We start from the raw sequence: 57671 nt of genomic DNA on the forward strand, positions 1-57671 counted from the left end.
TCACTCAAACGCCTCTAGAAAGCAATATCCCCGTTTTATTAGCGCTAATCGGCATCTGGTACAACAACTTTTTTGGTTCAGAAACTGAAGCGATTCTGCCATACGACCAGTATATGCATCGCTTTGCCGCCTATTTCCAACAAGGCAATATGGAATCAAACGGAAAATATATTGATCGCAATGGTAACGCAGTTACTTACCAAACAGGTCCAATTATTTGGGGTGAACCGGGAACTAACGGGCAACATGCGTTTTACCAGTTGATTCACCAAGGGACAAAAATGATCCCATGTGACTTTATTGCGCCGGCAGTGACACATAACCCGCTGGGCGATCACCACGCTAAGCTGCTGTCGAACTTCTTCGCACAAACTGAAGCATTAGCCTTCGGTAAAACTCGTGAAGTGGTGGATGCAGAATTTGCCGCGCAAGGTAAAACCGTCGAAGAGATGGAATATGTGGCGCCTTACAAAGTGTTTGAAGGCAACCGCCCAACTAACTCTATTTTGCTTAAAGAGATCACTCCGTATTCATTAGGGGCACTGATCGCTATGTATGAGCATAAAATCTTTACCCAAGGTGCAATTTTAAATATTTTCACCTTTGACCAATGGGGTGTTGAGTTAGGTAAGCAACTGGCGAGCCGTATTTTGCCTGAATTGGAAAATAGCCAAGCGGTAGAGAGCCATGATAGCTCTACCAACGGGTTGATTAATTGCTATAAAAACTGGCGTTAATGGCGTTTTTTCAAGCAACTAATAGCCTGTGATTGGCAGGCTATTAGTATCCTAATAAAATACGATTTTTAAGCTAACTCATTATAAATCAAATATTTTTTACAAAATTTTTACAATTTGTGTTGAATTGGCGAGTTTTTATATAAATTGTTATCTATCTTTAACCTTGCACTATAACAACGTGCTATCCTATCGCCCAATAATTTAGATGAACGATGCTGGTTGTGGCTTTAATACGCTAGACGTTAACAAGCTTGAGTAGCAATCAGGGGATAACCATAATTACTATGGTGGAATTTGATTGAATGCATGAAACAATTTTTACCTCTCACCCGATAAACTGGTTAGAAGAGGGCGACGAGAGTGTTCCTGAAAGTGTATTGGATTGGTTGCAAGAGCAGGGGTCGATGACCAAACGGTTTGAGCAGCATTGTCAGAAAGTGACAGTAATACCCTATTTAGAACGCTATATCTCACTGGACATGCTCACAGCCGACGAACAAAAATGTTTACCAATTAGTGAGCATTATTGGTTACGGGAAGTGATTATGTATGGGGATAATATTCCTTGGTTGATTGGCAGAACGCTGATCCCAGAAGAGACGCTCACCAATAATGACAAACAATTAGTGGATATTGGGCGAGTCCCATTAGGGCGCTACCTCTTTAGTCATGAAAATCTAACCCGAGATTATATTGAAATGGGATCCAGTGCTGACCGCTGGGTACGCCGTTCCCTACTTAGATTGTCCCAAAAACCATTATTATTAACCGAAATATTTTTACCTGAATCACCTGCATATAGATAACTATCTAACATAATTCAAATGACGTTTATGGGTAAAATAGAAGCATAAAGGAGCACGACAACGTGGAGGGAAGTATGGCGCTAAGTAAATGGCATGCATACAGCCGTTTAATGCGTATTGATAGACCTATTGGCTCACTGTTATTGCTGTGGCCAACCTATTGGGCGCTGTGGATTGCCGCCCACGGCACGCCAAGTTTGCATATTCTGATTGTCTTTACGGTAGGTGTTTTTTTAATGCGTGCCGCAGGCTGTGTTATCAATGACTTTGCTGATCGTAATTTCGATGGGCACGTAGAAAGAACCAAGCACCGACCACTGCCTAGCGGTGATGTCACTGAAAAAGAAGCAAAAATTCTATTTGCTACGCTGGTGGGGCTCTCTTTCTTATTGGTATTGAGTTTGAATACCATGACTATCTGGTTATCGGTCGCAGGCTTAGCGCTGGCATGGGTCTACCCGTTTGTGAAGCGCGTGAGCCATTTACCACAAGTGGTATTGGGTGCTGCATTTGGCTGGTCAATCCCGATGGGATTCTCAGCAGTTAGTGAGTCCTTACCACTAGTTTGTTGGTTACTATTTTTAGTGAATATCATCTGGTCAGTGATTTATGACACTCAGTATGCCATGGTTGACCGTAACGATGATTTAAAAATTGGCGTGAAATCGACGGCGATTTTGTTTGGTCAATATGACAAGCTGATCATTGGATTGCTGCAAATTATTATGGTTAGCTTGCTGGTGGTGATTGGCTCATTGGCTAACTTAGGTATGGTTTATTATGGTTCGTTAGTGCTAGCCGCTGTGCTGTTTGTTTATCAACAGCAATTGATGGTGAACCGAGAGCGAGCGCCGTGTTTCAAAGCGTTTATGAATAATAACTATGTCGGCTTTATTCTGTTTATCGGTATGGTGATTAGCTATTTTTAACCATTAAAACGGGATAAGAAAAAGGGTAATGCAGATGCATTACCCTTTTTTGTTGGTGCATATCACTGACTAGCAAGATTACTCTTTTGGCGTTTCTGAGTCTGATTCAGCTTTTTCCGGGGCACTTGTTGGTGCAGGTTTTGGTGCCGAAAGTTCTTCAGTTTGGCTAACGCTCTCGATGGTCAGGCGAATCTCTGGCGACATTAATCGCGCAAGTACCGCATACAATGTCTTCGCATTCGTCGAGAAAATATCGTTTTCGTTATTATCAATGTAGCCTTCTTCTTTGAGGGTATCGACCAGTGTTGAGAACACGGCTTTATCAAAGAATTCAGGGGCGTTAATGCCGTGCAGAACAGACAGACGTTGCGCGAGCATGCGACTCTCTTTCTCCAACGTATTGCGGCTGACTTCTGGGCTTGCATTGAGTAATGACAGGGTGATGGAGTAGCGTTGCAGTGTCTCGCGAACGCCTGCGGCCAGTAGCTGTAAAGGACGGATACGGCGAGGATTTAACACCACCATATTATCATCTTTCACGCAGATCAGTTGTTGGCTGTTCAGCTCATCAATCAATGTATCCACCGTTTCCGTGAGTGCGTTTGCATCATAACGCATAAACAGCTCTGCTTTCAGGAATGGATAAATCAGCGTAACTTGCTGGTGGATTGCGTCACGGCTAATGCGCTCATGGTGCAGCACAATGCTGGCGATAAGTGAAGGCAGAACCAGTAAGTGATGAATATTGTTACGGTAATAGGTCATTAAGACCGCATTTTCACGTGGCAGAATAATAATATCCCCCATGCTGTCTTTTTCGACTTCAAACTTATTCATCTGCAAGGCGTGTTCAAGAAGCTCTTCAGCTGTTTTGTTCGGCGTAGTTGCATCGGCAGTGTAAGGCACATTGCGCAGCAGCTGCAGATAGCACTCGATTTGTTCAAGCAGTTGTTCGCGGGTGAGCGAGCGCTGACGAGAAGCTAATAGTGCCGTGGAACATAAGTTAATCGCGTTGGCGGCTGCCGCATTATTGATGTTCACCATAATGTTATCGGCTAAGCTGCTGACTGTTGGGTTTAACCAGGTTGGGCGCTGTGGCTCAATCGGGTCAATAGATTCACGCCAATTTGGTACGCGGTTATTTAAGTACTGGGTCAGTGAAATTGGCTGTCCAAAGTTCACATAACCTTGACCTAAATTACGCAATTTACGCAGACCACGCACCATGGAGAAGAAACCTTCTTTCTCTTTCTCTGCGCCACGTAGCTCTTTCGCGTAAGTCCCCACTTCCATCACATGTTCGTAACCAATATAGATAGGGACGATAGTGATAGGGCGAGAGTCTCCGCGTAGCATCGCTTGTAGGGTCATCGACAAGGTACCGGTTTTTGGTTCCAGTAAGCGACCTGTACGTGAACGACCGCCTTCCACAAAGTATTCAATCGAATAGCCGCGAGCAAATAGCTCACTGAGGTATTCGCGGAATACGGTGGAATAGAGTTTATTACCCTTGAATGTACGGCGAATAAAGAAAGCACCTAAGCGACGGAAAATGGGGCCTGCTGGCCAGAAATTAAGGTTAATACCCGCTGCAATGTGCGGTGGTACCAGGCCTTGGTGATAAAGCACATAAGAAAGTAGCAGGTAGTCCATGTGGCTACGGTGAGAGGGCACATACACAATTTCGTGGCCATCTTGCGCCAGTTGGCGAACGCGCTCAGCATGCTGAACGTTGATCCCTTGGTATAAGCGGTTCCATGTCCAACTGAGCACGCGGTCAGTCAGTCGCACAGCTTCATAAGAGAAGTTGGCGGCAATCTCTTCCATCATTGCCACGGCATTTTGCTGAGCTTTTTGTAATGGAATTTTTTTACTGCGAGCTTCGTCTTCAACGGCTTTTTCAATGGCTTTAGAGGATAGCAGCTTATTAAATAGCTCATAACGCGCAGGCAGTTTTGGCCCGACTGCAGCTAAACGCTGACGAGAGTAATGAATACGTGCTACGCGAGCAAGTTTATTGGCAATGATGGTGTCAGTGCCATGCTCTTGTGCCATCTGGCCAAGAGAAATGCTCGGAGAAAAACGTACAAAGCTATCACGCCCTAACCACAGAACTGCAAAGAATTTTTGCACTCCGTTTAACAGTTTTAGTGGGGCAGGCTTATGCCCTTCACGACCCGGCGCACGTCCAAACATGACGGATGCAGGTAGCATTTGAATATCAAGATTTGGATTGTTTTTATGCAAATCCAGATATGCATGGAATATTTTTACTGACTCTTTACGTGGATCTGGGGAGTAGTAACGGAACACGCGTGGGCCATCATCAATAAACACATAGGCAGGGAGCTTGGTGCCATTGATGTCGTTATCCACGAGAGGATCAGGTAAACCAATCGCTAGGCATTGTTGGCGAAGCGTGAGAAGGTCCGACTTTGAATGATATGGCAAGACGTACAGCGTTGGCTTGTTTGGGTTAAGCTGCAACTCTGTTATCGGGTCCGTTGGGATTAGTTTACTTTTTACCAATAATTTCAGTGGTAAATTCAACGTGTTGTAATATATTTTACGCCATAGTGACATAAATGATTATAGCCTCTTGTTAGTAATGCTGCGCAATCATATCAGAAAGCAACGTTTAGATCTGTTATCGATAATTCACTTTGACTGCAAAAGTTGATTATTGTTTAGAAATTAAGGAAAAAATATGGCAAGTCAAACTAAGGGACTCACTCGGGTCATCAAAGCAGCTGGATACTCCCTGAAAGGTTTAAAAGCAGCATGGATAAATGAAGCTGCATTCCGTCAAGAAGCGGTTGCTGCTATCATTGCGATAATTATAGCGTTTTACTTGGATGTTAGCCAAATTGACAGAATTTTGTTGATTGGGTCAGTCGTGCTAGTCGCAATTGTTGAGTTAATTAACAGTGCAATTGAGGCGGTTGTTGACCGTATTGGCAGTGAATACCATGAATTATCTGGGCGGGCGAAAGATATCGGCTCGGCAGCCGTGTTCGTCACGATAGGATTGGCGCTATTTATCTGGGGAACCGTATTATGGGCGCGTTATTTTACGGTTTAATGGGCTAAAAACCATAAAAGAGATAAAAAGCCAGAAATTCATCAACAAATGCAAATTTTGGCTAATTTAACAGTTCCCAATACCCATTTACCTGTATATACTCACAGTTTGACTGTATAAACAAACAGGGGAACGGGATGAAAGCACTGACAGCTCGACAACAGCAAGTTTACGATCTGGTGCGTGACCACATTTCGCAAACGGGCATGCCACCAACACGCGCTGAGATAGCAGCAAGTTTGGGTTTTCGTTCGCCTAATGCGGCAGAAGAACATTTAAAAGCCTTAGCTCGTAAAGGGGTAATTGAAATTGTTTCTGGAGCTTCCAGAGGCATTCGTCTGTTATTAGAAGAGGAATCCGAAGATTTAGGGCTTCCTCTGATTGGGCGTGTTGCTGCCGGCGAACCATTGCTTGCACAAGAACATATTGAAAGCCATTACCAAGTCGACCCAGAATTATTTAAACCACACGCAGACTTTTTATTACGCGTAAATGGTATGTCGATGAAAGATATCGGTATCATGGATGGTGATTTACTTGCGGTACATAAGACGCAGAATGTCCATAATGGGCAAATTGTTGTGGCACGTATCGAAGATGAAGTCACTGTTAAACGCTTTAAGCAACAAGGTAATCGCGTTGAGCTTATTGCTGAAAACTCTGATTTTGCACCAATCGTGGTTGATTTACGCGAACAGAATTTTACCATCGAAGGGCTGGCTGTTGGGGTTATCCGTAACAGTGACTGGCATTGATGATGAGTGATTGAGTCTGGCAGCAGACTCAATATCTCTATTCTTTTGAATATCCTTTCTTTATATAGCTATATATCGCTATTTTCATATTGCTCTTCTTTATATATAGCTATCTTCCGTGTTGCTATCTAGCTTCTTTTCTTTTACTTCTTTTACTTCTTTTATATCACTTCTTTTATATCACTTCTTTTTTGAACTGATTGTGGCGTGATGATCATGCTCACAGTGTTCATGGTCTTGGCAATTGGAAATTTCAGAGCATTTTTGACATAAACCATGGTTTTCTACCACTGTATGTCTGAGATGAAAATGATTTTCTTCAGCTAGCATGCTAATTGCCTTCTCGATGGTTGTGCAGTCACTTTCGGTCACATTGCCACAATTATCACAAATCAACATCACGGAAATATGGCTTGGATTATCAACATGGTGGCAAACCACATAGCTGTTCGTGGATTCAATTTTATGTATGAACCCTTGTTCCATGAGGAACTCTAAACCGCGATAAACGGTAGGTGGCTTAGCCTGAGGCTCTATTTCACGCAGCAAATCGAGCAAATCATAAGCACTGATTGCACCGTGTTGCTGCGCAATTAACCGTAGGACGGTCTCTCTTTGTGGGGTCAATCGCACTCCTCGAGACTGGCAAATACGTTCGGCCGTCGTAAGCAGCTTGTCTTCACTGATTGTTTTCATCTTGTTTGGCCTCACTTAGATAGCTTCAAGTTTTTATTGCTGTTTAGTTTACCATAACTTCCATTTCTGTTGTGTTTGAAATGGTGTTAATGAAATAAACATTTTTTTTACCAAATTGAATACGCAATTTTAACTTTAATAAAAGTGGCGTTAATAAAGAATGAATGTCTTATTTGAAAGTTGGTTTTTTTTATTTTAAATAAATAATCAATTGCTACATTTTAGTTAACCATTGAGAACTAAATTTAACCAAATAAAAACAAGTGTTGAAATTAATTGTTACTGTTTGACGTTAATTTTAATTAAGACTTATCCTAGCTTCATTTTTTTATGTAGCGAGTATTGGTGCAAAAAAGGCATTTATCAGGTTTTAAATCTGATAAATTGGCATTTCGTCGGATTATTAAAACATATATTAATGTAAATATAGATATTTATATTTATAAATATTTCGCAATATTTGGACATTTTTATAAATGCAAAATGAAGTCTTCATATAAATCTTTCTAAGTAATTCATCATTTCTTCAGGTTTAACCCCTTATTCAGCACATAAAAATTGTTTGTATGTCTTTAGTTGATATAAAAAACCAAGCTAACGCTTTATTTGAGTGGTTTTTGACAACATATTTCACGTATGTAGAATTGACATCAGAAAATATCACAAGGTAGTTATCAGAATTCATTTGGTGTTCTATATCAATTTTAATTAATTAGTGAATGACTCAGTAATTAATTTAGAAGTGAGAATTGAGAATGTTGGCTTAATGAACTCTGTTTTTTAAATCACATAAATGGGATGGATCTCGTTTATATAAAAAGATCTCTAACCTGAATGAAATTCATCAAGTAGGAAAGCTAGAGGAATTTCCAATGATATACCGCTTAAGTAAATAGACTTAATTTTGTATCAGTGGAAACAGGAAAGAGAAAAAGATAAATAGCAGTTCCTACTCATTTAAAGGAAAACTTTTATGAAACTGAATAAATTAGCATTAACTCTAGCTTTAGGTTTAGGTGTTGGCGTTTCTGGTGCTGCTTTAGCTGCAGATCCAGTAGAAAGCTCACAAGGTGAAATCCGTTTTACTGGTTTCATTAACGACGTTCCATGTTCAATCGATGCTGACAACCTGAAGCAATTAGTTGAGTTCGGCGAAATCGCGTTACACGAACTGACTTCTAACCAATTCCGTTCAGACAGCAAATCGTTCGATATCGTGCTAAAAAACTGCTCTACTGAAACTTACAAAAACGCAAAAATTACATTTACTGGTTCTACAGTAAATGGTTTCCAAGGCTTCACTGGTGACTTACTGGGCTTAGGCGGTAAAGTTAAAAACGCTGGTATCGTAATCACTAACGGCGCTGACAAAATCGTTGAATTCGGTAAAGCATTCCCAGGTACTGGTGACGGCTATGCGTTAAACAATGGTGACGGTTCAGAAACTACTCTGCACTTCGCAGCGTACGTTAAAGGTAACGAAGACCCAACTCAGAAAGCTACAACAGGTCGTTTTGACACTGTAGCTAACTTCAAAATTGTTTACCAATAATAGTCAGTTTCTATAGAGAATAATATGGCGTAGTCATACGCCATATTTCTTATATCGTCTTCACTGTATTTATTTGTATAGGCGCATAGTTAATGAAAAGCATGAAGCTAAATCTAATTACAAAATTAATGCTTTTAATGTTAACGCCAATGGTTGCGTTCTCTGAAGAGGCTGTTGATTTTAACACTGACTTCATTGATTCTGAAGGTAAAGAAAACGTTGACTTCAGTAAGTTCTCTCACGCCAACTATGTCCCACCTGGGGATTACTCTTTAGCGATTGAAGTTAACCGCGCTAAAGTTTCTATGGAACAACCTATCACCTTTTTTAATCCTAATTACGACGACAAAATTTCGTTGGCATGTATCACGCCTGAAATTTATACGCTATTGGGATTAAAAAAGGAGTGGAATAGCCAAGTAAAATGGCTCGATGATGGAAAATGTCTGGATATTCGTTCAGTTCCGGATATGACCATTCAAGGAGATTTGGCAAAGAACGTTGTACAGTTCAATATTCCTCAGGCCTACATGGAGTACTCAGACCCTGATTGGGACCCACCATCACGTTGGGATGACGGGATTGTGGGCGCATTTATTGACTATAATGCGACAGGACGCGTTGTTAATAAACAAACCGGCGATAAAGGAACGAAATCAGGTCTGACGGCCACAGGGACAATGGGGGCAAACTTCGGTGCATGGCGTTTGCGTGCTGATTGGCAAACTCAAAATGGTGAGCTGAATAAAGGCAGTAAATCATGGTCTTGGAACCAATTATACGCCTATAGAGCGATTCGTTCACTGAGTGCGCGTTTGACGCTCGGGGAGCAATACTTAGCGTCAAACCTGTTTGACAGTATTCGTTATATTGGTGCGAGTTTAGAAACCAATGAATCCATGTTGCCACCTCGTTTACAAGGCTATGCACCTGAAATTGCGGGTGTTGCAAAAACGAATGCGACAGTCATGGTAAAACAAGATGGCCGTATTATTTATCAAACAGAAGTTAGCCCTGGTCCATTCCGTATTCAGGATGTGAACTCATTCGGTGGTGGTACGCTGGATGTGGTGATCCAAGAACAAGATGGCACAACAAGCAGCTATCGGGTAGAAACCTCTCGATTGGGTACATTAACGCGCCCTGGACAGCTGATTTATCAATTTGTGATGGGTAAACCGACTAAAGATGACCATGATACTCAAGGTCCTGCATTTAGCATGGGATCGCTCTCTTGGGGAGCGACAAACAATATCACGGTTTATGGTGGTTTACAGGCATCATCTGAATATCAAAACGTTGCATTTGGTTTAGGTCGTGACTTTGCACCATTTGGTGTGTTATCAGGAAACATCAATATTTCTCGTGCGCAAATGGGTCGACTGGATGACAATGAAACGTTAACCGGTAACTCTTATAACCTGACGTATTCTAAGCAGTTTGACGAAATTAACAGTCAGATTACGTTTGCGGGTTATCGATTCTCTGAACGAAATTATATGTCAATGAGCCAGTTTATTGACCGTCGCTATAAAGGTGATATGGTCGATAGTGGTAAAGAACTTTATACCATTATCTTTGGTACGGCGTTCCCTGATTATAACGCCAACATGTATTTGAACTATTCGCACCAAACTTATTGGAATAGAGCATCAACGAACCAGTATAACTTTACACTTTCAAACTATTTCGATATTGGCAAAGTTAAAAATATTAGCCTGAGCTTAACGGCGTATAAAACGAAATCACGTGACAGTGATGATGATGGTGTTTATTTAAACCTGATGATCCCGTTAAATAAAAATGAGTCGAGCATAAGCTATTCCGGTTCCTATTCTGGGGGGAATAACACCAACAACGTTAACTATTATAGCCGAATTGATAATCGCTCTTCTTACTCTGTATCTGCAGGTAACTGGGATAAAAATAAACTCACGACCGCGGGTACATATAGTTACGATGGCGATAGAAGCCAGCTGAATTTGAGTGGTACCTATATTCAGGATAACCAAACTACGGTTTCCATGCAGTTAAAAGGCGGCATGACAATGACGCCGGAAGGTGGTGCGATACACCGTAATAACTCAATTAGTGGCGGATCCAGAATATTAGTCGATACTAATGGTGTCGCAGATGTGCCCATCTTAAATGGCGTAACGCCAATAAAAACTAACCGTTACGGTAAAGCGGTAATCACTGGCGTGATGGACTACAACCGTAATAACTTAAATATTGATTTGAAAAATGTGCCAGACAATGCAGAAGCATTGCAATCCACACAGTATGCAACCCTGACAGAAGGTGCCATTGGTTACCGTAAATTTAATGTCATCACGGGTGAGAAGTTAATGGGAATTATCAGCTTAGCTGATGGAAGCTACCCACCATTTGGGGCTTCAGTGAAAAATGCGAAGAAAGTAGAAATTGGAATTATTTCAGATAAAGGTTTTGTTTATTTAGCGGGTGTTAACCCATCAGAGTCGCTTGATGTGGTGTGGGGTGATGATACTTCATGTCATATTCAACTGCCTGAAAAATTAGATAGCAACATGGAGCATGATGTTTTACTACCATGTAAATAATTAAAAAAAAAATTTTAACGTCAACGGTGAAAATATGAATTTATTAACTAAACGAAATGCGGTCGCAATCTTAAGCGCCTCATTACTGGCTCAATCAGCTTATGCAGCCATTGCTATTGATAGAACTCGTGTTATTTACAACGAGGGCGATAAATCAGTGAGCGTAGGTTTAAGTAATGAACACAAAATCAGTCCTTATTTGGCGCAAGCATGGATAGAAAACGATAAAGATGAAAAAGTAAATTCACCCTTTATTGTGACGCCGCCCGTACACCGACTTGAGGCAGATTCAAAAAGCCAAATTAAAATCCAGTCTGTGCCTGCTATCGCTAAATTACCGAAAGACCAGGAAAGCGTTTATTACCTAAATGTGAGAGAAATACCACCGCGCAGTGAAAAAGCCAACGTATTACAAATTGCGTTACAAACAAAAATAAAACTGTTCTATCGTCCTGCAGCGATTGCAACGAACGAAAGACTGGAAACTATTCCTCAAGAGAATGACATTAAACTGGTGAAACAAGGTAGTGGATATATAGTCAAAAACCCAACACCTTACTTCTTATCAGTTACTAAATTCAGCAAAGGTAAGACGGAAGTTGCTAATTTTGAACCTATTATGGTTCCACCACGTGGTGAAACTAGCTTAGGCAAAAATACAGGGGATATCGGGACATCACCAACCTTAGTATATCTCAATGATTTTGGCGGTACGATTGATTTGAAATTTAACTGCAGCGCGGTTGAGTGTTCTGTCGTACCTAGAAAATAAGGTCTACCGCTATGATGTCTATTAAAAATTTAGCCAAGGTATTATTGATATCATCGACTCTTTTTACGTCAGGTGCCTTTGGATTTTCAGGCTACCTGTATATAGAAATTAAAGGTGTCGTCTTATCCAAACCCTGCCAGATTAATAATGGACAAGCCATAGAGGTCAATTTTGGTGATGTCATGACTACGCGTATTGAAGGTGAAGTGTATAAACAGCCAATGGAGTACACAATTACCTGTCAAGACGGCGTTCAACCAAAATTGAATATGTATATTGACGGCACACCCGCAGCGTTTGACCAGCGGGTGCTTAAAACGAGTGTCGATAATCTCGGTGTCCTTTTTAAGGCGGATGCTACTGATTTCCCATTAAAGAGTAAGCGTGGTTTTAACTTTGCATCACCAGCTAAATTATTTGCGGTATTGGTGAAGAAAAGTGGCGCTGATTTACCAGCGAAAGCCTTTACGGCCAATGCAACACTCAAAGTCGAGTATCAATAAGGGTGATAAACATGCGGGACATTTATAAACTTATTGGGGTGTTTTTACTGTTTATCTTATTCCCTTTCTCTTCAACGGCGAGAGATAACGAAACAGACATTTTAATTCAAGGTAATTTAATCACTCCGCCGCCGTGCCATATTGATAATGGTAAAGATATTGAAGTGGATTTTGGTAACGTTTCTATTAAATCCATCCAAGGTAATGCCCAAAAAAGACAAGTGAATTACCAAATCCAGTGTGAAGAAAACAAGAACAACTGGGCCATGTATTTAACGTTAAATGGCGCAAAAAGTACGTTTGATACCAACGGGTTGAATACAGGCATTACTAACCTCGCGGTTAAATTTCAACTGGGCGATCAAACTTTAGATTTAGGCAAAAAATATTTAATTAACCCAAGTAACCCTGGGATACTTTGGGCTGTATTGGTTCGTGATGGTAATAAAGAGCTGAAAACGGGCGACTTTCTTGCAAACGGAACCATGCTGGTGGAGTACCAATAATGAATAAGAAAATACGTTTTGGAATTTTATTTGCATTACTGGGAAACCTCGCTGCGGTAGCAGCGATGCCTGCGCAAGCGGCACAGAATAATATGAAAATAACAGGGACGCTGGTAAATGCACCTTGTGTGGTATTACCAGAAAATTCAAAGGTTGAAGTCGATTTTGGTGATATCCGGTTGCTGGATATCTATGAGCCGGGATTTCAATTTCCTAATGAATCCTTCACGTTGGTGTTGTCAGATTGCGATTTGACCATTGCACAAAAATTGAAAGTGAAATTCTCAGGAACTGAAAACTTATTGCTGCCAGGCTCCCTCGCGTTGACAGGCAGTGATTTAAACCCAGGATTAGGTATTTTTATTGAGTTAACCGATGGAACTCCGATGAAAATTAACCAATTCTCATCGCTAATGCCAATCAGTAAAGCGGGTAAAAATGAATTACAGTTTAATTCATTTATCAAAGCAACATCGGATGTTGTGAATAATAAACAAGTGAAAGTCGGTAAAATATCAGCCACTGCAACATTTATATTTGAGTACGAATAACTTTATTATCAAAGTATACATCTTTGATTTAACTAAGCTTTATTAAGTAAATAAAGAGAACTGAAATGGGAAAACGAATTCAAAGGTTATTTTTAATACCGTTGCTTTTTATAAGCTCCCTTGGTTATGGGTCGACGTATTTCTCATATGTTGAAAATATTGTCTCTTCAGGTAGTAGTCATATCTATTATTACCAATTTGATTATTGGAACGCGAGCTATCCTACGGAACCAAACCCATGTGTTTCTGTTCTCGGTTCAGGAGGTGCTAAGAACTGTTATTTTACGATTAACCATTTACATACATCTCCAAATATTGGGGGAGCCGGGTCTCGTAAAGACTGGGAGTGCTCCATAAATTTTGCGACTTACCCAACGATGCAATCAATTATCGATGCAGCGCAAAGCCAATGTGGTTTGAGTTTTCCTAAACGAGGGGAAACCCGCCACTCCGGATCTATTAAAGCAGATGAGTGTGTTGGTTTCTTTTTAGATACAAACCGCACTAGTGGCTCTGCGAAAATGTTACCCGGTGGAATCTGTGGTATTGCGCCGCCACCTGCTGGTAAGTGCTATTTCAGTTATGTTGCAAATAACCGAATGGAATTAGACCACGGTACATTGAATATTGGGGAGTTGAATGGAGATAAGCAGAGTGGATTTTTCTCTGTTGTTTGTAACCAAAATATGCGAGTAAAAGTTTCTTCAAACATGTTGCAAGAGTATGTGAATTTACGTCCGAATGGTGAGCTGATGTCACGAGTGACATTGAACGGTCAACCTGCATGGTCTGGCACCATTATCAATGCAAGAGCAAATACGAATGAGATTGTGACGGTAGAATCTGTATTGAAAACGAATGGTACGGTTGAACCGGGTAATTTTAGTGGTGTGATTACACTGGTAATGACCATTCCATGATGTAAAGCGTTAAGAATTTTGTATTCGTCATTTTCCCATGTTGACGGTTTTGCCTACTTAAACGTAAATGTTAGTAGGCTTTTTTTTATCTTTTTTATTTATTCTAAAGTACATGTTTTTAATATAGATCTTATTAAAATTTATGATTATTCAACATAACAAGTGAAGGCAGAATAGGCCTCATCCTTCAAAATATAAACATTATCTTCCATTCTCGTAACATTCACATAATATTTTATTTTGTCTTTTTCCAATTGAATGAAATTGGAGAATACTTCATTGGGGGTACTATCAGAGTTTGTCACTGATGAAGAATTCATAACGATTGAGTAATTACCCTTATTATCTACAGGTGTATAGGAAAAATAAATAGCACGATCTAATCGATAAGTTGTTTCTTGGTTTTTTATATAACCATAAAAATTCATTCTGCCATTATGATTATCTGAAACCTGTAATGAAATTTTAGATTTAAGGGTAATGCCATCCGGTGTGCCATTTTCTTTTATCCAAACAACTTCAGAATGACAAAGTTTTACATTATTTTTATCTTTTGCAAAGGTAACATAGGTAATGGGGATAATAACCGCCGCTAGAGCTGCAGTAATAAGATACTTTTTCATTTAAATTCTCTGATCGTTAATGGAAATACAGTCAAACTTATTATTTTTTTCTTTGCAAACGCTAATTGCAGCATTTTTATCGAATGAGTAAGAGGTATTGATATCAGAAAGAACAATAATTCGCTTTGGTTCTTCGCAGGCAATATTATATTTATCTAGCTTTTTATTAATAAAATCGAGATTGGTTTTTTTTGCTTGTTCATTCATTTTGATGGGAGATTGAAATACGCAATTACCTCGGCTTCCAAACGTTGTATAGCTATTCCCTTCATTACCATTTGGCTTCAATTGCTTGATAAACAAGTAAAATAATCCAATTAAGATGAGTGAGATGATAGCAACTAAAAGTATTTTACCTTTTAGATTACCATTTTTAGTGGTAATTACTTCTGAAGTTGCAATGGATTTTGGTTTTGAATCATCAGCATTGCTACTTATTGAAGTGTCAAGTACCACAGTTTGATCCACACCATCTGAAATAGAGACTTTTGTCAGTTCGGTATTTTGAGATATTAGTAAATTCTTAGATGGGGTGATAAGTGTTTCTGTTATACCATAATTATCTGAAGTGATAATTTCACTGGATACAGTGTTTTTGTTATCATTATCCATTGCAATACTGGATAGATGGCTATCGATTCTAAATCCTTTTTTAGGAACCGTAACAATTGTTTTTGGATCAATACCGACCAGCTCGAGTTTTTTTCTTATTTCACTGATATAGGTGTTTAAATTATTATTTGAGCCAACCAGACCATATTCTTCCCAAACATTTGTAAGAAGTTCGTCTCGAGTAGCAATTCCTTTCTTTAAATTTAACAAAAGGATTTCACCAAATAATCGAGCGGCAGGTTTGGATAATTAAATATGTTGATCTGGATCATCTTTTAGAAAAATACGACTTGTCCTTTGCTCAAAAATAAACTTGTTATCGATTGTATAATCATGTTTTTCAATCATAGTTACTATCAGCTCTCTGAAATTCAAATAATTCAATAGCTAAGCCACTATTAATTAGTGGTTTAGTGTAATTTAAGTTAAATTTATTTTGGGGATTTATATATTTTTATTAATCTAATTATGAGTATAGTCTAAATAGGGATTGGAATAACTTCAAGTATTCGGAGATGAGCTTTTTTGCTATAAATTAGCAAAAATATTGATTTGAATATCATATTGGATTAATAAACTATATAAAACATTATAATCAGTTTATTATTATAAATATATTCGTTTTTGTTGTTATATCAGTAGATAAAACTAAATTTTGAGGGTATTAAGTAGAGTCTATTCGTAAGAATCATCCTAAGTGATTTAACTTAATTCGATATATAAGTTAAATTAATTGATAAGACAATTTATTTCTCCAATTATAAGGCAAGAAAGTAATATCTTGCCTTATATAATTAAGTATTAGTATTTATATTCAATTCCTAGCCAATAGTTGCGACCTTCTTCTATATAGCCATCAGTATATTCATAGGACTTGTCGAACAGGTTGTTGACTGAGCTGTTCACGGATAGCCCATGTCCTAAGTCATAATCCACGCGGACATCGGTTTTGGCAAAGCCGCGAACCTTATCTTCATTATCAACATAGTTAAATGCCCAACTTCTGGCTTCTTCTGTAATCGTCAGGCTCATCGGTTGATATGGGGTAAATTTTACCCAAGCAAACGCTTTGTGAGTGGGCAGTTCTGAAACATGGCGTACGCTGTAATGTTTCGGGTCAGCGTGGATATAGCTGTAGTTCACACCCGCTTCCATCCAGTCAGTGATCTGCCCTGTGGTACCTAAATCCGCGCCGATATAATCCACTTTGCCGCTATTACGGTTTTGCAGTAATGCGCCGCCTTTTTTATTTTCGCCTACATGGTGCGCCATAATGGCATCAGAAACGTGGTTATAGTAAGTGCTTGCGGTGTAGCTCCATACTGGGGTGAAATGCCCTTTGTAGGTTAAATCAAAGGTCAGTGCGCGTTCAGCATCTAAATGAGGGTTAATGAGGAAAGAATCATTATTCTTCATTTTGTTTTCGGTGTAGCGCTCTTTCTGAGTTGGGAAACGTGTTCTTTCGGATACAGAGAATTGAACGGTATCTTCATTTTCTAAATGGTAACGGGCCATCATTTCCCAGTTAAAGGCATGTTGGTTGTTATTGTCATAATGTTGAACGCCTTCCATTGCGCCGGTTTTTTTATTGTATACATAGCGTTTTCCATCATCACTATCACGCCAGTCATAGCCAATTCCGCCGATGATGTCGAGCTTATCAGTCACGACCCATTGGTATTCGGTGGAAACAGACCATGTTTGATCTTTATAGCGGTCAAATGGATTGGTTTTATTACTGCGAGAGCGGTGAATGTCTTCTTTCCAGTGTGCGGCAAATGACAGCATATCTAAATCACGGATGGTAAAGTCTGCACGCAAGTCGGCACCGTTGCTGTAGTCGTCATAGCGGCTGTAGTTATAAATACCTTTTTGATAATCTTTGACGGATTTGTACTGGTGTAGCGTGTTTTTGAATGAGTCGTGATAAATGCGGCTTTGCAAGGCAATACCGTCAGTAACTTGGGTGGTGCCGTTAAAGTAGATGCTCTCTTTATCATAAGCTGGCCACTGCCAGATTTGCTGCTTATCGGAGTTGGCATTCGGTGCACTATTTTTATCACCATCTTGCTTAATGTAAGTGACCACATACTCATCGGTTTCTCGTGGTGTCCAGCCCATTTTCAACATTAAACGCTTATCATCGGTGGCTGAGTTAGTACGGCGTCCGTGAGTTCCTGCATTGGGGTTATTATCGTCAGAGCTAGGTAGACCCATAAATCGCTGCTTATATTGGCTGCCACTGATTTGAATAAAGCCTAAATCATTACGACCACCTAGGCGGGCACTAATGTTATGAGCATTGTCCGAACCGCGCGCAAAGCCTTGATTGAAGCTTAAATTAGCCTCGAACGGTTTTTTTGGGGTTGCAGTGGTTAAATTGATGGCGCCGCCCATTAAGTTCGGGCCTTGTAACAGGGAAGTATACCCCGTAGAAAGCTCGACACTCGCCAGTTCACTGGTCATAAAGCGCCCAAGGTCAAGGGTGCCATCATAAGGAACATAAGTCGGGATACCGTCGAAGAAAACAGGCACTTGGCGACTGTCAAAGCCACGTACGTTGACTTGAGTTTCGTTACGGTTACCAGATTTTTGAATCGCCACGCCGGGTAAGGTACTGAGGGCTTGAGCGACGTTGGTTTTATTGAGTTGCTTCATTTGCGACTCAGTGATCACGTTAGCATCAGCGGCGAGTGGGGTACTCCAAACCGACATCACATCGCGGCTCGTGTCAGCTTGAGCCTGATTTTTCTCTGGGGTAGCGGTTGCTGCTTGCCCGTGTGCTGCGAATAACGCCATTCCTATCAAATAGGTAATTTGTTTTATTTTCATTATTCATAATTTCCAGTTAATTTTTACTGCGACTGACATCGATATATTTATTTTTATATAACGATGTGCGTCGCTTTTGCCATAAAACACCATCCCGCGGTTAGCCGCAGGATAAGGTTTTAAATCTATGTTATCGAATGTTTAAGATTTAAATATCTGTACTTTGATGTCTCTTGGATTTGCGTAATAGGGCGCCGAAGTGACCAACAGAGGAACACCTGTTTGAACGAAACTTTCGAGGGTTTGCAGGTTAACGCCTCCTGCAATGGATAAGCGGCAGCGGGATTTTTTCTTATTCACTAAGTTTTGTAATTGCTGAATCTGCTCTACGGGAAGCTTATCCAACTGCACAATATCGGCATTGGCATTAATGGCAAGTCGGGCTTGCTGATAGTCATCGGCTTCAACGATGATCTGCTTCTCAGGAGCTGAAGCTCGTAACGTATCAACATGAGACTGCCAATCATCGGGATTGGTAAGGCAGTTGCGATGATTAGTGAATAGCAAGATAGTTTCTGCGCTGCCAGCTCGATGGATAATGCCACCACCAGCGAGGATCGCGGTTAACGCAAGGGGCTTAGTCGCGGGAATGGTTTTTCGTGTGCAAGCGAGCTGCCCATTAGGGTGATATTTTTTTAATATCGTGACCATTTGATGGGTATAGTGGCTGACGCCACCGCACCATTCCAAGACATTCTGGACTGCCTTCCACCCTTGATGTAGCGCTTCAACCGAGCCGGACGCGTTAATTAAGCGGCTTTGTGGCTCCACGATATCCCCATCACGAAATAGGCATTCGCTGTGCACGCCCAGCTTGGTGAGCATACGCTGGGCGATATCCAACCCGCTGACACAGCCACCGAGCTTGGAGGTAAAGGTCATGGTGCCTTGCTGGGTATGCAAGCCAAGGGCACGGCTGGTGAGATCCCCATACTGGATATCGTCGAGAAGCAGCTGGTCAATTAGGGTGTCAGGCAAGTAGATCATAATGTCAGTTCCGATTCATTCACCACATCCCACGACACCATCGCCCAATCGCGGGATGGGAACGGCAGGGCTTTGCCGTCTGCGGTTTGTTTTTGATAATAAACACGTAATTTTTCAATTTCTTCTTCGGTGAGATCTTTAAGCGACCAATTTACGCTGTCGATAAATGCATCCACGTTATCGAATCCACCTCGATTTGGACTTTTAATCAAGTCGACACTGGCGTGGATCCCCATTTGATGCAGAATATTCACCGCATAGATATAGGTAGGTAGGCTTACCACTTCGCGCCCAATTTCACGGATAATTTTTTCATCAATAAATGTCGGGTTAACGGTGTGCGTGGTATAGACGCGTAGGTTAGTTTGGCGATTGAGTTTTAGCATCGCGGCTTTTAAGTCATCCACAAGGGTAGAGCGAGAGGCCACAGAAATATCGGCTTTCGGTAAATCGTCCCAGCTATCTTCCCACGCGAGGGTTTTAAACTGTGCATTGGTCACGTTCATCTCTTTGGCACGAATATTGGCCATTTCGAGCATACCTGCGCTGTAGTCTATCCCAGTCACTGATTGAAATTGGTTAGCGAGATAAAGGCTAATAGAGCCAGGTCCACATCCCACATCCAGCAAGGTTTTTGCACCTGTCAAATCCATTAATTGGCGAAAGCGAATTAAGTATGGATCGTTAGGATTGGCACAGTTTTTCGCCATTTGCGAGGCTTTTTTATCCCAATGCTCCGGCTCTTTACGAGAGCGCTGTGCTTGTTGCATATGTTGCTGGTACATTTTTGCGAAATCGAGTTGGTGAATAAGCATGACGCTTGGCCTTAATAAGTAAAATTGAGTGGAAGCTGAAAATGCGCCGTAATACTCGGTGCATCGATATTATAAAGTTCTGCCAAGTTAGTAAGCGTTAACATACTTTGGGTTGAGCCTTGCCGTGCTTGCTGTTGTTTATTTAATAAAATCACATGATCGGCAATAGCGGCGGCATGTTGTGGATGATGGGTGGACATCAACACCGTGATCCCATGCAGCTTGAGCGTTTCGACATGCTGTAATAAGCGAATTTGATTGCCAAAATCGAGGCTTGCAGCGGGTTCATCCATAATCAATAACTTGGGTTTTTGGACTAAGGCTCTGGCAATTAAAACCAGCTGCTTTTCTCCTCCGCTGAGGGTGCTATACAAGCGCTCTGCAAGGTGAGCAATGCCAAATTGAGTCAATTGCTCCATGGCACTGGCCTTTTCTTTTTCCCCCGGTACGCTAAACGCACAGAGATAGGGGGTGAGCCCCATCATCACCATATCGACCACTGAAAACGTAAAGGGCGTATCATGAGCTTGGGGTACGTAAGCAATCACTTTCGCGATATCTCTGTGCTTCAGCCGGCTGATGGATTGCCCTTGCAAGCATATATCCCCATCAATGGCAGGAAGTAACCCTAATAAGGTTTTCATTAAGGTAGTTTTTCCGCACCCATTAGCGCCCAGTAAACAGGTCATTTCACCTTCAGGTAAATGCAGGTTAATACCCTCGATAATGGCTTGGCGGTGGTAGCCAATCGCCACATTATCTAAAGTTAAAATACTCATTTAACCCGCCTTGTTTGCAGCAAAATGGCTAAGAAAAAAGGTGCGCCCACGGCAGAGGTTAAGATCCCAAGCGGTAACTCAATGGCCGCAATGGTGCGAGCGAGCGTATCGGTGATCAGCAGTAAAATAGCACCGATTGCCATTGCCGCAGGGAGTTGATAGCGGAAGTTAGCACCCACTATCATTCGTGTAATATGGGGAACAATCAACCCCACCCAGCCAATAATACCCGCAATCGACACGGTGCTGGCGGTAATCAGTGTTGCGCTAACAATCAAAATGGTGCGATTGAGTGTGACATTTACGCCTAAACTTTTGGCCTCTTCATCGGATAAACTCAGCAAATTCATGCGCCAACGCAGCATCAATAAAGGGACAAAGCCCACTACCATGATGGGCAGGACTGACCCTAAATCTTGCTGAGTCATGGAAGACAAACCACCGAGTAGCCAGAACGTGATAGAGGGAAGCTGAGTATATGGGTCGGCTAAAATTTTCATTAATGAGATGGCGGAGCCGCAAATTGCACTGACGGCAACCCCAACCAGCACAAGGGACAAAATCGGGTCGTGCTGGCGGGCTAGACGAGCTATCAGATATACCACTGCCACGGTGATAAGGCCACCCACAAAGGCAAACAGTTGGATAGAAACCAGTGATTGTCCGAGAAATATCCCTAAAACCGCCCCCACGCCCGCCCCTGCTGAAACCCCTAAAATATCAGGTGAAACGAGAGGGTTACGAAACATGCCTTGATAAGCCGCGCCGGCAATCGCCAGTCCACCGCCAATCAAGATGGCGGCTAAGACGCGTGGAAAGCGAATTTGCCAAAATACCGTATTGCTACGAGGATCATCAACGGGCGCTTGAGTAAACAAGCGATATAGCTCTTCCAAGGTTAGTGAGTATTTACCACTGGTTAATGCCATCAGAAAGCAGAGTAGCAAAATAGCCATCAATAAGAATGGCTTAGTTTTGGTGTTGAGCCAGCTCGCCGTCATGACCTTTCCATTAGTAAGTCGACCTGCTCTTGAGTGAGCGATGAGTGGTAGAACAGCTCAAAAAATTGCCTGAGATCGTGCGTGATAGTCTCTTCAACCGCTTTATCAAAGTGGCTCTGTAAGCGTCTCATGCCCAGTAAACGGTTGATCCCCGGCGGGCCATCTAACCAACCGAATGGCATCCCACTGAATACGAAAAAATTATTCGATGAGACGGCTTTGAGTCCCGCCCATAATGGCGAGCGAGTGATTAATTCAACAGATTCATCATATTGGGTGATGATAATATCTGGCTCCCACTGGTACAGCTGTTCCATGGAAACATCGGTCAAACCGTGGAATCCATCGATGCCCACTACATTGCGAAAACCGAGCATTTCGATGGCTTCAGTGTGAATGGAGCCTTTTGTGCCGGTTTGTAGCCCTTTAGCACCTCTGGCTAGGTAAAAACTGAGGGGTTTTTGTTGTTGAGTCAGTGCAAATTGCTGCGCATTGCTAAGATAGCGTTCTGCGATCATACTCAGTTTTTCAGCTTGCTGATTGACATTCAATAGACGACCAAGTTGACGGAGCTGTTGCGGAGCATCAATTAGCTTACCGTCCATCAGCAAATATGGGATCCCCGTTTGTTTGGCGACTTTTTCCGCTTGGGAGCGGTAGGTTTCATCGATATTGCCAGTATCGAGGATCAAATCAGGATGGTAAGCCAATAATTGTTCAAGGGATAACGTGCTACCTCGTCCCGCAAGACGACCATAAACAGGCAAATTCATCCATTGTGGCGCAAACAGTTCACTATTCCCTTTTTTCAAGTTAATAGCGGCAAAACCCACCATGTTTTCTGGGGCGAGGGCAAACATCAGCAAGTCTGCGGGCGGACCAGCCGTGATCACCTTTTGAATGTTACCGTTTGCAGGTAAAGTACCGAATAATGCCTCTGCGACAGGGCTGCGACTAAAAGCAGGTAAACTGTAGAATGCCGCAAGGACAGTGCAGGATTGGATAAAATGTCTTCTATTCATGCCCATAATTAATATCGTTATACTTATATTTATATAACGAGAAAATTAGCGAAGTCAGGCAATAGAGTCAACAGCAAAAATGAGATAGAACTAAAAAGTCGATGTTTCTGTGATTTAAAGCAATATCAAGGATTGATATCCACAGGCAGATCGCAGAACATAGCGAAATATAACGGCGTATTATAGATAATCTGGGATATATGAAGAATAAAAGACCTTCTTTGCAAGATGTAGCCGACCGAGTCGGTATCACGAAAATGACTGTAAGCCGTTTTCTGCGTAATCCTGAGCAAGTTTCAGAATCCTTACGCGGGAAAATTGCCAGCGCAGTGGAGGAATTAGGTTATATCCCAAACAAAGCGCCCGATATTTTGTCGAATGCCACAAGCCATGCTATCGGTGTCCTATTGCCATCATTAACCAACCAAGTTTTTGCGGAAGTGATCCGCGGTATTGAAGCCGTCACCGACAAACACGGTTATCAAACTATGTTGGCGCACTATGGCTATCGCGCAGAAAAAGAGGAAGAACGCTTAACTTCGTTACTGTCTTATAACATCGATGGTGTGATCTTAGCGGAACGTACCCATACTGAGCGCACCCTGCGCATGTTAAAAACGGCGGGGATCCCAGTCGTCGAAATTATGGACAGCGTTTCGCCTTGTTTTGATGCTGCGGTAGGCATTGATAACTTTGAAGCGTCACGCAAAATGACACAGGCGATGATCGACCGAGGCTGTCAAAAAGTGGTCTATTTAGGAGCCAGGCAGGATGAGCGGACAATCATTCGTTTGGAAGGTTATGAAAAAGCCATGCTCGATGCCAAACTGATTCCGCGTAATTTAATGACTCAAGAGAGCTCTTCTTATTCTCTTGGCGCGCAATTACTTCAAGAATGCCGCGTAAAATACCCCGATGCAGATGGGCTATTCTGTACCAACGATGACTTAGCTATCGGTGCTATTTTTGAGTGCCAGCGTTTAGGGATCAATGTTCCCGATGATTTGGCCATTTCTGGCTTTCACGGACATGACGTAGGGCAAGTAATGACGCCAAAACTCGCCAGTATCTTAACCCCCCGTGACCTAATGGGGCGCAAGGCGGCAGAAGTGCTGCTGGCACGGATGCGCGGTGAGAAATTATTACATAAAAAATTCGATGTTGGTTTTAAGTTACTAACTGGTGAAAGTATCTAGTTAGGTTGCATCGAGTCAGCAAAACATTATTGCGATTACCATCACAGTTCCGTTGTTTTCTTCACCTATCTAATTGCTAAATAAATATCGACTAGCAATAATGTTACCCGTAACCTGTTACCGGTAACATTATTGCCGAGCACCGGAATAACAAACTAAATCAAATTTCAAATCTAGAATTAAATAACCTCTTTTCAACACCCGAGGAGTTTCCTATGAGTGATACCCAAAATCAAAACTACACATTTGTCTTAATGGGGGTATCGGGTAGCGGCAAATCCGCAGTGGCGAGTGGCGTTGCCCAGCAGTTACAAGCAGCTTTTTTAGACGGGGACTTTTTGCACCCGAAATCCAATATTATGAAAATGGCATCCGGACATGCGCTGAATGATGATGATCGTCGTCCGTGGTTGGAAGCGCTGAACGGTGCCATTTTTGCAATGCAAAGAACCAATCAAGTTTCTCTGGTTGTGTGCTCTGCATTGAAAAAGAGCTATCGCGATATTCTTCGTGAAGATAATAAAAATCTCTATTTTATCTATCTGAAAGGCGATGCAGCGGTGATTGAAGAGCGCTTAAGAGCCCGTCGTGGTCATTTCTTTAAACCAGAAATGTTGAAATCACAGTTCGATACACTGCAAGAACCCGATACCCAAGAAGCCGACGCGTATGCAGTTGATATCCGTCCTGCGCTCAATGAGGTTATCGATAATACCTGTGCAACCATTCGTCAAATCATGACGGGAGATAAAGCATGAACACACCAGTGGAAACATTAAGTACCTTAACATTGGTACTGACCGCCGTTGGCTCGGTGGTGTTATTGCTATTTTTAGTGATGTATGCGCGCTTACACGCTTTTGTGGCATTAATGATTGTCTCGATTGGCGCGGGGCTATTTTCCGGTATGCCAATCCAAGATATTACGGCAACTATGCAAAAAGGGATGGCGGGAACCCTTGGATTCCTCGCTATCGTCGTCGCCTTAGGTGCCATGTTCGGTAAAATCCTGCATGAAACGGGCGCTTTGGATCAGGTCGCTCATAAGTTATTAGACCTTTTTGGTGAAAAACGCGCGCACTATGCTGTTGGTGTCGCGGGTCTCATTTGTGCATTACCGCTGTTTTTTGACGTCGCTATTGTTTTACTCATCGGCGTGGTTTTTGCGGTAGCAAACCGTACTGGTCACAATGTGGTTCGCTTAGCGATTCCTCTGTTTGCTGGTGTGGCAGCAGCGGCAGCCTTCCTGTTACCGGGGCCAACACCAATGCTGGTGGCGTCACAAATGGGTGCAGATTATGGCTGGATGATTTTAATTGGTCTGTGTGCGGCTATTCCAAGCATGATTTTAGCGGGTCCACTGTTTGGTAGCTTTATCAGTAAGTTTGTTCATATTGATATTCCTGCTGACTACCAAGCGCCACAAAGCTCTAACGGCAAAATGCCAAGCTTTGGCTTCAGTTTAAGCCTCGTGTTGTTCCCATTATTACTGGTCGGTTTAAAAACCATCGGGACCCACTTTGTGGAAAAAGGCTCGAATGTTGAGCATTGGTTAGAATTTATTGGTCACCCATTCACCGCATTGTTATTGGCTTGTTTGCTGGCAATCTACGGTTTGGGCTTCCGCTACGGTATGGATAAAGAGCGCGTGATGGCGGTCTGCTCTGCGGCAATTCAACCAGCGGGTATCATCCTGTTAGTGACGGGTGCAGGTGGTGTATTCAAACAAGTACTGGTGGATTCAGGTGTGGGTCCAGCATTGGGTGATTCACTGATTGGTGCAGGTTTACCGATTGCGGTAGCGTGTTTCGTCTTAGCGGGGGCAGTGCGTGTTATCCAAGGCTCTGCGACTGTGGCCTGTTTAACGACTGTTGGTTTAGTCCTGCCTGTTATCGGTGAGCTAGGTTACTCTGGCGCACAACTGGCAGCATTAGCGATTTGTATCTCTGGTGGTTCATTAATTCTGAGCCATGTGAATGACTCCGGTTTCTGGCTATTTGGTAAGTTCACGGGTGCAACTGAAGCTCAAACCTTAAAAACGTGGACTATCATGGAAACGATTTTAGGCACGACGGGTGCGATTGTTGGGATGATTTTCTTTACGTTCCTGTAAAACTGATTTCTCTCTATCTCTTCTGTAAAAAACAAAAGTCAGCTTACTTAGGTAGGCTGACTTTTTTATTATTAAACAGTAGGTAATCCAAGAGCATCAAAAAATGCGCGATTACGTTCTTTCGCAGATTGAACAAGTTGTTCAAAACCAATAACTTCAATATAGGCATGGGAAGGTTCATTGTAGCCAAAATAGCCCATTCCATCGGAAGTCACTCGTAAATTCGCTCGTCGGCATCGGCGGATCATTGAATCGGTCAGGTCACAAATAATGTAGCAATAACCAGGAATATTGTTGCTTTGTGGAATAGGGCGCCCGTTGGTTGTTTTGATTCGACCTTCTCGTACCCGCTCTAGATAACCAAGTGCTTGGTCAATTGGGTTTTTATCTTCACCTTCAGCCATATCATTTCGCATTGGGCGTTTAATCTCAATGACGGTGATGGATGCCAAAGGGCCGTTTTCTTTATCATTAACGAGAATGGGATTATCAAATAAGCGAAGACTTAAAATGTCGGGTTCTTTAGTGGAGTCGCATTCTGTTATGGGCATGGTACTGAGTGGCTTGTCGGATGCTAAATAGTGATGAAAGGCGAGGCGTTCATCAACAAGCCATAAATTACAGTTTTCTGTCGATATCTCTGTTGAGTCTTTACGCATGGGCATAATTAACTCATGAATAATGGCTTCTTTAGCATATTGTCCATCGGTGAGTTTTTTTATGGAATCTTGCAGTAGGTCAATAATAATTTTTCGATGGGAAACGTAGTTGGCCAAATCTGATTTTTTTAAATCTCCCGCTTTTTTTAAATATTCAGCAAGGCGTATTTTGTAGGCTTGCGTTTTTTCATTGTGGAATGGATGCCGAATACTATGTCCTTCCGCAACAATCTGTTGTTCAATTTCATACCATTGAGTATGTAAATGTAGTTCCAATTCTTTATCTGAACGGTCTGGGTCAAAAATTAATAACGCTTCATCGACATAGTTGATAAGTGGTTTATAACGAGGAGCATGGTTATTAATAAAAGAATCAACACGCTGGCGACCGATAGCAATATTATGAATCAACATATCATTTAGATATTTTTTGGTGCATTCATAGACGGCATCTCGGATATCTTTAAATGAAATTTCATTGAGCAAGTGATCGACGTGATCTGATATCTCAAACGATGTTCTTTCACTGCGCACGCGTTCAGTTAAAAAGTCAGATGAGACATAGCAGGTGTAAATAAACTCACCTTTTTCATCGGTAATTTTATTGTACAGACCAGGAATTTTTCCTTGAATAGATTCTTCTTTTACTAAGCGATTCGCTGCACAGAGAGCGAGTTGATGCCTTTTATTCACTGACGCTCTAAACTTGATATGAGTCAGTTGAAATAATTGATCGCGAATAGAAATCTCTTCGTTATAAGCACTTTCATGCATGTATTGGTCATACAGTGAATCTAAATCGATGGATTGCTCGTTATCTTCAACAATGATTTTAGGAGCACGTTCTTCACGGACAAAATACCAAAGCACATGTTCCAGTAATTGTGTTGCAATTTGTTTGCTATCGGAAGGAACTTTGGCGGCGTAGTTTAAGTCGAAGCCAATGAGTTTGACTTCCGTACCTGTGTGGCTTTGTGTGGCCGTATTCAATGTCAAACTATGCACGCCATGTTTGGTATCAAAGCGAAAATGTCGCTGTTTTAGGGAACTCTTAGGGTCGTGAAAATGGCTTGTAATTTCGACATGGTCAAAGGTTTTTAACCACATTAATCGGCCAACACCTCGGCAACCTTTATCAATTTTATGGTCTGAGTCGAGGGTTTCAAAAGAAGCAAAATTGATGTCATTAAAGCCACAGCCATTATCAATAATGCTGAAACTGACGATGCGATTGGGTTTGGTCGGAGTGGCTAAGTCAAGATGCTGTTGAGCTTCTCGATGGATCCGCAAAGTAATCGTACCTTGTTTGGTATGATCATTTTGTTCTTCAATAGAATGGATTGAATTCACTACAGCTTCAAAGACCGGCATAAGCCCATGATTTTTAGATAGAGAAGTATTGCGTAATCGTCCTTTCAGATTTGTTTGCAGGCTCATTTTTTATCCCGTTATGACTATTAGCGATTTAACCATAATTGGTGTAACTAAAGAGAAACGGGGTAATACTAGAATAGAAAAAAATCAGCTGCCAGAGCAGCTGATGGGATAGGTCATATATCCAAGATTTTAGGACAAACTACAAAGTTTATTTCAACATCTGATTAAACTGGCTATACAGTGCCTGTGCGCTTTTCTTATAACCATCCGCAGAGAAATGCACATTATCAGGACGGGCTAAACCTTGGGACGCCCATGCGCGGATAGAACAAGGTCCACCCATGTTCGCTTGCCAATCCCAAAACAGCGTATGTTCTTGAGCTGCAATGTTTTTTTGAATACGTATCACATCCATCAAATTCACTGGCATCTGGGCGCTACAACCCGCCGCATGACTGAATTTAATTGAGTCGCTTGGCCCCACTAGCATAATCACCGCATTGGGCGATTGCTGGCGAATTTGACGAATTTTATCCCGTAGGTTTTGCTCGTAAGCTACCAAGTTCAGGGTGTCATTAAACGCTTCGTTAGTGCCGAAGGCTAAAATCACCATATCCGGCGACATTTGAGCCAATGTGGCGCTCCACTGCGGTTGCCATTTATCCAGCATGTTGATGGTTGCACCGTTCAAACCGATAGCGGATAACATCACGCCGGGTTTATTTGAACGGACTAACCATCCACCCACTTTGAAATTACTTGCCGCTCCAACTGATACTGTTGATGGCAATTGCGTGCTCACTGGCGCAGAAAATTGCCAGCTATTTCCCGTAGCAGGTAAGGCAACCGTCGAAGATGATGATGGCGAAACCTGCATCTGGGTGCTATTCGAGCTTTGGTACAGTGCTTGTAAGCGATAACTATTTTGGACAGGCTGCAATGGCTTTAATAAAACATGACTTTTGCTGCCTTGTGGCTCGGCTATCAATCCACCTAACGGGTAGTCAAAACGCTCGTCCTTACGGCTACTTGAAAGCGACCAATTCGACTTATCACTGATGCGATTAATGGTGGCGGTGCGTTGACCCGGTACCGAAATTGGCGGTACAAAACCAGGACCTGCATCTCCATAGCGTTGTTGGAACAATGCTCTTAATTCACCAGTGAAAAAATCTGCGGCCGTGTGTGAATCCCCTATCTGGACGATATGGATTTGTTGACCACCTTGGCGCAGTTTAGACGCTAACTGGCTTAAATTTGGTTCGCCGTTATTGATTAACTGCCCTTGCTCTGTAGGCGCTTGCCACTGAGTTTGTGACGTTTTTCCGCGTTTAGTATCAGGTGTTTGACAAGAGACTAAGCCTAATGACAGCAGTGTAATGACACTAGCTGTGAGTAGCTTGCTCTTGACCTGATTCTGGTTGTTCAGTTTCATGAGGTTCCTTGTCTTCCTCTTCGAAATGGATCAGTGAAAATATGCTTTCGGCAATCATTTGTTGCCCTTTACCACTGAAATGGATCCCATCACCACTGCGCAATTTTATAGCATTGCTACCATCCCCAATATAGTCGGAATAGTCGTCATTTTTATATTTAAAGACGTCATTGGCAGAAATGTACATTTCGCCATATTTCGCGACTTCAGTCTGGTAAAGACCACGAAGAAATTTCATACCATCGGAAAGGGTATTTTTACGCATATTGGGTGGTCCCACCCAAATCACATCGACATGATGTTGGCGTGCGGTGGTGAGAATTTCACTGATACGCGAGCGATAGGTTTGTTCCCACTCTTCACTCTTGAATTTCACATACTTATAGCCCGACTGTGGTGGCATATCCCACGGGTCATTAGGCCCTAAAAATACCACTAAGACTTTAATGTTCGGGTTATTGTTCAATGCGTTGGCAATGGTCTCTGGCCAGTTAAAGAATTTAGGATACGCGAGACCTGTACTCTGCTTACTTAAGTTAATGCTCTCAATATTATACTTTTTCAACAGCATGTTTTTAACATGGGGAGCGACGCCCTGCATCATGGAGTCTCCAGCAAACAAGACTTGATCCCCCGCAGCGATATTGGCTATCTGTTTTTGAACGACAGGTCCTTCAGGTTGTGCAATAGTCACGCCAGCAAAGGTTCGACCCGGAATTTTGGTGCGAGCTTGAGGGCGTTTTAATAACTCAGGGAAGGTTACCGATAAGCTCTCTGCGGGATGAATATAACCATTAACAAAGTGCAGTCCGACACGAAAGTCTTGAGGGAAAACTAACGTTTCGTGGTTAGCAGCCATTTGGGCTGCAAGTTTATCTTCAGCGGCTTTTTGCCCAGACGCGTGATAAGCAAAAGTTGCCCCCGCTTCTTGGGCACCATCATGTAGCGCCCTTCCGTAATCCCAGACGGGGTTTCCGCTGATTTTCGCCCATGGGGTATCTTGGTGATACTTTTGCTGCCAGAATCGCTCTAAGGAGCTTTGGTTTAGCCAAATCAATAGCAAGCCAGTGATGATGACAATCAGCACCACTTGTCCGGTTTTTTTCAGGTTATTTTTAAACTCAGAAGTTAGCATAGATAAATCCTGGCATTCCCGAAGGTGAAAGCATAAACATAATCGTTAACACGATGGCTAATGGGATAGGGTAATAGTACCAAGCGATATCTTGATATTTCTTAGCAACATACTGATAGCCTTGAACAAAATATGGATAGGCGAGGAACAGTAACCAGAATGCAGTCAGCAAGCCGAGATTCGCACTCATTGAGGCGATAAATCCAGGTTCAATAAATTGATTGAGCATCACCAGTGCGTCATCAAACGATGGGCTACGGAAGAAAATCCATGCAAAGCAAACAAAATGGAAAGTCAGAATTCGTGCAAGTAATTTTGAAACATGGGCATTGGGAATTAAGTGGGTTCTCCCCAGTTTTTTCATTAGCTCAGTTTTAATATTAAAAATTACCGTTCCTAAACCATGAATCGCACCCCAAATAACAAACGTCATTGCCGCACCATGCCATAGACCTGAAATTAACATTGCGGTTAATACGTTGATATTTTTGCGCACAAATCCTTTGCGACTGCCGCCCAATGGAATATAGATATAGTCCATGATGAAGGTCGATAAACTGATATGCCAGCGTTTCCAGAAATCTTGCAAGTTGGTGGCTAAATATGGCGCATTAAAGTTAAGTGGCACTCTAAAGCCTAATAGCAACGCAATACCCGTTACTAAGTTGGTATAACCTGAAAAGTTAAAATAGATATTCCACGCATAAGCGTAGGTGGCAATTAATATTTCCCCTGCACTAAAGCCCGCGGGAGCATCAAATACCGGATTAACGTAGTTTTCAGCAAGGTAAGAGCTAAATAGAAACAGCTTTACCAGTGCTAAGCTAATTAACAAAATGGCACGGCGGGAGTCGAGAATAACGCGGCTTTCGGCTTGAATTTGCGGTAAAAAGTTTTTTGCACGGTTAATTGGACCTGCCACGATACTTGGGAAAAAAGCCAAATATAATACGACGTCAAAAAAATCGGCTTTTTCAATTTCTTTGCGACACACCGAAACGGTATAGCTGACGGAATGAAAGGCGTAGAAAGAGAGCCCCAATGGAGCCAGTAGTTCCAGCACAGGCAGTCCAACGCTAAATCCAAACTTATCGAGGGTTTGCTGAATAGTTTCTTGGAAGAAAGAATAATATTTAAATGCGGTAAAGCAGCCAATGATCCCGGCGGCTAATAACGAGTATATCCATCGGTTAGATAACCAAACTGTCGCCCAGTTGGTGAGAAAATAGATAAATAACGTGTAGCCAAACAGAATATAGGCAAAGTCAGGGCTAAATGAGTAGACAAAGAAATAACTTGCTGTGATGAGCAATCCATTCTGCAATTTAGAGCTGGATTGGCAGCCCCAATAAATAAGAAAAAAAACTAAAAAAGAGCCAAGAAACTCAAATGAGAAGAAATTCATATTAGACTCAGGTGTTATTTGTTATGGGTGACCATAATATTTATTCTTTTTCCCTATGCAATCGGAATTTCGTCATATTTCAATTTACTCGTCATACTTCGAATTTTAGGGGTGTTGGCTGTGCTCAGCTACCCTAGTCACATACTTATGTATGCTCCTAGGGATATCTTCTCTTGCCGCCTACCTAAAACCCGAATTATTTAGCGTAAATCGGGGATAGGGAAAATAAGTTATACAAGACTCAAGACTCAAGACTCGAGATTCAAAGTTTAAGAAGTATAGCTGCGGTGGGGTGGGTTGTCATATTTCGAGTGGATGGGAGAAAGTGTGCAAAAAAAAATCCACTTTCGAAAAAGTGGATTTTTATACAGTGTACCTGGTGTGTAGATACTAAAATTAGCTGCGAGTCGCTGCTCTTTTTTGAGCTTGTGTAATCAATTCTTCGTTGCTCGCGTACATCTCTTTCAAATAGCGGTTATATGATGAACCTAACTCTGAGTACCCTTTCATATCGTTAATCAGTTTGATGGAGTCTAACTCATCTTTTGATTGACGCTGTTTAGCACGCGAGTGACGTAAAGACTCATACGCGTTATGGGTATTCATGTTCTTCATATAGGCAGTCACTGTTGCTTCAACAGAAGCGTAAGCTGAGTAGCCTTTGATCTTTCCTTTTCTAACTTGGCAACCGCTACCACAGCGCATACCAAATAAATTTCCGTTTTGTAGAGCAAGCTGAGAAGTACCCCAACCAGACTCTGTTGCCGCTTGTGTCGCAACTAAATGTGTTGGCATGATGTCTACGCGACTTAACAGCTTATCCCAATTAATACGTTTTGGGTTGCTGCAACTGATGCCATAACTATCGCAGATCTGGGTTAGGCGACGTAGCTCTTGGGCGCTCCATTTGGTGTTTGTGCGCACGGAAAGCAGCCAGTTACGCTCTTCCATAATCTGTTGATTGACTTTTTCAATCACAGGGACAATCGTTTTCAAAAACGCTTTCTTACGTGGAGTACCAGATGGGTATTTACGCATATCAGGCAGTGGTGTTTCTGCTTGATTTGAGTTTTGTGCCGACTTCAGTGTGAAGTCTTTTTTAAGCATCGTACTGGTACTGGTGGAGCCAAAACTGAGGCTCGAAAACAAAAGTAAAAATAAGAAAGCGAAGACGGCGTTTGTCCTCATCGTTCGAGAGGGCATTTGCTTCTCCTATGTTTCTCTGAACAAAAATCGAGCGAATGGTAGCAGAATAATTTTTCACGAGCTACCTTTATCCGACTCACATTAACTAAATTTCTGCATTAGTAAGCCATTAAGTGTTGATTTATCTTAACTCAATGATTTTAGGATATATATAATTCCATTATTTATATTTTCAATGCTCTATTTATCAATTTTTGTTTTTTATTTCAGTCTGTAATCATCTAACTTAAGTTAAATTTGGTTGAATTTCAAGCAATTAGCAGGTGTATTATAGGGTTATTATGATTAAAAAATAATCAAACGGTAGTCTAATTTTTAAACAAAATGGGGTGTTTCGCATTTTATGAGTGGTATTGGTTGTTAAAAATACAGAATCAAAATCGACTTTCAATATGTGAAAAGGTCAAAAAAAAAGCCGTTTTTTGACCTTTTATCTTAGCCAAATATCACCGTTGGTCGACGACTTTTTTAGTCATTGAATGGCACCGTTTTTTGTTTTTGATCTTCAATTTTTGCATTCTCAGCGAGCCGTTTGAAGTCATCAACTGTCCAATATGTTTCTGGTATAGGGAGTTGCGCCATATGATCGGTGGGTACTAAGCGAAACTGTGCGAGAGAGGATAACGTAAATCCTGCATATTCTGGCGGTAAACTGAGCTTTAGCCCTAAAGTCGCTACAATTTGGCTAGGTAAAAACGGATAACGGCTATCGGTGATGTCATAATCGCGAGTGAGCACTAAAAATTTATCTGGAACACGCTTCGAACTATTCCACCAAAGCCCATCAACTTTGTTAAATGCACGATGAGTTAAGGATTTTTCTTGGGCCCCAAGTTGATGTAATGCAATAGGAAGCAGTGCTTCGAGAGATTGCGAGAATATCGCAAGTGACTCAGCACGACCTTGTAAAATCAGTGAGCTCGCGAGCCTCGCACCCACTAAGTTGGAATATAAGTCTTCGGGAGAGAAGGCGGATATACCCTCAGAAAAGCCGGGAGCCGATTGATAACCATACCATTGTGCAATTTCATGCCAAGCAGCTAACTGAAATGCAAGTTTGGCCGCTAGATAGGTACTTAACGTGTAGCGCTCAGAGGGTGATGCGGGTGGTGTAAAGGCAGAGAAATGGATTTGCCTGCTCGCGAGTTCATCGCTGAGAGTTAATGTCCACTCTTCACCAAGCTTTGGGTAAATCTGGCTAAAGAGATATAGCGTATAGTCGGCGGTATCTCGGACATGGGCAATATCAATAAAACCGCCATCGGTGGTGTAGATAAGTCCCAATTTTTCGTTACTGATCCCCATTAGGCCAGCGGTGGCGGCCAAGTAGCTATCATTATAATGGTGTTCACCGAGATTATCGGCTTCAACAATATTGTCGATGGTATAGAAAGGAACGGGGATACCTGCCACTTCTGCTTGCAGATCATAGCCAAAAGCGCAGCAGGCTCGAAGCCCTTGAGGGGCTTTGAGGCCTTGCAGAATAGGCCACGCTTGGGATGCTTCCTCGTAGGAAACCGTATCTAGATTAAGGTTCGCCGCAGGTAAGTTCAGTTCTTCGCGAGTTTGGCAGGCGACGAGCATAAATAAAAAACATGAAGTTATTAGCAGCTTAAACATTAGAAAGATTCACCAACTTGGAAATAGACGCCCGTACTGTTGCGACCAACACCAAAATCCAGTCTTACATTCATCCGAGGCTTAAATTCAAAACGATAACCCACTCCGGCACTTGGTAGCCAGTGTCCAGCACCTAACTCTGAGGGAGAGTCGCTCATGGTTCCTGTTCCTAGCCAGCCAACGACGCCATGCCGCCAGTCTAATTTATGGCGTAACTCAACTTGGCTAGTAAAAATATTATTGTCCCGATAACGCCCTTCATAGTAACCCCGCATGCGGTTGCTATTCCCTAATAAAGATAGTTGGTTCCATGGCACATCTCCCGTGGTAAAACGCGCATAGTTATCAATAGCTACGACGGTTTTCTCTGTGAGCTCATGGTAATAGGCATACTGCAACTGAGTTGCTTGAAAGCGGGTATCGCTACCAAGGTTAGGCGAAAAATAGGTATAGATGACTTCGAGTGTTTGCCCATGGTGTGCGTTGGGTAAAAAATCTCGGGTATCATAGCTATAATAAGCGCTGATGCCTGAACTGATAACCGAACGCCCGCCCACTGATTGCGAGAAGTAAGCTTTTGCACCTTCATCGGGGTCGCTGGCATTGACTGACGAAAAATTCCAGCCCAGTCCCACATAGGTGGCATCGGTTAGCTTATATAAAGCCCTTGGGGTAATTTTGAACTCTTGGGAATGGTATTTTTCTTTATTACTCTCTTTTTTACCCGCTGCGTATCCTTTGCCCCAATAATAAGTTGGCACATTATTGATGGTGCCGGAGACAAACAGCCGCCATTGGTCACTATCCACAAAGTTGTAGTTCGTGAAATTCAGTCCAAAAGCCCCTGTGGATGAGGCAAAACCGCTTAACCCAATCGAAGACGGCTGGGTTTTGGTATCTTGTTTGTCGAGACGATACAAACCCACTAAAGCGGTACCAACACCTAACCCCATTTCAGGGGTATAAAAAGGCCCCGGTAAGACGCCCCAGTCGATAGTTTTGGATTCATCAAAGCTATTTTCTCCCCCAAGCTCGCTGAGCCAACCATCAATTTGTTCCCGTTCAGGAAGGATTTGCGCTTGCGAGGAGAAGGTAACGATAAGGCTGAGCAGTGTCAGCCTACGCAGGTATTTCTGTTGCAACATTAAAAACGGAACTCGCCTGAAATAAAGAAGCTGTTACGGTTGTTAAAGCCGATTTCGGTCAGCACGTTAAAGTTACGGGTTAATTCAACACGCGCACCCACGGTATTGTTCCATTTATGGGCAAGGTGTTGTTTAACGTCGAATTTTACATCACCAATCATAGGCTTAAATGGACCATTCATATAAAAATCAAGTTCTTCAGGTAAATCCAGCTTACTGACATCCCCTTTAAAGCGTTGGGTGATATCTTGGTACATAGCCCCTGTCCAGACTTGAATTTTGGTATTCCCTTGACCGGCAATTAAAGGTTCAAAAACGAATTCATAACCAATACGTGGTGTGACAACAAAGGCACTGATATCCCCATCAAGAATATCGAGGTTGGTACGGGTATAGTTCATATCTAACGTACCGAAGAATTGATTGTATGCGCCAGCAAATGTGACACCACCACCATAGGATTTACCATCATAATTCAGTTCGAATGGTAGGTCTTTACCGATATTTTTGACCTTAGGTTTTCCAAATAAACCTTTATATCGGATGTCAACACTATTTAAATTAGTCGTTGATGAACCTTTAGTTTTTCCATATACGCCATAAACATTCATAAATGGGAGCACCCATGTATCAAGTTTTAGCATTTGAGATTCATTTTTACTTCTAGTATGCCCTGTTTCAATGCTAAGTAATTTCTCTAGGTCTAGTTTAGAGTTAGTGCTAAATCCAATCTTATCCACGACGACATCTTGACGCAGATTCATATAGCCATAACTGACCCCAAAAGGTTGTGGTAAGTCGTAACCTTGAGCGCGTGCTTCGTCTCCCCAAATAGGCAAAATACGGGATTCAGTTGTCGATGAACGCGTTACGCCGCCTTCTTCATTCGCTTTAGGGACTCCAGATTCGCTCATGCTTAATGAAAACAGTGGTGTGTCACTATCGGCAAAACTGGCAGGGACAACCAGACAAGAGGAAAGCAGCAGCGCTGCGCTGTAATGAATGCGTGTCATAATGGACTCAGTGATTTGTAGAATAGAATGAAGGAAAAAATAAATTATCTTAAATTAATTAACTTACAGTTATCGGCAAAAGTTTAGCATAGATGGCAATGGATAATATGGGTAATGGTGCTATTTCAATGATATTTCGCTACCTATTAATGCGTATTGTTATCAATGTGCTGGATGTGATTAAAATATTAGGAAGATACTATTGAAGTGCGAAAGGGAGTGCTGAAATTTTGGATATTTCAGCACGAATACCAATAAGAAAGGTATTATTTGCTGTTTTTCTGATGAAACTGAACACGCTCATGGAAGTAATCTTTTAAATGCGCTTCCATGCTGTGAATTTTTTGTTCCAGTGCATTAATTAAGACATCATCATTGTTCATATCAAAAACGCGCTGCATTGCGAGGTCATCAATATATTCTTTTTGTTTCTCAGATAAATCAGCCATGTTGTAAAGCCTCTATTTTCAAAACCTATATATAAGAAAGGATTATTTCATCAACCAACAACATTGGTGACGTTAATTCTCATTGTGCCCCAGAGAATACGGGATGAAAAGTGGAATTATGTTGCATTAAATAATGATGATTGGTGCTCCTAGTTTAAATATGAGAGATTAAACCCCTATCTGATTGGGTTAAGAATAATCACAATATTCTTACCGAATATAAGCTGATATCCTCCGGTAAGATAATAAATAACAGGGCAAAATAGTGAACAATAAACAACAATACCTTGATATTGCTGCTGGAAACGGGGAAAAAGAAGCTTCGATGATGGTGGCAATCCCTGCGTCAGAGCTGACCTCTCTACAACTTGAACAGCGTCTGGAAGAGCAAACTTACTTTACTGAAGGTGAAATCGACTACCTGCCTGATGAAGAAGGCGGCGGTTTCTTCTTTACCTGTAAACGTGGCGAAGAAGAGTTACGTTTTTACATTTCGCTTGTGGAAAGCGACCCGGAATACACCATCAACCCGTATTTCGCGACAGATCCTATTAGCCAAGAACTCTATACGCAGGCAAGTAATGCGCCACAAGCCGTGGTGGTTGAATGCCTATTCCAAGAAAAGCCTCTAGTGAGCTACTTACAGCAGCTTAAAATTATCCAAATTTTAGTGCCTGATTTATTACTGGGCTTGGATATTTCTGCCGCAGGTAAAGTCTTTACCCGTGAATGGCTTAACTTCCAACTGATCGACGATTTAATGCCAAGCGTTGATTCCCTGTATGTGGTACATGCCATTTACGATCACGATGAAAACTCAGAAGATTCCGCGCCAACCAAATATTGGTTCCATACCCATGGTTTAGCCCGTTGTGGTTTATCGGAAGCGGAAATTATCATTCCACACCCGATTGCGTCTTATTATGGGATCCCTGAGTTGTTCTGGAGCTTTGTGAACAACAGCATTACCAACGGAAAAATCGACTTTAATGAGCCAATTTTTATTGGGCAAACACAAAATGGCTATGAGTATTTAGTGGCGGTGCCTTTTGAAGAAGGTTTACTTCATGTAGGCACCTCCACCCCGATTGATAACTTAAAACCGCTGGAAGAGATGAACTTTGAGTTTGGCGATATGAGTTCTGAGCGCTTTATGGGGGATTGGCACGACCGTGATGAATCTCACCAGCATCCGTCCGTAATGTTATTCCGTGTCACTCAAGAAAACCCAACATTAGAAAGCTTCTTCGAAGGGTTTGAAGACCAAAATGCGATGATGTTTATGCGCACTGATGAAGAAACGGCGGATATGTCCAGCAAAGCCAGACTGCGTTGGGAATATTTCACTCACATGTTGGATAACTATGGTCCAAAGCCGGTTGCACCGAAAAAAGGGCTATTTGCGAAACTGCTCGGAAAATCGGAAGAAGAGGAAGAGTCAGAGTGGCGCTTTCTAGTAAAATGCGGCATTAGTTATCAAGATGAAGAGGGTGATGAAGGGCACGAACATATGTGGTTTGAGCCACTGACCTGGAACGGCGATCAATTTGAAGGCCGTTTAATTAATCACCCATTCTATGTGGAAACCATGGAGGAAGGCGGCATTTATCCGCTAACGCGTGACGACATCACGGATTGGACTATTTATTATCAGGACGGTAGCTATACTCCTGATACAATCTATAAACTTCTTAGTGGTGCTCAAGTTCATTAGTCTATCCTGACTGGCTAATATGAATAGGGCACTGAATTCAGTGCCCTTTTTAATGAGCTAAATGTGACAATGACCCAACCTGAACTGTACCAATATGCCCTATTTTTACTTTCCAGACGCGATTATGGCAAAGCGGAGTTATTCGCCCGTATGAAGCGCCGTATGTATGAGAAAAATGAGGGTATTATCGATGAGCAGCTGATTGAAGGGGTGTTAGATAAGCTGAGTGAGCAGCATTTCTTGGATGATGACCGCGTGGTATCGCTTTTATTGCAAGGGTATGCGCGTAAAGGATACGGACCTTTGCGGATCAAACAAGAGATGCGCCAAAAAGGATTTGCTGAGACATTAGTCGAACACCATTTTGCTGAGCTTGATGTGGATTGGTTTGAAAAGGCAGCAGAAGTGCGTAGTAAAAAATTTGGTGATGAAATCCCAACTGACTTTAAAGATAAAGGTAAACAAATTCGTTATCTGCAATACCGAGGTTTTTTTGGTGACATGATATTTGAGTTATTTTCACGCTAATTTTTGCAGTTAATCCTATATTATTTATGATTGTCATTATATGAATAATCACGCCATTTAATATCGTTAAGGTTACTATTATTTGACTTTAGTTTAGGTAATTAATGGGCTTGAGTTTCCTTTCTTTTGCTTAATCAAAAAATAATATTTTTTTGACTTGTGTTTTTATCTATTTCTAGATTAAAAATATTGTCCACTATGATCATTATCAGTGTATTTCGCTTTTTTTTTAGGCAGAGTACCACCAATAATTACAAAATGAGACGGGCAGGAGAAACACATGATTGAGCTCTTAATAGGCGTATTAGTCGCCGTTGGAGTAGGGCGCTATATAATAAAGGGTTACTCTGCAACAGGGGTATTAATGACGGGGGGTATTTTACTCCTAATTATTACTGCGTTAATGGGTAAAAGCATTTTACCAGAATCAGTGAAAGCAACGGGATGGCGTGTTACTGATATTCTGGAATACATCAAGTTTTTATTAATGAGCCGAGGTGGTGATCTCGGTATGATGATCATGGTGCTGTGTGGGTTTGCGTCTTATATGACTCACATTGGTGCGAATGACGTGGTGGTTAAAATTGCCTCCAAGCCATTAAAAATGATCAACTCCCCATACTTACTGATGGTTGCGGCGTATATTGTTGCTTGCTTGATGTCGCTGGCAGTTTCGTCGGCAACAGGTTTAGGGGTGTTATTAATGGCAACCTTGTTCCCTGTGATGGTTAACGTCGGGATCAGCCGTGGCGCAGCGGCAGCTATCTGTGCGTCACCTGCCGCTATCATTCTGGCACCAACGTCTGGAGACGTTATCTTAGCGGCGAAAGCAGCGGAAATGCCTCTGATTGATTTTGCATTCAAAACCACACTGCCTATCTCCATCGCTGCCATTGTTGCGATGTCAGTGGCTCACTTCTTCTGGCAGCGTTTTCTGGATAGAAAAGAGCACGTTAAAACCGAAATGCTGGATGTGAATGAAATTAAAACCCATGCACCGGGTTTCTACGCAATTTTACCGTTTACCCCAATCATCGGCGTATTAGTGTTTGATGGAAAATGGGCACCTGAACTGCATATCGTCACCATAATTGTTGGCTGTATTATTATGGCAGCAATTATTGAATTTATTCGTAGCTTCAGTGCAAAACATGTCTATGGTGGCTTAGAAGTTTGCTATAGAGGCATGGCGGATGCGTTTGCAACCGTCGTGATGCTGTTAGTAGCCGCCGGCGTCTTCGCGCAAGGTCTAAGCACTATCGGATTTATTAAAGGCTTGATCGACTTAGCACAATCCTTTGGTTCAGGCGCGATTGTGATGATGATTGCGCTGGTGGTGATCACCATGTTAGCCGCGATGACGACAGGTTCTGGTAACGCACCATTCTATGCATTCGTTGAACTTATCCCTCACTTAGCGAAACAAATGGGTGTAAACCCAGCTTACCTTGTCATCCCAATGTTACAGGCATCTAACTTAGGTCGTACATTATCACCGGTTTCTGGGGTGGTAGTTGCGGTATCGGGGATGGCGAAGATTTCACCGTTTGAAGTGGTGAAAAGAACCTCGGTTCCCGTATTAGTTGGGCTTATCGTTGTTGTGATTGCTACTGAGATTTTAGTGCCAGTCTATTTGTAACAAAATAGGTATTTACCAAACAAAAATGGCTAGAAATTATTCTAGCCATTTTTCTATCGATATTTATTTTGGTTAAAATTAAGTTGAAAAGAAAAAAACGCTATGCTTTTTTGATGTGGTGTTTTTGTATTTTTAATCAAATGAATAAAATTTATTTGCGATTATTAATAAATTGTCATTTTTTAAAACTCAGATATGAGATCTACACCAAAAAGCCAGAAAGATTAATCAAAATAAGCTAGTTGCTCTAACGCATTTAATGCAAAATTCGCGCATCTTTTTTTATCCATTTTAAAACGATGAAGTGACGCTATGAGCACAATAAAAACCTCAGTAAACACGACAGACAAACCTGCCAGTAAGTGGACTTATAAAGACTTCACTTGGGTATTATCTCTTTTTGGTACCGCCGTTGGTGCAGGTGTTCTTTTTCTGCCGATTAAAGCAGGTGCGGGTGGTTTCTGGCCATTAGTTGTATTAGCTTTAATTGCAACCCCAATGATTTGGTTAGCCCATAAAGGGTTAGCGCGTTTTGTTTTATCTGCAAAGAAACACGATGCTGATATTACCGATACTGTGGAAGAACATTTCGGTAAAACAGGTGCGAATATCATCACTTTTGCTTATTTCTTTGCGATTTACCCAATCGTATTAATTTACGGCGTGGGCATCACCAACACGGTGGACTCATTCTTAGTGAACCAAATTGATATGGACCCACTTCCACGTTGGTTACTGTCTGGTGTGTTAATTGCAGCAATGACGGCGGGTGTCGTATTTGGTCGTGATTTAATGCTGAAACTCACCTCTATGATGGTTTATCCATTAGTCTTCATCTTATTAGCACTGTCTCTGTACCTGATCCCTGAGTGGAACACGTCGATGTTAGAAGTCGCACCAGATTGGAGTGCAATGCCAATTGTTGTTTGGATGGCGATTCCTATCATTGTATTCTCTTTTAACCACAGCCCAATCATCAGCCAGTTTGCGAAAGACCAGCGTCAGCAATTTGGTGACAACGCCGTGATTAAAACTGACATGATCACGGGTGGCGCAGCATTTATGCTGACTGGCTTCGTGATGTTCTTCGTATTCTCAGTGGTACTGTCACTGAGCCCAGCGGAGTTAGACATCGCGAAGAAAGAAAACATCAGCGTGTTGTCTCACATTGCTAACATTAACCCGTCACCAATCCTGTCTTACTTAGGTCCTATCGTGGCATTCGCAGCTATCGTTTCTAGCTACTTTGGTCACTTCTTAGGTGCGCATGAAGGTCTGGTTGGTTTAGTGAAATCACGCTCTTCAGTTTCTGTGAAGAAAATTGAGTTAATCTCTTTACTGTTCATCGTGATCACCACTTGGATCGTCGCGATTATCAACCCAAGTATCTTAGGTATGATTGAAACCATGGGTGCCCCAATGATTGCGGCAATCTTGTTCATCCTGCCAGTTGTGGCGATGCGTATCATTCCTGCAATGAAACCGTTCAGTACCTCTAAGCCAGCGCAAATCTTTACGCTGTTATGTGGTTTAGCGTCAATTACCTCTGTAATTTATGGTGCGTTCGCGTAATTAAATCCAGTTGTACACAGACCCATATTGCCAAAAACAATATGGGTTTTTTGTTTCTAATGCGGGCTTATTTATTTTATGAATAACTTTAGATGAAATTATTTCAAGTCTAGGTGGTTGTGTGAGGGATCTACTTGGGGGATATTGAAGAAGATTACCGTGAAATAATAAGTACCGTAAAATAAAAACAAAAACCCATTCAATTGGCAGTGCGGGTATAACAAGGATAACGCAATGAAATTAGAAACATTATCAATCCACGCAGGCTATTCTCCAGACCCTACAACCAAGTCTGTCGCGGTGCCTATTTATCAAACTACTTCTTATGCATTTGACGATACACAGCACGGCGCAGATCTGTTCGATTTAAAAGTTGCAGGTAATATCTATACCCGCATTATGAACCCGACTAACGATGTGCTAGAAAAACGCGTTGCTGCCCTTGAAGGGGGGATTGCCGGGCTGGCGGTGGCTTCAGGCATGGCCGCTATCACCTATGCAATTCAAACTATTGCCCAAGTCGGCGATAACATTGTTTCGGTGGCAAAACTGTATGGCGGTACATACAACTTATTGGCGCATACTCTGCCGCGCCTTGGTATCGAAACCCGTTTTGCTGAACACGACGATTTAGCTGCACTAGAAGCCTTGATTGACGAGAAAACAAAAGCCGTTTTCTGCGAATCTATCTCTAACCCTGCGGGCTTTATTGTCGACCTTGCGGCACTGGCGGAGGTCGCTCATCGCCATGGAGTACCTCTGATTGTCGATAATACCGTGGCGACTCCGTATTTATGCCGCCCATTCGAACACGGTGCGGACATTGTGGTGCACTCGTTAACTAAATATATCGGTGGCCATGGCACTTCAATCGGTGGAATGGTGATTGATTCAGGGAAATTCCCGTGGGCGGAACACGCAGAGCGTTTTTCTCTGTTAGTTGAGCCGGATATCGCGTATCACGGTGTCAGCTATACTGAACACTTCGGTGCTGCGGCTTTTATTGCGCGTTGCCGCGTGGCACCGCTGCGTGGAACGGGAGCTGCATTATCGCCATTTAACTCTTTCTTGATCTTACAAGGTCTGGAAACGCTCGCCTTAAGGATGGAGCGCCATACTGAAAACGCATTGAAAGTGGCACAATTCCTCGAAAACCATCCACAAGTGGCATGGGTAAAATATGCGGGTCTACCCAGCAACCCTGAGCACGCACTGGCGCAAAAGTATATGCAAGGCAAACCTGCCAGTATTATGTCTTTTGGGATCAAAGGCGGGCAAGAGGCGGGGGCGCGTTTTATTGATGCACTGAACCTGATTGTTCGTTTGGTCAATATTGGAGATGCAAAATCATTAGCTTGCCATCCAGCATCCACCACCCATCGTCAATTAAATGATGCGGAGCTAGCTCGTGCGGGGGTATCGCGTGATATGATCCGTTTATCCATTGGTATTGAGCATATCGATGACATTCTAGCTGACTTAATCCAAGCCTTGGATGCAGCCAAATAAAGCCTGTTAAACAGTGACAGATAAAAAGGCGGTTATTGTGAAGAATATATTGCAATAACTGCCTTTATTGCTATCTGTGTGATTAACTATTGGGTTTTATTCTTCTTTCTAGAATTAATAACTATTTGCAAGCCGCGCTGTTTTTTTAATTTATTTTTCATTCTGTTAAAAATAAATGGTAATCGCTGAACTATTGTTTTTTAATCGAGTCTCAATAAGCAGCTCATCCTGTTATCTTAATGTTGAAATAAAAGATTCATTCATTTATTGATTGTTTATCTCATATGGGCAGATGTAATACGAAAATGTTTATGGTTTATACTGGGTTTAGTCGAACTAATGATAATAGAACCCTAATTTGATTAATCAAAAGTGCCTAAAGCTTCGGCACAAATAATAATTATTAAATATTTATGACAATAATGGTTGAGATTAAATGATGATGGCAAATAATAAAGTTGCCTACTTTAAGTGGTGCCTATTATTCGGTTTTGTACTTATAACCTATTTTCTTCCTCTCAATGGGCGCATGCTATGGCAGCCCGATGAGCTACGCTATGCAGAAATCAGCCGTGAGCTGATATTAAGTCGCCATTGGAGCGTACCTGAGCTGCTCGGTGTTCGCTATTTTGAAAAACCGATTTTTGGTTATTGGGTCGGTTCTTTCTTCCAAATGTTATTTGGTGAAAATAATGTCTCAGTTCGATTAGGTGTGGTTTTTAGCACCCTGATCAGCGGGTTATTTGTTTACCTCAGTGCAAAGATGGCATGGAAAAATAAAGACCTCGCGTTTAATGCGATGCTTATTTATCTCTCCATGTTTATGATTTTGACCATTGGGACTTATAATATCCTTGACCCAATTGTGACCGCCTTTATTACAATGATTATCTTCTTTTTTCAATGGGGGATAACCACTACGCAGCGCGCTCATAAATTGTATGCCTATATTCTGATTGGTGTGGCATGCGGCTTAGGCGTCATGACAAAAGGCTTTTTAGTCTTAGTGCTTCCCGTTTTAGTGTGTTCCGTTAGCGCAATTTACTTCAAAAAGCTCAAAGACGTCTGCCTGTACGCATTAATTTCGATTCTTGTCGCCGTGTTAGTTTGCTTACCGTGGGCGCTCACTATTGCCAGCCTAGAGCCAGATTTCTGGAGCTACTTTTTCTGGGTTGAGCATATTCAGCGTTTTATGGCCGATAATGCACAAAACAAATCTCCGTTCTGGTTCTATATGCCGATTTTATTGGTGGCGGTGCTTCCGTGGCTAGGTTACCTATTTTCATCCATTGCACACGCAGTTCGCGCTAGAGGCATGAACCTCTATTTCTTACTGTGGGCGGTGCTGCCTTTCCTATTTTTTAGTGTGACGAAAGGAAAGCTACTCACCTATATTCTGCCGTGCATCGCACCTATCGCAATTTTGATGGCATCCTATTTGCAGCAAGTTTTAGCCCAAAATAAAGTGGCTACCATTCGCCTGAATGCGCTGATAAACATCACGCTGGGTATCGTGGCAGCAGGGGCATTTATTGCTTCACCTTACTTCCCTGAAATGAACTTATATCAAGGGGATGAAAGCTACAAAATGTGGATTGCGGCAGGGGCATTTCTGTTTTGGGCAGTGATGGGGGTCGTGTCATTTAACCGCAAATTCTGGTCATTGGCAGCCGCCTGTACGTTAGTACTTAGCCTCAGTATTGGGCATGTGATCCCTAAATACATTGAGAGCAATAACACCCCGCAAGGCGTGTTAACTAAATACCAAGATCAGCTACAAAACCGCGCGATACTCTTAACCAATAACGTGGGATTAGGCACTGCGTTGGCTTGGGTATTAAAACGCGATGACATTACCATGCTGTATCAAACGGGTGAGCTAGGTTACGGGCTGAATTACCCTGATGCAGAAAACCGTTTTTACCGTTTAGAGCAGTTACCAAGCTTGCTGGCGAACGAAAATAACCGCAACGTCGCGGTGGTGGTTGAAGCTTCGCAAAATGAAGTCATTGATGCTTTACCAGGTACTCCAATCATTATTAAAGAAGGTAAGTTAGTGATGGCTTTCTATGAAGGTCAGTAAATTAATAGCCTGATAATAGATTGAAAAAGAGCCGCATTGCGAAAGTATGCGGCTCTTTTTTCTATTAACTAAAATATTAACTAAAACATAGCCGAGAACACTATTTACGCCATCGGTTCGTGACGTCTGAGTGCGTATTCCTTACCGGATAAGGATGATAAATCATCATCATTGCCACACTATTGCTCATAGGATGAGTCGTAGAATCCGTTGATTTGCTATCATGAACCGTTCGCTTTTCCTTGCGAGCGGGAACAAGCGAAAGATGGTTTAACGATGATAAATTCATGGTGCCGTCTCCTCAGAGTGTTTAATTAAACGGTTAGCTTCAGCCAGCTCATAACGTCTTGGGGTTAACGCTGTCGCACTGTGATTACGTGCGAGCACGGAATAGATAGTTGGCAATACAAACAGGGTAAATAGCGTCCCCACCAGCATGCCTGTGACAATCACCAAGCCAAGCCCAAAACGGCTATTTGCTCCGGCGCCAGTCGCGAACAGAAGGGGAACTAAACCGATAACCATCGCCGCTGTTGTCATCAAAATAGGACGTAAACGGATTTGCGCTGCTTTTAAAATGGCATGGCGTTTATCTAACCCTTCGCTAGCTTGCAGTTCATTGGCAAACTCCACCATTAAGATCCCGTGTTTACTGATTAGCCCGATCAAAGTGACTAAGCCAATTTGGGTATAAATATTGAGAGTGGCATAACCCAATGCCAGCGGGATCAAGGCACCACAGATAGACAGCGGAACGGTAATTAAGATAATCAACGGATCCACTAAACTTTCATACTGCGCCGCGAGCACTAAATAGATAATGATCAGCGCCGCCATAAACGCAAAGGCGAGGGTGTTTCCTTCTTGCTTATATTGGCGCGAATCGGATTGCCAATCATGGCTAAAACCGGCTGGCAACTCGCTGGCTATCTCATCGAGATACGCCACCGCTTGCCCTAAGGTAACGCCCGGTGCAGGAATAGCTTGGAAAATGGCGGCATTTTGCTGATTAAACTGGGACAGTTTATTCGGCTCTACTTGTGTTGAAATATCCACCACCGTTGAAAGTGGGATCATGCTGCCATCTTCGGACTTAACATAATGGCGGGATAACGCTTCTGGGGTCAGCCGTTGGCTGCGCAAGCTTTGCGGGATCACATCATAAGAGCGTCCATCCATGCCAAAGCGGTTGATATAATTCTCACCCACCAGCAGCGTTAGGGACTCACCAATATCCTGCATACGAATGCCTAAACTGTTGGCTTTCGAACGATTAATACGCACCTCAACCACTGGGTTGTTATAGTCGAGGTCGCTATCTACCACCATAAACAGGCCGCTTTCACGAGCTTGTTGTTTGATCTCTTCCATGGTGCGATACAGTACCGGATAATCTTGCGGGCTTTTTAGCACCATTTGAATAGGTAAGCCGCCTGTAGAGCCAGGTAATGCCGGTAACTGGAACACAAAGATACTGTTACCTTCCACATCGCCAACGCGGCCTTGTAAATCCGATTGGACCATCGATGCAGAACGCTCCCGTTGCTCCCAAGACGTTAAGTTTGTACCCCCGAAGCTGGTGGAAGGGCCATCGGTGCCGTTAATAATCCACGTACTTTCAGTTTCGGGCAGCGCCATAAACACATCGTGCAATTTACGGGAAAAACGCTCTACATACTCCAGGTTGGCATGTTGCGGAGACTTAATCGCCGTTAATACGCTCGACTGATCCTCTACAGGGGCCAGTTCTCGCGGCGCAGCTTGATACAACATCGGCAGGCTGATCACAACGCCGACAGCTAAAATTCCGGTGATCCAGCGATTCTTCAATGAAAAATTCAGTACCGCCGTATAGTAATGGGCAAGGGTCTCGAAGACGGTTTCTGCCATTCGCGCCATGCGCCCTTCATTCTGTTTCGAGTTCAACATAAATGAACTCATGACAGGGGAGAGGGTTAAAGCCACTATTCCTGATACAATCACCGCCCCTGCCAATGTGAGCGCAAACTCTTTAAACAATGCCCCTGTTAATCCAGACATTAAGCCAATCGGTGCATACACTGCAGCGAGGGTAATGGTCATTGCGAGAACGGGACCTGCCACCTCACGGGCGCCGATCAAGGCTGCCAGAACAGGGGATTTTCCCTCTTCAATATGGCGATGCACGTTTTCCACCACCACAATGGCATCATCCACCACCAATCCAATCGCCAGCACCATCGCCAGTAAGGTCAGCAAGTTAATACTAAAGCCGAACGCCATCATCAATGCCGCCGCACCCAGCATGGACAGCGGAATGGCAAGGATAGGAATAATCACACTGCGAATCGAGCCAAGGCACAGATAAATCACGGCGATAACAATTAGCAGGGCTTCAACGAGGGTATGGATCACTTGGTCGATGGAGGCTTTAATAAACCGTGAAGTTTCAAAGGCCATTTCCACTTTTACCCCCGGCGGTAGGGTTTTGATGATATCTGGCATTAACGTGTTCATACTATCTACAATCACCAACGGGTTGCCAGTTGGTGTGGCAAACAAACCTAAGTAAATAGCAGGTTCCCCGTTCATTAAACCGCTGGTCTCAGTGGATGCAGCCCCCAGTTCAATGGTGCCCACATCTTTTAAACGCACCAATCCGTTACCGTCATTGCGGATCACCAAATCGCGAAATTCATCCACATTGGTTAAATCGGTGTTCACATATACGTTAGAAATGACAAACTCCCCCTTCACCTTACCGGGAGCGGCTTGATAGTTATTTTGGCGTACCGCTTGGGCGACCTCAGCCGCTGAAATGCCGCGACCCGCGAGTTTATCCGCATCCAACCATAAACGCATTGCCAGCTGTTGCCCGCCGAACACCTGCACTTTCGCTACGCCATCAATGGCGGAATACATCGGCTCCACCACGCGGGAAAGGTAATCGGTTAGTGCAGGGATCGACAGTTCGGTACTGGAAAAACCAATATAAGCGACGGCAGTGGACTCCCCAGAAGAGAGCTCTATCACAGGGTCATAGGCCTCTTTCGGCAGCTTATAACGCACTTGATTCACCTTTGCCATCACTTGGGTGAGAGCTTGGGTAGAATCGCGGTTTAGCTCCATGCGCACGGTCACAAGGCTGCTGCCTTGAACGGAGGATGACGACAAGTAATCAACTCCTTCAACGGAAGAGACCGCTTGGGCAATCGGCTGAGTCACAAACCCCTGCATCAATTTTGCCGAGGCACCCGGATATTGCGTAGCAATGGTGATGGTTGAACTTTCTAATTGAGGATATTGGCGAATGGGTAATTTATTCAGCGCAAACAGCCCCATCAACACAATCAAGGCGCTGACCACTAAAGCCAATACCGGCCGGCGCACAAACAAGTCCGTAAATTTCATTGTTCGTCCTTATGAGCCTTGCGGGGTTTCAGATAATGTATTTTGAGCGACAGGGGTAATGGCAGAGCCATTATTCAGACGTAGCTGCCCTGAACTGACCACTTGGTCGCCCTCCGTAAGTCCATGCTCAATTTCGATATTGCCATCAAAACGTTGCCCCGTTTTCACGGAAACGCGCTTGACCGCCATGGCGTCCCCAGTACCTTTAGCAATAAATACCGTATCCCCATAAGCGGTGTAAGTGACTGCCGTTTCAGGAATTGTTAGCACCGGATTGTTGGCTTGCCGCACTACCGTGACATTGGCGTACATCCCCGCTTTTAACTTGCCATTGCTGTTATCCAGCGTAGCTTGCAGAGCAATCGTTCGGGACTTGCCAATCAACGGATCAATGGCCGTCACTTTGGCGGGGAATGGTGTATCGGGGTAAGCATCGACAGTGATATCCACTACTTGCCCTTGATGCAATTCAGGGGAGGCTTGTTCATCCAAAGAAAAATTCAGCTTCAATGTTTGGGTATCCACAAGGCTGGCAATGGCCTCACCGGGGCTAAGGTATTGCCCTTCATGGACTTGGCGAATACCAATGGTGCCATCGAAAGGGGCATGAATGGCTTTTTGCGCAATTAATGCTTGAGTTTGCTGAATCAGCCCCTGAGCCATATCTCGCTCGGCACGGGTGCTATCCACCTGTGCTTCTGCCACTAAATGTTGCGCAGACAGAGAACGAGTTCTGTTATATAGGCGGGCGGCATTGCGGTATTGTGCTTGATAGCGCGCTAAATCTGCACGCTCTACCGCATCATTGAGCTGTACCAATAATTGCCCTTTTTTGACCTGTTGACCGGATTCAAAACCAATTTTGGTGATGCGCCCACTGGTTTCTGCTGCGACAAACACCTGACTACCCGCTTCTAATTCCCCCACACCATAAAAAGTTCGTGGCGCATTAGCCAAGGTGACAGGTGCTAGGGCAACTTTTACAGGGGGGTATTGATAAGCCGCTTGTGGCTTATTGTCTGAGCTGGCGTAAGTCGAGTAAATGGCGGCTCCTCCACCGGCGGTGAGAAGCCCTGCACATAGCAACGTTAGCGTTTTTTTATTTATCATCATTGGCATCTTAAATTGACAATTAAAGAGGCTGGCACTATAAAACCTTAAGTTAAGTTGAGGTCAATAGGGGGGGAGCAAAATGGTGGGCAAAACCATGAATACGATAAAAACGCGGAAAATTGCCGCGGAAAAGGTAGATTTTTCACGGGCACTGACGGTAGGAGAAGTGGCAAAACGCGCAGGCGTTCCGGTTTCTACCGTGCATTTTTATGAAGCGAAAGGGCTGATTCAAAGCACTCGAACACAAGGGAATCAGCGACGTTTTCCACCGGTGGTTTTACGCTACATTGCCATTATCAAAGTGGCCCAAAGTACCGGCATTCCCCTTAAAGAGATCCAAGATGCACTTGGTCAGTTCCCAGCAAACAGCAAATTGACGGCAGAAGAGTGGAAAGGGATGTCAACGGAATGGAAAAGTTCATTAGATAGACGAATCAAACAGTTAACTCGATTGCGCAATGAGTTGGACCACTGTATTGGTTGTGGTTGTTTGTCTCTCAAAGATTGCCCATTGCGCAACCCTGAAGATATCTTAGGTCATCAGGGGTCGGGTGCCCAAATCCTCGAACGTCCTTAAATCACACTTTTCACTATCTGGATAGCCACTGCAAAATGTGGCTATTTATTCAATATAATCATTAAGTTATTAATCAAATAGCCGCGCTGTGTGGATAATCTTTGCGCATATGGGCTACCGATTTTTGCCTTTTTTGCGTAATGATTCGTCATGTTAATTTTTTGTGAACGAATGAGAGCGAAGAGGGCACAGCGATGAAAGGTCTGAATAACAAAATTGCCATCGTGACGGGTGGTGCAACCAAAATCGGCGCAACCGTGGCAAAAATCTTATGTTCCTATGGGGTCAAAGTCACCATTTTTGATATCGACAAAACCAATGGGGAAAGTGTGGCGCAATCAGAGCCCAATATTGACTTTTTGCCCGTGGATATCACCGATGACCAACAGCTAAAGCAAGGCATTGACCGTGTTGCGCAAAAATATGGTCAACTCGATTTTTTGGTTAATCTGGCCGCCACCTATCTGGATGACGGTCAAGCCTCTTCACGTCAAGATTGGCTAACGGCATTAAATATCAACGTGGTGAGTGCCGTGATGGCTGCGCAATTTGCCAAGCCTCATTTAGCCAAAGCGGGCAAAGGGGCAATTGTTAACTTCACCAGTATCTCCTCTTCGGTGGCGCAAACGGGTCGCTGGCTTTATCCCGCATCGAAAGCCGCTATGTTAGAAGTGACGCGCAGCCAAGCGATGGATTATGCCCCCGATGGTATTCGCGTCAATTCCGTTTCCCCTGGCTGGACATGGTCTCGGGTGATGGACGAATTGACTGGCGGCGACCGCCAAAAAACCGACCGCGTCGCGGCGGATTATCATCTTTTACAACGTGTTGGCGACCCTGAAGAGGTGGCTCAAGTTGTGGCATTCCTACTGTCTGAGCTGGCGAGTTTTGTTACTGGCGCAGATTACTCGGTCGATGGTGGATACTCCGCCATGGGGCCTGAACAGGCGAAACCCGCCATTCCCCGTCTTGCTGAATAAGACACCCTGATTTTAATTTTATCGAGGAATTCACTATGCGTCGTATTGCAATCGTAGGTGGTGGCCAGGCGGGTATGCCATTGGCATTAGGGCTGCTGAACAAAGGTTATGATGTGACGGTTGCGACTAACCGTACCCCAGATGATGTGAAAAATGGTCGCGTGATGTCCAGCCAATGCATGTTTGATATTTCGCTACAATTTGAGCGCGATTTAGGGATCAACTTCTGGGAAGACAAGTGCCCACCCGTTGAAGGTATTGGTTTTACCGTCCCGCATCCTGAAAAAGCGGGTGAAAAAGCCATTAGCTGGCGCTCACGTATTGATAACTACGCCCAAGCCGTTGATCAGCGGATCAAAATGCCTTACTGGCTGGAGTTATTTGCTGCTCGCGGCGGCAACTTAATGATTGAAGATGTGGGCGTCGCAGAGTTAGAGAAACTCGCTGAAACTCACGATTTAGTGATTTTAGCGGGGGGAAAAGGGGAAATCGTTAAGCTGTTAGAACGTGACCCGACTCGCTCACCGTACGATAAACCTCAGCGTGCGTTAGCGCTCACTTATGTTCACGGCATGCTGCCAACCCCTGAATTTTCCCAAGTTTCCTTCAACTTGATACCGGGCGTGGGGGAGTACTTTGTGTTCCCATCTCTAACCAATAGCGGCGACTGCCACATTATGGTTTTTGAAGGTGTGCCGGGTGGGCCCATGGATCAATGGGGGGAAGCGCGTACTCCACAAGAACATTTGGCCTACAGCAAAAAAATCATCGATACCTATTTACCGTGGGAAGCAGAGCGCTGCCGTCATGTAGAACTAACTGACGAAAACGGCATTCTGGCAGGGCGCTTTGCCCCAACAGTCCGTAAGCCAGTTCTCACGCTGCCATCAGGCAAAATTGTCTTCGGTTTAGGGGATGCATTAGTGACCAACGATCCATTAACCGGGCAAGGATCGAATAACGCCACGAAAGCCAGTAAAGTCTACTACGACGCCATTTTAGCCCGTGGTGATAAGCCATATACCGCAGAATGGATGAACGAAACGTTTGAACAATTCTGGAAATACGGTCGCCATGTGGTGGAGTGGACGAACGCTCTGTTAGCGCCGCCACAGCCACATATTCTTAATGCGCTAGGTGCTGCGCAACAACTGCCAACCTTAGCGCACACCATCGCGAATGCCTTTAACTACCCACCGGTTCTTGCACCATGGTGGCACGATGCCCATGCCTGCGATGTGTATATTCAATCGTTGATGCAAGAAGAAGTTCGCGCTTCGTAGGAGAAATCAGTATGTCGATGATTGCAGAGGACACACTTATGTGCGAAAGCGAATGGGGTCATACCGAGTTTGAATCGAAAACCTTACGCAATTTACTAGGCTGCTACCCCACAGGGGTAGCGGTTGTGACCACTCGCACCCCTGATGGACGTGACGTTGGGTTGACCATCAACTCATTCGCATCACTGTCATTAGATCCGCCTCTGGTGTTGTGGAGCTTAGTGAATCATTCACCTAATCTGGCGGTATTTCGTGATTGCCAACATTTCACGATTAATATCTTAGGTAAAGATCACCAAGAGTTGGCGATGCGTTTTGCTAACCCTCGAGTCGAAAATAAATTTGAAGATGTCGCCGTGCACATTACGCCAGAAGGGATCCCCGCCTTACACGGCGCGATCGTGACCTTAGTGTGTGAAAACCATAAACAAGATCATATTGGCGACCACTTACTGATGGTGGGGCATGTGCGCCGTATCGGTAGTGAAACGGGCAAGCCTTTAGTTTTCCATGGCGGCACATTTACCGCCCTACATGAAGCGCAATAGGCGCAGGAGATAGTATGGAACAGCAAACTTTGATGTCATTCGCCAGCGAGTTACAAAAAGGCAATATTCAGATTATCGACCTGACACAAACCTTATCGCCTTCATTTCCGGCATTGCAACTGCCAGCTGAGTTTGGGCAAGTGTGGTCATTCAAAATGGAGCAAATCTCCCGTTATGATGAAAATGGTCCCGCTTGGTATTGGAACAATTTTAGCTGCGGTGAACACACCGGCACCCACTTTGATGCGCCAATTCATTGGATAAGCGGTAAAGATCAGCCCAAAAACACCGTTGATACCATCCCGCTCCACCACTTTATTGCCCCAGCGGTAGTGGTTGATGCAAGTAAAGAAGTGGCGCAAAACCCCGATTGGGTCCTAACGGTGGATTTCCTGCAAAAGTGGGAAGAGAAACACGGCAAAATTCCCAAAGCAGCATGGGTTTTACTGCGCACAGATTGGTCGAAAAAGTCCGATAACCCAGAAGCGTATGTGAATATGCGCGAAGATGGCGCTCACACGCCGGGTCCTTCTCAAGAAGCGGTTGAATGGCTTATCCACCAGCGTGATGTTAAAGGCTTTGGGGTTGAAACTATCAATACCGATGCGGGGCAATCTTACAGCTGGCCAGTACCGTACCCGTGCCACACGTTAATGCACGGCAACAATAAATACGGTTTGCAATGTTTGAAAAATCTCGACCAACTACCAGCCACTGGGGTGGTGATCGTTGCGGCGCCCCTGAAAATTGAAGGCGGCTCAGGCAGCCCATTACGCGTGCTTGCGCTGGTGGGGTGAAGTATGGCGAGCTTATCCAACCCCCAAGTGATCGTGGTCGGCAGCGGGATGAATTCGCTGATGTGCGCCGCCTTATTGGCGGTGCGCGGGAAATCGGTTTTGGTTCTGGAACGTAACGATCGCCTTGGCGGTTGTATTCGTACCGAAGCGCTATTTGAAGGTTATACCCACGACCTGCTTTCTTGCTGGTATTCACTGTTTGTTGGTAGCCCTGGCTACCAAGAATTAGCGCCATTGCTTCAACAACAGGGTTTGGAGTTCGCGCAATGCGACTATTCCACTGGATTGGTGCAGCCAAATGGAAAATCAGTGGCATTAAAGCGGGATATTGCGGAGGCTGCCAAACAGCTAGATGCTCTCGCCCCCGGAGATGGCTTAGTGTTTCGCCAAATGGCCGAAAAGCTGTTTAGCGAAGATGCGGCGCTGACATTTGGTTTATTAGGGCAAAACCCCTACAGCGGCGGCATGTTCAAGTTACTGTTTTCCGAGTGGCGCAAACGCGGCGTTGATGGCTTGCTGGATTTCGCTAAATCCGGAGTGGAAAGCTTTCGTCGCTGGTCTGAGCGGGAATTACAACATGATTTTAGCCGAGCCTTGATGGCACCGTGGGTGCTGCATACAGGGCTAGGGCCTGATGAAGCCAGCTCGGCGCTGATTGGTAAACTGACGTTTGCTGCGGTTGTGGCGGGGGGTATGCCCGTTGTCAAAGGTGGCAGCTACCGGATTGTTGAAGCGTTCGCCAAAGTGATTGAGCAACATGGTGGCGAGTTACGTACCAACGCCCATGTAGAGAAAATTATCACGCAGGGCAGCGGTAAAAACAGCCGCGCCACAGGGGTTCGTGTGGATGGGCAGTTTATCCCCGCGAGTGAAAGTGTGGTGTGCAACGTAACGCCAACCCAGCTATATGGCGGCTTGCTCGATGAGGTTTCGCCGCAAGTGAAACAACGGGCGGAGGGCTATCGCTATGGGCGCGGTGGAATGCAAATCCATTTTGCGCTAAGCGCGCCGCCACCTTGGTGTAATCCTGAATTACTCAATGTGCCATTGGTTCATTTCACAGAGAGTATGGAGCAAGTGTGTTTGTCCGTCACTCAAGCCAATAATGGTTATCTGCCTGATCGCCCGACGTTTGGGATCGGTCAACCCACCACATTAGACCCAAGCCGTGCTCCTGAGGGCGGGTGGATCTTGTGGATCCAAATGCAGGAACTGCCTCGCCATCTTAAAGGGGATGCGGCGGGAGAAATTGCGATCCCTGAGGATGGCCGTTGGAATAACGCGGTGCGTGAAGCGGTTGCCGATCGCATTCAACAGCGTTTGGAAATGGTGATGCCCGGTGTATCTGATTTGATAGTCGGACGTAAAGCGATTTCCCCCGCCGATCTTGAACGTTATAACTGCAATCTGGTGGGTGGGGATCCGTACTCAGGAACCTGTTCGCCAGATCAATTCTTTTGGTTGCGACCGTTTGCGGCTTCAGGGCAGACAAAAGCGCATCAAACGGCAGTCAAAAATTTGTTCCATATTGGAGCATCAACCCATCCGGGTCCTGGTCTTGGCGGGGGCTCTGGGTATTTAGTTGCTGAGAAATTAGCAGCGAAGAAAAAGCGGTAATAGAGAATGGGCTTGAGTCAATTCTAGGTAAGACAAACACAGCGATCATAAAAGTAACTATATAAAAAATATCATAAAATCACTACAGCGGCAGGTAAATGATGAATAAAGAAATGGTGAATAAGCTGCTCGTCGGCTCGTGCTTGGGTGCACTGTCATTTGGTGCTGTCGCAACAGAAGGGGGCGGTCTTGGGATCTACCCTGATGGGCTAGAAAACTTTATGTCTGGCGCACTTCCACCGCAAGGTGTCCATGTGCTGGTCTATGGTGGAAATGCCCACTATGACAGTGTTCGTGACAACAAAGGCGATAAAATTCCGATCCCCGGCTTTAGTGTGAATGTGAACGTGCTAGCACCGCGCTTTATCTGGGTGACTGACCAAAAAGTGTTTGGTGGTGATTTAGCGTTTCACACCATTCTTCCTTTGTTGGATGTGACGGCGAAGGCGGCGGGGAATAAAGAAACCAGTCGTGGGCTAGGGGATATTACTTTTGGCCCCGCA

At 43.4% G+C, this 57671-nt stretch carries 49 protein-coding genes (2 of these 49 only partly in view); 28 read left to right on the plus strand and 21 right to left on the minus strand.

The genetic code is table 11. The features are described from left to right. The 3 genes from pgi to ubiA form a co-directional block, all read left to right on the plus strand. Positions 1-737: the 3' portion of a glucose-6-phosphate isomerase gene (gene pgi / locus LDO51_RS08200; protein WP_225577054.1), read on the plus strand. The gene continues 910 nt to the left of window position 1, outside the view; only the last 737 of its 1647 coding nucleotides appear in the window; its start codon lies off the left edge, out of view; the stop codon is at positions 735-737. Between the two features lie 305 nt (positions 738-1042). Then, positions 1043-1546 (plus strand): chorismate lyase, encoded by a 504-nt coding sequence (ubiC, locus tag LDO51_RS08205; protein ID WP_225577055.1) that lies wholly within the window; start codon positions 1043-1045, stop codon positions 1544-1546. 74 nt (positions 1547-1620) lie between these two features. Beyond that, positions 1621-2475, plus strand: a complete 855-nt coding sequence (ubiA, locus tag LDO51_RS08210; RefSeq protein WP_225577056.1) for a 4-hydroxybenzoate octaprenyltransferase — start codon at positions 1621-1623, stop codon at positions 2473-2475. Positions 2476-2553: 78 nt separating this feature from the next. Here ubiA and plsB read toward each other — a convergent pair whose 3' ends face one another. Continuing rightward, positions 2554-5058, minus strand: coding sequence for a glycerol-3-phosphate 1-O-acyltransferase PlsB (gene plsB, locus LDO51_RS08215; protein WP_225577057.1), 2505 nt, complete (start codon positions 5056-5058; stop codon positions 2554-2556). Positions 5059-5182: 124 nt separating this feature from the next. Between plsB and LDO51_RS08220 the strand changes: the two genes are divergently transcribed. After that, positions 5183-5557 (plus strand): diacylglycerol kinase, encoded by a 375-nt coding sequence (locus LDO51_RS08220; RefSeq protein WP_225577058.1) that lies wholly within the window; start codon positions 5183-5185, stop codon positions 5555-5557. 137 nt (positions 5558-5694) lie between these two features. Then, positions 5695-6312 carry a transcriptional repressor LexA gene (lexA, locus tag LDO51_RS08225; protein ID WP_036955398.1) on the plus strand — a complete coding sequence of 206 codons (618 nt, stop codon included), beginning with the start codon at positions 5695-5697 and terminating at the stop codon, positions 6310-6312. 180 nt (positions 6313-6492) lie between these two features. Here lexA and zur read toward each other — a convergent pair whose 3' ends face one another. Then, positions 6493-7008, minus strand: coding sequence for a zinc uptake transcriptional repressor Zur (gene zur / locus LDO51_RS08230; RefSeq protein WP_225577059.1), 516 nt, complete (start codon positions 7006-7008; stop codon positions 6493-6495). 973 nt (positions 7009-7981) lie between these two features. Between zur and LDO51_RS08235 the strand changes: the two genes are divergently transcribed. From LDO51_RS08235 to LDO51_RS19880, 7 genes are all read left to right on the plus strand, one after another. Then, positions 7982-8560, plus strand: a complete 579-nt coding sequence (locus LDO51_RS08235; protein ID WP_225577060.1) for a fimbrial protein — start codon at positions 7982-7984, stop codon at positions 8558-8560. Between the two features lie 101 nt (positions 8561-8661). Continuing rightward, positions 8662-11142 carry a fimbria/pilus outer membrane usher protein gene (locus LDO51_RS08240; RefSeq protein ID WP_225577061.1) on the plus strand — a complete coding sequence of 827 codons (2481 nt, stop codon included), beginning with the start codon at positions 8662-8664 and terminating at the stop codon, positions 11140-11142. Between the two features lie 34 nt (positions 11143-11176). Further along, complete coding sequence (locus tag LDO51_RS08245; protein WP_225577062.1) at positions 11177-11914, plus strand: fimbria/pilus periplasmic chaperone; 738 nt, start codon at positions 11177-11179, stop codon at positions 11912-11914. 11 nt (positions 11915-11925) lie between these two features. After that, positions 11926-12417 (plus strand): fimbrial protein, encoded by a 492-nt coding sequence (locus LDO51_RS08250; protein ID WP_225577063.1) that lies wholly within the window; start codon positions 11926-11928, stop codon positions 12415-12417. An 11-nt stretch (positions 12418-12428) separates the two neighbouring features. Continuing rightward, the gene (locus LDO51_RS08255) at positions 12429-12923 is read left to right on the plus strand and encodes a fimbrial protein (RefSeq protein WP_225577064.1); all 495 of its coding nucleotides are present in this window, start codon (positions 12429-12431) and stop codon (positions 12921-12923) included. Beyond that, positions 12923-13474 (plus strand): fimbrial protein, encoded by a 552-nt coding sequence (locus tag LDO51_RS08260; RefSeq protein WP_225577065.1) that lies wholly within the window; start codon positions 12923-12925, stop codon positions 13472-13474. Before LDO51_RS08255 ends, LDO51_RS08260 begins: the two co-directional genes overlap by 1 nt. 65 nt (positions 13475-13539) lie before the next feature. Further along, positions 13540-14394 (plus strand): hypothetical protein, encoded by an 855-nt coding sequence (locus tag LDO51_RS19880; protein WP_423810969.1) that lies wholly within the window; start codon positions 13540-13542, stop codon positions 14392-14394. Positions 14395-14540: 146 nt separating this feature from the next. Here the strand turns inward: LDO51_RS19880 and LDO51_RS08270 are convergent, their stop codons facing one another. The 8 genes from LDO51_RS08270 to LDO51_RS08305 form a co-directional block, all read right to left on the minus strand. After that, on the minus strand, positions 14541-15017 hold the full coding sequence (locus tag LDO51_RS08270; protein ID WP_225577067.1) for a FidL-like protein: 477 nt from the start codon (positions 15015-15017) through the stop codon (positions 14541-14543). After that, positions 15018-15839, minus strand: coding sequence for a winged helix-turn-helix domain-containing protein (locus LDO51_RS08275; protein ID WP_225577068.1), 822 nt, complete (start codon positions 15837-15839; stop codon positions 15018-15020). It lies immediately after the preceding gene. 591 nt (positions 15840-16430) lie between these two features. After that, on the minus strand, positions 16431-18461 hold the full coding sequence (locus tag LDO51_RS08280) for a TonB-dependent receptor plug domain-containing protein (RefSeq protein ID WP_225577069.1): 2031 nt from the start codon (positions 18459-18461) through the stop codon (positions 16431-16433). Positions 18462-18602: 141 nt separating this feature from the next. Further along, the gene (gene modD / locus LDO51_RS08285) at positions 18603-19448 is read right to left on the minus strand and encodes a ModD protein (protein ID WP_225577070.1); all 846 of its coding nucleotides are present in this window, start codon (positions 19446-19448) and stop codon (positions 18603-18605) included. After that, positions 19445-20263 (minus strand): class I SAM-dependent methyltransferase, encoded by an 819-nt coding sequence (locus LDO51_RS08290; RefSeq protein ID WP_225577071.1) that lies wholly within the window; start codon positions 20261-20263, stop codon positions 19445-19447. Before LDO51_RS08290 ends, modD begins: the two co-directional genes overlap by 4 nt. A gap of 11 nt (positions 20264-20274) precedes the next feature. After that, entirely contained in the window at positions 20275-21042 is a 768-nt protein-coding gene (locus LDO51_RS08295) for an ABC transporter ATP-binding protein (RefSeq protein WP_225577072.1), read from the minus strand. After that, positions 21039-21998 carry a FecCD family ABC transporter permease gene (locus tag LDO51_RS08300; protein ID WP_423810974.1) on the minus strand — a complete coding sequence of 320 codons (960 nt, stop codon included), beginning with the start codon at positions 21996-21998 and terminating at the stop codon, positions 21039-21041. The genes LDO51_RS08295 and LDO51_RS08300 overlap by 4 nt, the downstream gene beginning before the upstream one ends. Positions 21999-22039: 41 nt before the next feature. Then, positions 22040-23071 (minus strand): ABC transporter substrate-binding protein, encoded by a 1032-nt coding sequence (locus tag LDO51_RS08305; RefSeq protein ID WP_225577074.1) that lies wholly within the window; start codon positions 23069-23071, stop codon positions 22040-22042. A gap of 194 nt (positions 23072-23265) precedes the next feature. Here LDO51_RS08305 and gntR point away from each other — a divergent pair, with 194 nt between their 5' ends. The 3 genes from gntR (at position 23266) to gntU (ending at position 26374) form a co-directional block, all read left to right on the plus strand. After that, complete coding sequence (gene gntR, locus LDO51_RS08310; RefSeq protein WP_225577075.1) at positions 23266-24261, plus strand: gluconate operon transcriptional repressor GntR; 996 nt, start codon at positions 23266-23268, stop codon at positions 24259-24261. A 215-nt stretch (positions 24262-24476) separates the two neighbouring features. Further along, positions 24477-25019: a gluconokinase gene (gene gntK, locus LDO51_RS08315; RefSeq protein WP_036955343.1), complete on the plus strand. Its 543-nt coding sequence runs from the start codon at positions 24477-24479 to the stop codon at positions 25017-25019. Continuing rightward, positions 25016-26374 carry a gluconate transporter gene (gntU, locus tag LDO51_RS08320; RefSeq protein ID WP_225577076.1) on the plus strand — a complete coding sequence of 453 codons (1359 nt, stop codon included), beginning with the start codon at positions 25016-25018 and terminating at the stop codon, positions 26372-26374. The genes gntK and gntU overlap by 4 nt, the downstream gene beginning before the upstream one ends. Positions 26375-26445: 71 nt before the next feature. On the opposite strand, the gene LDO51_RS08325 is transcribed toward gntU, so the two are convergent. From LDO51_RS08325 to LDO51_RS08365, 9 genes are all read right to left on the minus strand, one after another. Continuing rightward, entirely contained in the window at positions 26446-28470 is a 2025-nt protein-coding gene (locus LDO51_RS08325; protein WP_225577077.1) for an ATP-binding protein, read from the minus strand. A gap of 148 nt (positions 28471-28618) precedes the next feature. Then, positions 28619-29845: an SGNH/GDSL hydrolase family protein gene (locus tag LDO51_RS08330; protein WP_225577078.1), complete on the minus strand. Its 1227-nt coding sequence runs from the start codon at positions 29843-29845 to the stop codon at positions 28619-28621. Continuing rightward, entirely contained in the window at positions 29796-30980 is a 1185-nt protein-coding gene (locus tag LDO51_RS08335; RefSeq protein WP_225577079.1) for a DUF459 domain-containing protein, read from the minus strand. Before LDO51_RS08335 ends, LDO51_RS08330 begins: the two co-directional genes overlap by 50 nt. Then, complete coding sequence (locus LDO51_RS08340; RefSeq protein ID WP_225577080.1) at positions 30967-32385, minus strand: MBOAT family O-acyltransferase; 1419 nt, start codon at positions 32383-32385, stop codon at positions 30967-30969. Before LDO51_RS08340 ends, LDO51_RS08335 begins: the two co-directional genes overlap by 14 nt. A 396-nt stretch (positions 32386-32781) precedes the next feature. Further along, positions 32782-33588, minus strand: coding sequence for a protein bax (locus tag LDO51_RS08345; RefSeq protein ID WP_225577081.1), 807 nt, complete (start codon positions 33586-33588; stop codon positions 32782-32784). A gap of 471 nt (positions 33589-34059) precedes the next feature. Then, the gene (locus LDO51_RS08350) at positions 34060-35211 is read right to left on the minus strand and encodes a DUF4056 domain-containing protein (RefSeq protein ID WP_225577082.1); all 1152 of its coding nucleotides are present in this window, start codon (positions 35209-35211) and stop codon (positions 34060-34062) included. Next, a complete protein-coding gene (locus tag LDO51_RS08355) occupies positions 35211-36356 on the minus strand; it encodes a BamA/TamA family outer membrane protein (protein WP_225577083.1) in 1146 nt (381 codons plus the stop codon). Before LDO51_RS08355 ends, LDO51_RS08350 begins: the two co-directional genes overlap by 1 nt. Further along, positions 36356-37369: a hypothetical protein gene (locus LDO51_RS08360; RefSeq protein ID WP_225577084.1), complete on the minus strand. Its 1014-nt coding sequence runs from the start codon at positions 37367-37369 to the stop codon at positions 36356-36358. The genes LDO51_RS08355 and LDO51_RS08360 overlap by 1 nt, the downstream gene beginning before the upstream one ends. A 266-nt stretch (positions 37370-37635) precedes the next feature. Continuing rightward, a complete protein-coding gene (locus LDO51_RS08365) occupies positions 37636-37818 on the minus strand; it encodes a hypothetical protein (RefSeq protein WP_225577085.1) in 183 nt (60 codons plus the stop codon). Positions 37819-38083: 265 nt separating this feature from the next. On the opposite strand from LDO51_RS08365, the gene LDO51_RS08370 reads away from it, so the two are divergent. The 6 genes from LDO51_RS08370 to arnT all read left to right on the plus strand — a co-directional run bounded on the left by LDO51_RS08370 (position 38084) and on the right by arnT (position 46863). Further along, entirely contained in the window at positions 38084-39532 is a 1449-nt protein-coding gene (locus tag LDO51_RS08370; RefSeq protein ID WP_225577086.1) for a DUF4026 domain-containing protein, read from the plus strand. Positions 39533-39601: 69 nt separating this feature from the next. Then, positions 39602-40060 carry a regulatory protein RecX gene (locus tag LDO51_RS08375; protein WP_225577246.1) on the plus strand — a complete coding sequence of 153 codons (459 nt, stop codon included), beginning with the start codon at positions 39602-39604 and terminating at the stop codon, positions 40058-40060. Between the two features lie 280 nt (positions 40061-40340). Beyond that, positions 40341-41699 carry an anaerobic C4-dicarboxylate transporter DcuC gene (gene dcuC / locus LDO51_RS08380; protein ID WP_036955315.1) on the plus strand — a complete coding sequence of 453 codons (1359 nt, stop codon included), beginning with the start codon at positions 40341-40343 and terminating at the stop codon, positions 41697-41699. Between the two features lie 312 nt (positions 41700-42011). After that, entirely contained in the window at positions 42012-43271 is a 1260-nt protein-coding gene (locus tag LDO51_RS08385; protein ID WP_225577087.1) for an aromatic amino acid transport family protein, read from the plus strand. 234 nt (positions 43272-43505) lie between these two features. Beyond that, positions 43506-44780, plus strand: coding sequence for a bifunctional O-acetylhomoserine aminocarboxypropyltransferase/cysteine synthase (locus LDO51_RS08390; protein ID WP_225577088.1), 1275 nt, complete (start codon positions 43506-43508; stop codon positions 44778-44780). A 436-nt stretch (positions 44781-45216) separates the two neighbouring features. Continuing rightward, positions 45217-46863, plus strand: a complete 1647-nt coding sequence (arnT, locus tag LDO51_RS08395) for a lipid IV(A) 4-amino-4-deoxy-L-arabinosyltransferase (RefSeq protein WP_225577089.1) — start codon at positions 45217-45219, stop codon at positions 46861-46863. Positions 46864-47148: 285 nt separating this feature from the next. Here arnT and LDO51_RS08400 read toward each other — a convergent pair whose 3' ends face one another. Beyond that, complete coding sequence (locus tag LDO51_RS08400; protein WP_225577090.1) at positions 47149-50253, minus strand: MexW/MexI family multidrug efflux RND transporter permease subunit; 3105 nt, start codon at positions 50251-50253, stop codon at positions 47149-47151. Positions 50254-50262: 9 nt separating this feature from the next. Further along, the gene (locus tag LDO51_RS08405) at positions 50263-51360 is read right to left on the minus strand and encodes an efflux RND transporter periplasmic adaptor subunit (protein ID WP_423810975.1); all 1098 of its coding nucleotides are present in this window, start codon (positions 51358-51360) and stop codon (positions 50263-50265) included. A 100-nt stretch (positions 51361-51460) separates the two neighbouring features. On the opposite strand from LDO51_RS08405, the gene soxR reads away from it, so the two are divergent. The 7 genes from soxR to LDO51_RS08440 form a co-directional block, all read left to right on the plus strand. Continuing rightward, a complete protein-coding gene (gene soxR / locus LDO51_RS08410; RefSeq protein ID WP_187128693.1) occupies positions 51461-51943 on the plus strand; it encodes a redox-sensitive transcriptional activator SoxR in 483 nt (160 codons plus the stop codon). 194 nt (positions 51944-52137) lie between these two features. Further along, positions 52138-52923 carry an SDR family oxidoreductase gene (locus LDO51_RS08415; protein ID WP_225577092.1) on the plus strand — a complete coding sequence of 262 codons (786 nt, stop codon included), beginning with the start codon at positions 52138-52140 and terminating at the stop codon, positions 52921-52923. Positions 52924-52958: 35 nt separating this feature from the next. After that, positions 52959-54206: a styrene monooxygenase/indole monooxygenase family protein gene (locus tag LDO51_RS08420; protein ID WP_225577093.1), complete on the plus strand. Its 1248-nt coding sequence runs from the start codon at positions 52959-52961 to the stop codon at positions 54204-54206. 11 nt (positions 54207-54217) lie between these two features. Beyond that, positions 54218-54754, plus strand: a complete 537-nt coding sequence (locus tag LDO51_RS08425) for a flavin reductase family protein (RefSeq protein ID WP_225577094.1) — start codon at positions 54218-54220, stop codon at positions 54752-54754. 14 nt (positions 54755-54768) lie between these two features. After that, positions 54769-55551, plus strand: coding sequence for a cyclase family protein (locus LDO51_RS08430; RefSeq protein WP_036955285.1), 783 nt, complete (start codon positions 54769-54771; stop codon positions 55549-55551). A gap of 3 nt (positions 55552-55554) precedes the next feature. Next, entirely contained in the window at positions 55555-57168 is a 1614-nt protein-coding gene (locus tag LDO51_RS08435; RefSeq protein ID WP_225577095.1) for a phytoene desaturase family protein, read from the plus strand. A 98-nt stretch (positions 57169-57266) separates the two neighbouring features. Beyond that, positions 57267-57671: the start of a SphA family protein gene (locus LDO51_RS08440; protein WP_225577096.1), read on the plus strand. The gene runs 492 nt beyond the window's last position; 405 of the gene's 897 nt are visible here — the first part of the coding sequence; its start codon is at positions 57267-57269; its stop codon lies beyond the right edge, outside the window.

This window comes from Providencia alcalifaciens (genome assembly GCF_020271745.1).
Classification (GTDB): Bacteria; Pseudomonadota; Gammaproteobacteria; order Enterobacterales; family Enterobacteriaceae; genus Providencia; species Providencia alcalifaciens_B.

Coding starts and splice junctions, on each gene's coding strand:
- ubiC (WP_225577055.1), top strand. CDS start 1,043: ATGCATGAAACAATTTTTACCTCTCACCCGATAAACTGGTTAGAAGAG.
- ubiA (WP_225577056.1), top strand. CDS start 1,621: ATGGCGCTAAGTAAATGGCATGCATACAGCCGTTTAATGCGTATTGAT.
- plsB (WP_225577057.1), bottom strand. CDS start 5,058: ATGTCACTATGGCGTAAAATATATTACAACACGTTGAATTTACCACTG.
- LDO51_RS08220 (WP_225577058.1), top strand. CDS start 5,183: ATGGCAAGTCAAACTAAGGGACTCACTCGGGTCATCAAAGCAGCTGGA.
- lexA (WP_036955398.1), top strand. CDS start 5,695: ATGAAAGCACTGACAGCTCGACAACAGCAAGTTTACGATCTGGTGCGT.
- zur (WP_225577059.1), bottom strand. CDS start 7,008: ATGAAAACAATCAGTGAAGACAAGCTGCTTACGACGGCCGAACGTATT.
- LDO51_RS08235 (WP_225577060.1), top strand. CDS start 7,982: ATGAAACTGAATAAATTAGCATTAACTCTAGCTTTAGGTTTAGGTGTT.
- LDO51_RS08240 (WP_225577061.1), top strand. CDS start 8,662: ATGAAGCTAAATCTAATTACAAAATTAATGCTTTTAATGTTAACGCCA.
- LDO51_RS08245 (WP_225577062.1), top strand. CDS start 11,177: ATGAATTTATTAACTAAACGAAATGCGGTCGCAATCTTAAGCGCCTCA.
- LDO51_RS08250 (WP_225577063.1), top strand. CDS start 11,926: ATGATGTCTATTAAAAATTTAGCCAAGGTATTATTGATATCATCGACT.
- LDO51_RS08255 (WP_225577064.1), top strand. CDS start 12,429: ATGCGGGACATTTATAAACTTATTGGGGTGTTTTTACTGTTTATCTTA.
- LDO51_RS08260 (WP_225577065.1), top strand. CDS start 12,923: ATGAATAAGAAAATACGTTTTGGAATTTTATTTGCATTACTGGGAAAC.
- LDO51_RS19880 (WP_423810969.1), top strand. CDS start 13,540: ATGGGAAAACGAATTCAAAGGTTATTTTTAATACCGTTGCTTTTTATA.
- LDO51_RS08270 (WP_225577067.1), bottom strand. CDS start 15,017: ATGAAAAAGTATCTTATTACTGCAGCTCTAGCGGCGGTTATTATCCCC.
- LDO51_RS08280 (WP_225577069.1), bottom strand. CDS start 18,461: ATGAAAATAAAACAAATTACCTATTTGATAGGAATGGCGTTATTCGCA.
- modD (WP_225577070.1), bottom strand. CDS start 19,448: ATGATCTACTTGCCTGACACCCTAATTGACCAGCTGCTTCTCGACGAT.
- LDO51_RS08290 (WP_225577071.1), bottom strand. CDS start 20,263: ATGCTTATTCACCAACTCGATTTCGCAAAAATGTACCAGCAACATATG.
- LDO51_RS08295 (WP_225577072.1), bottom strand. CDS start 21,042: ATGAGTATTTTAACTTTAGATAATGTGGCGATTGGCTACCACCGCCAA.
- LDO51_RS08300 (WP_423810974.1), bottom strand. CDS start 21,998: ATGGCTATTTTGCTACTCTGCTTTCTGATGGCATTAACCAGTGGTAAA.
- LDO51_RS08305 (WP_225577074.1), bottom strand. CDS start 23,071: ATGGGCATGAATAGAAGACATTTTATCCAATCCTGCACTGTCCTTGCG.
- gntR (WP_225577075.1), top strand. CDS start 23,266: ATGAAGAATAAAAGACCTTCTTTGCAAGATGTAGCCGACCGAGTCGGT.
- gntK (WP_036955343.1), top strand. CDS start 24,477: ATGAGTGATACCCAAAATCAAAACTACACATTTGTCTTAATGGGGGTA.
- gntU (WP_225577076.1), top strand. CDS start 25,016: ATGAACACACCAGTGGAAACATTAAGTACCTTAACATTGGTACTGACC.
- LDO51_RS08325 (WP_225577077.1), bottom strand. CDS start 28,470: ATGAGCCTGCAAACAAATCTGAAAGGACGATTACGCAATACTTCTCTA.
- LDO51_RS08330 (WP_225577078.1), bottom strand. CDS start 29,845: ATGAAACTGAACAACCAGAATCAGGTCAAGAGCAAGCTACTCACAGCT.
- LDO51_RS08335 (WP_225577079.1), bottom strand. CDS start 30,980: ATGCTAACTTCTGAGTTTAAAAATAACCTGAAAAAAACCGGACAAGTG.
- LDO51_RS08340 (WP_225577080.1), bottom strand. CDS start 32,385: ATGAATTTCTTCTCATTTGAGTTTCTTGGCTCTTTTTTAGTTTTTTTT.
- LDO51_RS08345 (WP_225577081.1), bottom strand. CDS start 33,588: ATGCCCTCTCGAACGATGAGGACAAACGCCGTCTTCGCTTTCTTATTT.
- LDO51_RS08350 (WP_225577082.1), bottom strand. CDS start 35,211: ATGTTTAAGCTGCTAATAACTTCATGTTTTTTATTTATGCTCGTCGCC.
- LDO51_RS08355 (WP_225577083.1), bottom strand. CDS start 36,356: ATGTTGCAACAGAAATACCTGCGTAGGCTGACACTGCTCAGCCTTATC.
- LDO51_RS08360 (WP_225577084.1), bottom strand. CDS start 37,369: ATGACACGCATTCATTACAGCGCAGCGCTGCTGCTTTCCTCTTGTCTG.
- LDO51_RS08365 (WP_225577085.1), bottom strand. CDS start 37,818: ATGGCTGATTTATCTGAGAAACAAAAAGAATATATTGATGACCTCGCA.
- LDO51_RS08375 (WP_225577246.1), top strand. CDS start 39,602: ATGACCCAACCTGAACTGTACCAATATGCCCTATTTTTACTTTCCAGA.
- dcuC (WP_036955315.1), top strand. CDS start 40,341: ATGATTGAGCTCTTAATAGGCGTATTAGTCGCCGTTGGAGTAGGGCGC.
- LDO51_RS08385 (WP_225577087.1), top strand. CDS start 42,012: ATGAGCACAATAAAAACCTCAGTAAACACGACAGACAAACCTGCCAGT.
- LDO51_RS08390 (WP_225577088.1), top strand. CDS start 43,506: ATGAAATTAGAAACATTATCAATCCACGCAGGCTATTCTCCAGACCCT.
- arnT (WP_225577089.1), top strand. CDS start 45,217: ATGATGATGGCAAATAATAAAGTTGCCTACTTTAAGTGGTGCCTATTA.
- LDO51_RS08400 (WP_225577090.1), bottom strand. CDS start 50,253: ATGAAATTTACGGACTTGTTTGTGCGCCGGCCGGTATTGGCTTTAGTG.
- soxR (WP_187128693.1), top strand. CDS start 51,461: ATGAATACGATAAAAACGCGGAAAATTGCCGCGGAAAAGGTAGATTTT.
- LDO51_RS08415 (WP_225577092.1), top strand. CDS start 52,138: ATGAAAGGTCTGAATAACAAAATTGCCATCGTGACGGGTGGTGCAACC.
- LDO51_RS08420 (WP_225577093.1), top strand. CDS start 52,959: ATGCGTCGTATTGCAATCGTAGGTGGTGGCCAGGCGGGTATGCCATTG.
- LDO51_RS08425 (WP_225577094.1), top strand. CDS start 54,218: ATGTCGATGATTGCAGAGGACACACTTATGTGCGAAAGCGAATGGGGT.
- LDO51_RS08430 (WP_036955285.1), top strand. CDS start 54,769: ATGGAACAGCAAACTTTGATGTCATTCGCCAGCGAGTTACAAAAAGGC.
- LDO51_RS08435 (WP_225577095.1), top strand. CDS start 55,555: ATGGCGAGCTTATCCAACCCCCAAGTGATCGTGGTCGGCAGCGGGATG.